The sequence below is a fragment of the uncultured Duncaniella sp. genome (genome assembly GCF_910578445.1).
In the GTDB taxonomy this organism is placed as follows: Bacteria; Bacteroidota; Bacteroidia; order Bacteroidales; family Muribaculaceae; genus Duncaniella.
Map to the genome: position 1 here is coordinate 273 of NZ_CAJTQC010000006.1, position 57,671 is coordinate 57,943.

Genomic DNA, 57,671 nt, shown 5'->3' on the forward strand with positions numbered 1-57,671 from the left:
TGTGAAAAAGCGGCTAAACTTTTCCTTTAAATTACTAATTTTCAGGGACTTTTGCAAATATAATCACCTAAAATTTAACTGTTTAACAGCATGATTTCAATTTTTGTCATGTACTAAACCCGAAGTGTCATATTTGGGAGTATGGATTCGACGATATGAGACAAGATTCCTGAATGAGAATTTATCATTTCTGTTCCACGACGCCCTGAAAGCGGAATAAAAACCTCGCTGACGGTATCGGGCCGATTCAGTAGCGCTCTCACGTCGGATTGTCTGCGACTCCAACCTGTATGTTTCATCCGCAACTGAGCCTATATGGGAATTATAGTCATAATCGCCAGATACCATAAGGTCATACTCCATCTTTCGGCAAGCGAACTTTGAGTACAATGAAGCCTCGCCACTGCATACCATAAATCGCTCTTTACCATTTAATTTCGTGTAGCCTCCGTAGGTATATGATTGTGTGATGAAATTTACAACATGCTGTGAACGCTGAAATCTCGGATCGACAGGGAAATCAAGGTATTCAACCCGCTTTACATCACCCGGATTCAGTCCGCTAATATCCTCATCGGTTGCAGGATGATAATTGATATACAGACTTACGCCTTGATTGTCAACGGTCTTTACCGTTTCTGCAATCGGATTCACACTCAATTGCGGAATATTCATCCGCGAAAGCAACGAAATGCCGCCGGATGCTGTCGACTTCTGGTTTGCAGACGGGATATAGACTGTTTTGGTCGCGCTTGTGCGCTGTGCGTCGGCAACAATGGTCACCTCACCAAGTTCTTTTACAGCCACAGAGTCGGACACGGAGGTCTGTCCATGCGCAACAAGTGGGAGCACTATCAATGGAAATATATAATGTTTCATGCTGCGAAATTACCCTGTTATGTCTTAATCAATCCTTATGCTCCCTTATTTAGTCTTAATCTTTCGGCAAGGGCTAATCAGGATTGGCCGATTTTTAATAAATTTGCACTGAGATGAAACACTTTAAGCTAATACTGACATCAATCCGTATTCTTGTTTCGCTGCTATTCGCGGCCAACGTGATTTTCATGGTGCAGTTATATGATTCAATAAAAGAACGATATATAAATGATGTGGAGCAGTGCCTCAGCAGGGCAGACCAGATAGAAATGGTCGACCGCATAATTGAAGCCGGGCTTGGAGAGGATAATGATGTAGTATGGATTAAAATCGGTTTGCAGAAATCGGATGTAGGCACAACAATGAGTGCTGAAAAATTACGTGAAATGGGTTACTCTCAGGGCTTCCGCCGTGTTGACAAGCAAATCTTGTCGATAATTGCACAGCATCTTCATGACAATTATTCCGACAGAATTGGAAAAACCGATATATCCAAAATCGAAGAAGCTTTTCGCCGCGACCTGAATTTCTCGGGATACTATCCGGAATACATCCATGTCACATGTCCGGGCGACACATTCGAATATCCTTCCGGCTTATGGGAAATAGAATACAGAGTTAATGGAAAATTGACATATTATGCCTACATAACTCCGTTGACTGAAAACATATTAAGCGAAATGATAGGAGCCATAGTTACCTCCGCCCTGATTGCTCTTGTCCTGACATTCGGATTCTGGTATCTTCTTCATGTCATAAAACGGCTTCGTACCATAGAGGAAATGAAAGATGACTTCACCAACAATATGACGCATGAACTAAAGACACCGATCGCAATAGCCTATGCGGCAAATGATTCGTTGCTGCAATTCCCTGACCCTCATGATGAGGAACGGACAAAAAAATATCTTTCGGCATCTCTTGAACAGCTGTCAAAACTTGCAGGATTGGTTGAAAGCATACTTGCCATGAGCATGGAGCGGAGAAAGCATCTTGCCATGTCAAAGGAAATGATTGACCTGAGGACTTTTCTCAGCTCCATAATCGAGCAACAGAAGCTAAGAGCCGAAAAGAATTGTGAAATAACTTTGATTTGTCATAAAGATGCCTATGTCGAAGCCGATCCGACTCATTTCTCGAATGTCATCAGCAATCTGATTGACAATAGCATAAAATACTCAGGTGAAAATGTGGAAATAAAAATAACTGCCGATTCAACCGGGGTGTCAGTCTCCGACAACGGCATCGGCATTCCTGAAAAATCGTTGCCTGACATATTCAACAAATTTTATCGTGTACCTCATGGCAACACGACAGAAGTCCGTGGATATGGCATCGGCCTGTTCTATGTCAAATCAATTGTTGAGAAACATGGATGGTTGATAGGCGTTGAAAGCAGAATGGGAAAAGGAAGCAGATTTACTATAAAATTCAGAAAACAATGAGCAATATTAATCATAAAACCGTTTGCGCAGCAAGGATTTTATTAGTGGAGGATGACTCAACACTCTCAATGATAATCTCGGAGACATTGCAACGCGATGGCTTTGAGGTCTTGACAGCATGCAATGGCGAAGATGGTCTGCAAAAATTCACAAAGCACGGGGCTGACCTTATAGTAGCCGATGTCATGATGCCACGCATGGACGGATTTGAAATGGGACGGAAAATCCGACAGATAAACCGGAGTGTACCGCTGTTATTTCTCACAGCTAAATCCGGCATAGACGACATTGTTGAGGGATTCGAACTGGGCGGTAACGACTATCTCAAGAAACCGTTCAAAATGCTGGAGCTGATAGTACGAATCAAGGCACTGTTGCGCAGAAACATCCGGGAAGAAGACCATAAATTTGAAATCGGCAAATACGTTCTGGATTTATCAACACAGACACTGTCATTTCTTGACAAAGACAGTGTCGAACTTTCATTGATCGAAGCAAAACTGTTAAAGGAACTCGCTGTAAATATCGGCCAGACAGTCGAAGCCTCAACAATGATGCAACTTATATGGCAGCGTGACGACCCTTACAGCCGAAACTCTCTTCACGGATTCATCCACAAACTCCGCTTCTATCTTCGCCATGACACTTCCATATCACTGTTGAATCAGAGTGGTATCGGGTATATGCTCACGAAGAAATCATAGAGTTCCCGTCCATCCGTGCTGTCAACGCTACTCAAAAGATGCTTGATTTCATAAAAACATATATGTGTGCAGCCGTTGTCCTTTAATTCTCTATTTCTCACCGACTTTGCAATATAGCGCGCCATTCTCTAAACGACCGAGCCATAAGCCCTATCTGATTTCGACAGTCTTTATATCCGGATGTTTTTTCAAGCAAAAAAAAGCCTTGTAAACTCTTTGTTTACAAGGCTTCTACTTCTCAGCGGAGAGAACGAGATTCGAACTCGTGGTAGGATTGCTCCTACGTCAGTTTAGCAAACTGGTGGTTTCAGCCACTCACCCATCTCTCCAATATTTTCGAATTTTAACTATTTAAAATTCTGTGCTTTCAAATTTTCCTCATTCACCATAAGGCGTTTCTCTCAAAAGCACTGCAAAGTTAGTGCTTTAATTGGAATCTTCCAAATGTTTTTGCGATTTTTTATCGCAAAAAAATATCATTCCACCAGCAACACAAGTCAAACCCACTGAATACCAAACGAATCGCCACCTTTATTTTTTTTACGATATATATCGACTATTACATGACCTTCAATAGACGATTAAAATTTAGTGAGTCAATTTTCTGATGCAAAAACATCTGCTCTTGAGACATCCCGACATATCATTACAGCTACGCAAGAAGTTAGATACACTAAAAAAGTACAGGACAGACAATATCCTATGACAATCATACAAATAAAATCATCTTTTTTGCTCTTATTTCAGCTGAAAAGTGCGATTCTTAAAGCTACCATACATCGAAAAAGCGCTTTTTTTCGTAATTTTGCATCACTTATTTCTAAATGAAAACTTATGAATTTAAAAACGAAGGCTATCGCCCTTACATTATTCTCACTTTTTGCTGTTAACTCACGTGCTGAATTCAAAACATTTCCTGACGGAAGCGCCGTCCCCGCATGGTTCAACAATACGGCAACCCCGAAGGTCGACAAATTGGGCAAAAAATATGTGATAACCGACTATGGTGTGGTAAACGACAGCACCATCATCCAGACCCCGGCTTTACAGGCTGTCATCGACAAGGCAGCAGGTGAAGGAGGCGGAGTAATCATCATTCCTGAAGGAACATTCCTGAGCGGTTCTCTTTTCTTCAAACCCGGAACTCATCTTCACATCCAAAAAGGTGGCAAGCTGAAAGGAAGCGACGCTATCACAAACTATGAGATTGTAAAAACCCGTCTCGAAGGCCAGACCATCGACTATTTCGCCGCACTTGTCAATGCCGACAGATGTGACGGCTTCACCATTTCAGGCGAAGGCACAATCGACGGAAACGGCCACCGCTTCTATGACGAATTCTGGCTTCGCCGCAAAGTCAACCGCAAATGCACCAACCTTGAAGCCCTGCGTCCGCGAATGGCATATATCTCAAACTCAAAAGATGTCACTGTCAGCGGAATCCGCATGGTCAACTCCGGTTTCTGGACAAACCACCTTTATAATTGCGAGCGCATCAAGTATATCGGTGTGACAATCCTTGCCCCCACCGACGGCTATCCCAAAGGCCCGAGCACCGATGCTATCGACCTTGACGTGTGCAACGATGTGCTTGTCAGCAATTGCTATATGAACGTCAACGACGACGGTGTCTGCCTGAAAGGCGGTAAAGGCACATATGTCGACACAATTGCCGGAAACGGTCCTGTCGGTCGTGTAATCATTAACCGCTGCACCTTTGGAAAAACCAATGCAGGAGTGACTTTCGGCAGCGAGGCTTGGGACTGCTCAAATGTCATAATGAAAGACTGCAAGTTTGAAGACACTTACCACGTATTGCTCTTCAAAATGCGCCCTGATACCCCTCAGCAATACCGCAACGTGCTGATTGACGGAGCTACCGGACGCGTGCGCAATGCAGTCGAAGTCCAGACTTGGAAACAATTCTTCAATAAAGTCGACCGCGATCCGATGCCGGCATCAGGCGTCGACAACGTCACTTTCAAAAACGGCAAGCTCGAATGTACACGCGACTTCTATAAGGATAAGAAAATTGACGAATACACGCTTACAAATTTCACATTCAAAGACATCTGGGCTATAGACCCCTCGAAGTCGTTCGACACCAAGAACATCGAAAACTGTGTGATTGAAAACGTGGTTCTCAAGTAGTCCACCCTACATCCCACCTGAAAAATCAAATCTCAATCACAACCGCTAATGCTCAGGATTCAGGAATCTGCTGACAGATACCGAATCCTGAGCTTTTTGTTAATTATAAACCATACTGAAAAGTAATCCTTACAAATTATCGGTGAAATTTTTATAATATTTCACCATCGGCATTAAAAAAGAATCCTTATATTTGCGCTATTGTAAAAATTGAATCATAGCGTGTAGTCACGCCAAGGATTCAACCACCCTAAAATGTCTAACTTGCAAAGTTTGAAACATGACTGAAAAACGCGCACAGTTTGCGACCCGTCTGGGAGTCATAGCGACCACAGTCGGGTCGGCCGTAGGACTCGGCAACATATGGCGATTCCCTTTCGAGGCAGGAGTCCACGGCGGAGGAGCATTCCTGCTCATTGACCTCTTTTTCATATTTATAATAGGTGTGCCGGTTGTATGCGCCGAATTCATTATCGGCCGTCACACAGGGCTCAATATCCGCGGAGCATTCCATAAACTCGCTCCCGGAAAACCGTGGGGAATCGTAGGCTATCTCGGACTGCTGGCCTCAATCCTGATTCTCAGTTTCTACTCAGTTGTGGCAGGATGGACGCTTGAATATATCTTCCAGTCGATATCCGGCTTCGGAGGAGTCAATTCGGTAGCCGGGCTGCACGGCCAGTTCGATTCATTCGCCACTTCCGACCTCCGACCCGCCATATGGACACTCGCCTTTCTTGCCATAAACTATTTCATCCTTGCGAGAGGAGTACAGAAAGGGATCGAAAAGATGTCAAACATCATGATGCCACTGCTTTTTGTCATCCTCATTGTGTTCTGCATCAACTCTCTCCGCATGGATGCAGCAGCTGAGGGTCTGAGTTTCCTTTTCAAGCCGGATTTCTCACAAGTCACACCGTCAGTCATGCTTGGAGCAATGGGGCAAGCTTTCTTCTCGCTAAGTCTCGGACTCGGATGTCTCATCACATATTCGAGCTACTTCAAAAAGGAAACCCCGTTGATGCGCACAGCCGGAATAATGGCTTCGCTTGACACACTCGTAGCAATCCTCGCAGGAATAATCATTTTTCCGGCTGTATTTTCATTCGGCTTAGAGCCTGCTGCCGGACCAAAACTTGTGTTCGAGATACTCCCTTCCATATTCATGCAGATGCCCTGGTCAATGCTGTGGTCCACACTCTTTTTCATACTTCTCTTTCTCGCATCGCTGTCATCGACAATATCTATGAGTGAAATCACCATCGCCTATATGACCGACGAGTTCGGTTTCTCACGTCGGAAAGCCACGGCAATCAACATTGCCATCGCAATGCTCTTTGGGACACTGTGTGCCCTCTCATTCGGCTCGCTCTCCGGATGGACCATATGCGGGATGACGATATTTAACCTGTTTGACTATGTTTCATCCAACATTCTCCTGCCGGTCGGAGGCATGATCATCTCAATTTTTGTCGGATGGGTGCTCGACCGCAGTGTGATACGCGATGAACTCATCACCCCACGCAGCGGTGTCAGACCGTGGATGGTCACAGCCGTCATCATATGCCTGCGTTATATAGCTCCACTCTGCATAGGCCTCGTGTTCATCTACGGCCTATTCTGAGATTTCCATCGGCCTATCGGAAATAAAATTCGACGATTATAGCTGACTATTCGAAAATTATTGTTAAGTTTGTAGAAACAAACCAAGCAACTTGCAGGTTTTATTAAATCGGTAAAGCATATTCAATCCCGACATGCCGTAACCTTACCTGATGGAAGCATGCAGGAACAATCTCTATTTTTCTCCCCATGAAAAAAAAGACTCTCAACATCATTAAAAACGATCCGTGGCTTGAGCCGTATACCGACGTAATCGTCGGACGCCACAATGAAGCACTCAACAAAGAAGCCGAGCTATGCGGACCGAACGGTACTCTTGAAGACTTTGCGAACGCACACAATTTCTTCGGTCTCCACCACACTCCCGACGGAGGCTGGGTGTTCCGCGAATGGGCGCCCAACGCAACAGCAATCACACTCATAGGCGACTTCTCCAAATGGAAGACCATGAAGAAATATGCCCTCAAGCCAAAGAAAAATGGTGTCTGGGAAATCAAGCTTAAGCCAAACGACATCCACCATGGCGACCTCTACAAGATGATGGTCAGCTGGGACGGAGGACAAGGCGAACGAATCCCGGCCTATGCGACGCGCGTGGTGCAGGACGAACAGACCAAGGTCTTCTCGGCTCAGGTATGGTCGCCAGAACCTTATAAATGGAAAGTGCGCCGCTTCCGCCCCGATACGCGCCCGCTTATAATCTACGAATGCCACATCGGCATGGCACAGGAAAAAGAAGGTGTGGGAACATACACCGAATTCCGCGACCTCGTGCTGCCACGCATTGCAGCCGACGGCTACAATGCAATCCAGATAATGGCCATTCAGGAACACCCCTACTACGGTTCGTTCGGATATCACGTGTCGAGCTTCTTTGCTCCGTCAAGCCGTTTCGGAACAGCCGAGGAACTGAAAAGCCTCATTGACCGCGCCCATGAACTCGGCATCGCCGTCATCATGGACATCGTACACTCTCATGCGGTGAAAAACGAAGTCGAAGGTCTTGGCCGGCTCGACGGCAGCTATAATCAGTATTTCTACGGCGACTCGCGTCGCGAACACCCGGCATGGGATTCGCTATGCTTCGACTATGGGAAAAACGACGTAATCAACTTCCTCCTCTCAAACTGCAAATACTGGCTTCAGGAATTCCGCTTTGACGGTTTCCGCTTTGACGGAGTGACCTCAATGCTCTACTACAGCCACGGGCTCGGACAAGCATTCAGCGGATATGACGACTACTACAACGGCGGACAGGACACAAACGCAATCACCTATCTCACGCTCGCCAACAAACTCATCCACAAAATCAATCCCAACGCAATCACGATTGCCGAGGAAATGAGCGGTATGCCCGGTCTTGCAGTCCCCATAAAGGATGGCGGAATCGGATTTGACTACCGCATGGCAATGGGCATACCTGATTACTGGATCAAGATACTCAAGGAGAAAAAAGACGAGGACTGGCATCCGACCTCGATTTTCTGGGAACTGACCAACCGTCGCGCCGACGAAAAGACCATCTCGTATGTCGAAAGCCACGATCAGGCTCTCGTAGGCGACAAAACAGTCATCTTCCGCCTCATCGACAAAGAAATGTACTGGCACATGATGCGCGACGACGACAACATGGTCGTTGCCCGTGGCATGGCTCTCCACAAGATGATACGTCTCGTCACCGCCTCGACTATCAACGGTGGCTACCTCAACTTCATGGGTAATGAATTCGGCCATCCCGAATGGATTGACTTCCCGCGCGAAGGCAATGGCTGGAGCTACAAATATGCGCGCCGTCAATGGGATCTTGTTGACAGGAAAGAGCTGAAATACATCCTGCTCAATGCCTTTGACAATGCTATGGTCCACCTCATTTCGAGCGTCTATAACTTCCAGTCGCTCCCGGTGGTTAAATTGTGGGAGAAAGACGACGACCAAGTGCTCGCCTACATGCGCGGAGACCTCGCATTTGTGTTCAACTTCAACCCGTCCAAGGCCTTTACAGGCTACGGCATCCTCGCTCCCGCAGGCGAATATGACGTCGTCCTTTCAACCGACAATCCTGAATTCGGAGGTTATGGCAACATTGACGAAACCGTCAGCCATCTGACTCAGAACGACCCGCTTTTCGCTCCTTCAGGCAAAGAATGGCTGCGACTCTATCTGCCTCCGCGTTCTGCTCAGGTGTTGCGCCTGCGTCGTGCGACACCGCCAAAATCACGAAAAAAACAGTCTAAAGCATAAGACAGGACATACACTCAACAATGACCCGGAGAGATTCCGACTCTGAATTTGTCGGAATCTCCCCGGGTTCATACTTCCGGTTCTCAACAGCCTGAAGCATGAATGACACTTCTGAAATGCAATTTGCTTTATTCGTGGCATTTCACTAATTTTGCAATCAGTTGCAGCTACCATGCAACATTGTTTCAACTCCATAAATCATCAACAACCATGTCAACAGAAAAAGTTATGACCCCGGAAGAGGCCCGCGAGTGGATGGAAACACGCGAATGGGCAAACGGATGGAACGTCAATCCCGACGAAACCATCGACGCAGTTGAATTCGCAAACCAGTATCACCGTAATAAACCGCTATGGGACAAGCTCTTCAAATTCCTTGCCGAGCACGACCCTATGACCCTTGAACCCGGAAAGATTGAACTTGAAAAAGGCCGTGTATGGATCAATGTACCAGAGGAATACACCCCGAAGTCAATCGAGGAGACACGCACCGAGAACCACCGCAAGTATATCGACCTCCAGTACACTTTCGTAGGCGATGAGCTCTACGGCCTCGCTGACCCCGACAAGGTTACCCCGACTATGGAATATGACCCGGTGAAAGACCGTACTTTCTATACTCTCGACGCCCCCGCTTCATACGTTCCCGCCGGAGCTGACCGCTTCTTCCTCTATTTCCCGAAAGACCTTCACCAGCCCTCAGTCAAGGCATCGGAAAATCCCGGCATCTCACGCAAGCTCGTAGGCAAAATCGAATACGCGGAATAATCCGTCTGAAAATCATAATAAAAATACAGGATGACACAGAAATCAGAAACATCTGTGTCATCCTGTATTTTTTTAACAACAATATGTTTTTTCGCAAACCTACTTCTTTACATAACGGATTGCGTTGGCAGGCATGTTTTCACCTTCATGACCGAAGCTCTTCATCGCATCGTGCGGTTCTATGGTCACCTTCGATTCGTCGAGTTTCGAACGGTCAAGGCCGAAGACATCAATGAAAAAGTCATAGACTGCATTGCGTTTGTTCGGGCCGAAGTCATGACCTTCGGTCGGGAGATGGACGTTTGAAACCTTATCCTTTGCTCCATAAAATCCATAGACACGCTGGAGATAGGGATATTCATTTTCAGGGACAATATTGGTCCAGTCCTTACCATCGGAAACAATGCGCATCGGTCGTGGAGCGAAGGCGGCTGCAAGTTCGGCATTGGTCGTACCGCCTCCGGCACGCATTATCGGCATACCGCTTTCACAGGGACAGCCGCCGTCGAAGTATGACGAAAGGCTGACCACAGGACACGAAGCTGTGTAGCGTGGATCAAGCACAGACAGAAGCACCGACTGCGAGCCGCCGCCTGAACCGCCGTTGACACCCACCCGGGTAGAATCAACATCCTTGCGAGCAATCATGAAATCGAGTATCGAGATTCCGTTGAGAGCCTGTATGACATGAGCCTCAGGTTTGTGATGGCCTTCGCTGCCGACCTGCAGAGCGGATTCGCCCCACCCGTAAAGGTCATAGTCGACACAGATAGCACCCATGCGTGCAAGCGTAGCGAGACGCTGCTGTTGTGCGTCATTGTAACGTCCGTTACCAAAATGCCCGTTCGGACAGATTATCAGCGGATGCTTGCCTTTTGAAGCAGGTGCATAAATCGAACCGCAGACATAGAGTCCGGGCAGAGTTTCGAGATAGAAATTCTGGACGGTGTATCCGTCAAACTTACGCACTTTCGAAAAAACAGGCTTTGCATCAACCCGACGTGCGAGCGCATCGTCAATCGTCAGAAGTTCGCGGACTTCCTGACGGATGGAGTCACGTCGCGCTTCCCAAGAGCCCTTGTCGGAATAGAGCGAGGTCAGCCATGCGACCATCTTACGACCGTCGGCCTCTGTCCGGCGCGGATACTCGTAACGTTTCAGTTTATAGGTCGTATCATTCTGCTTAACGAACTTAAAGTCAAATGGCATGAGGACATTCGTCAGAGACTCCTCGACCGAATAGGGACGGATACGCGAATCTGCATACGGAAGCACAAGTCCGGTAGTATCAATGTCATATTTCAATCTGACATGAAAACGTTCGCTAATCTCAGTCAGCACTTCTCCCAACGGACGTCTGAACTGGTTCTCATAATTATTCTGAGCCATTGCCGGCATGGCTGCAAGAGCCATGCCGATAATGATAGTTGCTGATTTCATCTGTTACTTTATTTTTGAAGAAAACGTATGTTTGCCTGATTTAACAACCTTGGGCTGCGCATCACCGGGAAGAATGACATCAGCCGAGACATTGGCCGGTAGCAAAAGCTCAAGAGTGAAATCATCACCCGTGCGTCGCCATTGAACCTCGACATCGCCATAGAGAGTAGCGGTGCGGCCGCTGACACTTGTCAGGTCACCTACCACCGATGGCTCGATGATGAGATGCTGCATTCCCGGACGAGCCTCGTCAATCCTGATGCCGGCAAGCGAACGGAAAAGCCATTCGTCAATCTGTCCCATCATGAAGTGATTCCACGATGAACCCTGACGCGGATCCCACTGCTCGGTGAGTGTAGTAGCTCCGAACTGGAGCTGGAAACCGTAGCCGGGAGCATCGTAATGATTGTGCATGCGATACATTATCGAGTCAAGACCGTTGTCGGCAAGCGCACGGAATAGATAACGGTTGCCGACATCGCCGGTGGTCAGGCGCACTCCGTGTTCTCGGATGTCGCCGACGAGGTTATCAAGCACAGCCTGCTTCCTGCCTTCCGGGATCATATCGAGGAAAAGCGGGAGGGCGTTTGAGGTCTGGCTGCCAGTACCGTAGTCAGAAGTAGCCGGGTCAAAATACTTCTTATTGAACGCATCGCGCACTTTGTCGGCCACAGCCTGATAGCGCGCCGCATCATCCTTCTTGCCGAGCAGTTCGGCAGCCTTGATGACGTGAAGAAGGTCCATATAGTAATGAGCCGACGCAACAAGACCTATGGGCGTGTTACGCGAGAATCCCGCACGGAAATCTCCGTAGTCATACCAGTCGCCGAGACCGAAGTCAATCAGATTACCGTCAGCACGAGTACCGAGATAGTCGACATAGGCAAGCATGTTGGGATAATACTTACGGATAAGGCTGTCATCGCCATAGGCTTCATAATACATCCACGGCGCAATGACCAGTGTCGCACCCCATTCGGGCGACTCGGCGAAATCATCCATGCCGGGACCTTCAAACACAACATATTGCGGAGCGACAGTGGGGACCATGCCGTCGGCCCTCTGGCTGTCTGCTATATCGCGGAGCACTTTTGGATAATACGACGTAAGGTCATAGTTATACAAAAGACCCGGGCCGTTGAGATGAACCTGTTCAAGCCATCCGAGTTTCTCGCGGTGCGGACAGTCAGTGAACACCGACTGCATATTGCTTCTGACCGCATTGCGGATCAGACGGTGTGCGGCTGTCAGAACTTCGCTCGAACATTCAAACTCTCCGCCTTCAGCAGCCGAGTTGTAGATGAAACATGATTTGATGTCCTCAATTTCAGGCAAGCCCTCAGGATTCGGTTCTCCGGCAAAGACCGCACCCTCAACCTGTATGTAGCGGAAACCGTAGTATGAGAAACGCGGATGCCACGTTTCCGGCTTGTCGCTGCGAAGTATATAGGTGTAGTAATGCTGACGTCCCGTCTGTCGCTGATTGGCGGCATTGTCGTCAGTGATACTTTCACTGACAATCATTGTAACCTTCTGACCCGGCTTGCCCTTAAGCGTGATTTCAGGGAATCCGGCAAGATTCTGCCCCATATCGAGAAGGATAGCAGAGGAATCGATGGTGCGCTTTGTGGCCTTCGTTCCCTTCTCTATCTCCTCAGCAGTCAGTTTATGACGGCTTTTCACGGCAAAACGCTCCATAATCTTCACCGGAGGGGCGAGTTGCGGTGTGAGACGGCCTTTAGGGGCACGCTGCATCACTACGGGCTGCCACTTGCTGTCGTCAAACCCGGCCTTATCCCATCCAGGCTGTTCGAGACGGGCGTCATAGTCCTCTCCGCCATACATCGAATGGAACGTAATGGGACTGAGGTCATATTTCCAATCATCGCCTGTCTCTATGACTTCTGACGAACCGTCGGTGTAGCGCACAAGCATTTTTACCCACAGCGTCTCAGGTCCGAAACCGATCTGAAGTTTGCTGTAGCGGTTACCGCGCACGACATTGAAGAAACCATTGCCAAGCAACACACCCATTGCATTCTCTCCGGAATGGAGCATGTCGGTGACATCATAGGTGTTATAGTAGACAGTCTTGTCATAGTCACTCCAGAGCGGTGTGAATTCACCGTCGCCGACCTTCTCGCCGTTGAGCGACAGTTCGTAGTGGCCGAGACCGCAGACATAGACGGTAGCATCGGCAATCTTTTTCGGCAAATCGAACTCTGTGCGGAGAACAATGCTGCGCGATGCCATCGAGTCGACACGCTCCCAAGCTTCTTTTATTTCAGGCTTCTTCCATTTGTCGTAAGTGTAGTTACGTCCCTCGGGCAGATTGGCCTGCTCATAGCTGACAGCACCAATCCACTTACCGTCGAGAAATTTGGCATCCGGGGCTATCCGGAACTCAGCCGGAGCGCTCCATGCAGAAGCCTTACCCTTTTCATCCCAGACCTTCACGCGCCAATAGTAGCGAGTCATCGGTTCGAGCTTCGGGCCGGCATAAGCGATTAGCTGGCTCTGCCCTGATTTGACTTTGCCCGAATTCCAGACCTTAGCTGTTTTCTTGCCGTTGAGGGTGAAGATTTCCAACTGATAGGCCGACTGCATCGTGCCGTTATCGCCTTTGAGCTGCCAGCCGAAACGCGGAGTGTCGGTGTCGACAGCAAGCGGTCTGTCAGTCATCTCGCATGTCATCCTGCCTACCTCTATAGCCCTTATCGGGAGCGAGGCAAGCAGAAGGATTGCTATATAAAGTATTCGCTTCATATAATTCCGAATTAATGATTATTAGAGCACATCCTTGCAGACGAGACGTTCGAGCTTGGATGTGTGGCCAACCTCCTTACCGTCGACATAGACACGCAGACCGCTGCCCTTGTGGTAGCGCTGTCCGTCCTTATCCCAAAGAATGGTCACATTGCGGCCATGATATGGAACATTGTCGAGGCAGAACCAGTCCCATTCTCCATCGGGCACAAGAGGATTCACCTCAATGGTGTTGTCATTGCGGGGACGAAGACCTACGAGACCTGTGATTACAAGGTCGTTGAATGTCGAATGATTATAGTAACGGCTACGTTCCTGATCACCCTTCAGCCAATAACCTGTCACCTCATCGAGATACTCACCGATATAAGGACGGCCACGATGATGCTGCGACTCAACATAGCGCTTCATCTGTACGAAATAAGTGCTGTCGGTCACGGCAGGATTCTCCTCGGTATTAAGATAGTTGGCGAGCGCGGTCAGAGTCTGGGCAGAAGCAAACGGCCAGATTGCACCGTCCCACTCACATTTGCCCACACCGCGTGTGCGGAATTCAGGGTGACGGCGCTCGGCTGTCGTAAGACCGTAAGGAGCTGAGAAACCGCCCTCATCATTGAGCTGAAGCCAAGCTTCGTCATATTTACCCTTGTCGGGGAGATTGAAATACCAAGGAATATAGCCGATGGCCTCACGTGCCTGCGCACAGGTGTCGCCTCTGACTGTCTCAAAGAAGGCATGGTCCTTGTTCCACAGACGTGACTGCACGAGATTTTTAATTTCCTCGGCTTTCTTTTCGTAAAGTTCCTGTTCATCCTTCTTGCCAAGCTTTCCGGCGATGGCGGCGAGAGCCTTGGCGTTGCCATACATATAGGAGTTGATGGTCGGACGGGCATATTTCTTCTTGCGGCCGCCGCTGATGCTCTCCTCCATGCCGTCCTGCACATCGCCCTGCCAGTAAAGTCCGTTGGGCAGACGGTGCTGTTCCTCCCAGCGGGCATATTCAGCCTTCAGGTCGGGATACATCTTCGCAAGTGCTTCGAAATCACCGTTGACAAGATAGCGGTTATAGATAGCATCGGGATTCCACGAGCTGAACTTCATCATCTTGGCCATAGGCTGACCGTCGTTGCCGTGATACCATGTATTGATGATTCCGTCGAGATATTTCCGGTCGCGCAACCAGCGGCTTTCATAGATATGATGGCCGATGGCACATGCAATCAGGTTATATTTGTCGGCATAGCTACGGTCAACAAGGAATTCCGTCATTCCATAGCCAACAGGGGTATCCTTGATGTGCTTGCGCAGAGTCCACCAGCGATAGTAGTACATCTCCTCCATATCCTCGTCGGGGCACTCAAACAAAGGAATGTTTTCCTTCATCCACTCCGATGATTCCGAATTGGGGATTGCCTGAGCGATATTCTCGTCCTCCATGCCGTTGAAATAGTCGGCATGATGAGAGAAGTCATTATATTTAAGCACTGAAGCAGTCCCGTCGATGTCGCGCGACGAGCTCTTGAAGTTGGCGATACGATAGACAGCCTCCTTGTCCACATCGTTGGCGCGTGGCATATCATTGTGCTGGTCGGCCTCGGTGTCGACGTTGGGGAAGTTCGAGTGAACGCCTGTACGGAAGACCACACGCTCAACCTCCTTGACAGGAGCGAAAAGCATTCGTGTAGCCTTCTTCTCACCGTTGACATAGACTGTCGAATTGCGGTTGTTGAGCGACAGGTCAACCTTCACATGATAGGGCTTTCCGGGTTCGTAGTTAAGAATTTTACCATAGCGAGCGCCACCCTTCGAACGGAATTCGCCTTCCGGAGTAAGGTCGAGACGCGCACAGGCCGTACCCTCGTCGTCAACAAACTCAATGAGCAGATTACCGTGGTCATTCTGATCGGCCATAAGGTCGAATTCGACTGTAAGCTCACGTGTCGGCGGAATTTTGCGTTCCACTTTCGAAATGTCAAACGGGTCTTTGTCCGCAAGAGTCAGCCACGTTTTGCCTTCTTTCTCCTGAAGCGAGACAGGGGCCCATACAGGTGAATAGATATTCCACATCGTGAGATCAGAGAGCGATTTGAAATCTCCGAAATTCTCATCGGCATGTCCGGTTGCCACAATCTCGACAGGAACTGGGACGCGAGCCACCCACATGTCTTCTTTACCGACACTGTAGGTCACCCAAAGGTCTCCGTCGGGAGGAGTGCCGTTGCCTTCCTGAATACCTCGCACATATTGCGGGCCGAACGATTTGTATTGTCCGGCATAGCGCATGGGAGGCACTTCACCATGAACGAGATTCAGGGTTGTGTAGTCAAGGCCGTCGGAACTGAGAGAAATGGCGAGCGGCCAACGGAATTCCGAAGGATTGTAGACGGTGGCATATGTGCCGTCGCTAAGCTTCTGACCCCAGATTTTTGCATTGCTGTTGACAAATCCCTTCGCACGCTCCACCGGCTCGGCCCACGTGTTGCCGCCATCCTTGCTTATTGAGGTAAGGGCGTGTTTCCAAAGCGACGCGATGTCGCCGTTGGGAAGAGTGTACCAGCAGAACGCCTTGTAGGGCTTTGCAAGAGGAATCAGCGGGTCATTGCGGTCGGCCTCCTCAACCCACTGCATACGATAGAGCGGGTTAGCGATGATTTCCTCGCATGCCTCACGAAAACCCTTGTCCTTGCTCTTCTTATAGTTGGGATAATTTGTGTTGTTCTCGTTGAAGTCGTGATTGTAGTAGATAAAATAAATCGGGCCGAACGAACCGTCCTTATAAATCTCGCGGACCACACGTCCGATTCCGTTGCCGTCGTTGGGGTCATCCTTGTGATGAAGGGCGATGCCGTAGTTGCCGATTGCAAGCAGACGGCCGGATTTCGATACATAAAATCCGACACGCTGGTGCATGACTGCATCCTGACCAGAAGCCACATTCTCAATTCCCTCCTTCTTAAAACCGTCGGGGACGGGATAGACAGGGAAAAGAATCTTGGGTGCGCTCCAGTTGTAACCATCCTCGGATGTCTGGAGCAGAGTACGCCCTCCACCGACATGCTCGTCGACCGGATTGGAAAGATAGTGCATGTAGAACTTACCGTTCCAATAGGCCATCATCGGCTGATGATTGTAGGTCCAGCCGTTATCGTTTGGCGAATAGAGGTCATAGCGACGGTTGGCACGCATTGTCTGAATATTATGCACACCTACTGCCGGCGAAAGAGCTCCGTCGTGGCGGTTGGGATTCGAAAGCTTTGTGCCTGTATAATGTATGCGTTCCTCAGCTGTGAGTCCGAAGGCTGTCAGACAGGCGGCTGATACGAGTACTAATTTTGTCAGCTTCATTTTTTATTGCTTGCTTCAATAAGGTTTTTGACTACTGAACGCGGAGCGCGGAATATAGTGCCGTGCTTGTGGTCCTTGGGAACGCTCACACTGTCAGTGACATCGGTAAAGGTCACAAAGTCCTTTGTCTTGTGGGCGCTGTAGATGAATTTTCTGTAAGTATCGTAATAGATATAGTAGTCATCTCCGACTTTTGCAACCGATGGTCCTTCGGTGAATGACTCGGTGAAAGGTTCTGAGGCCGGAGAATAAGGTCCTTCAGCCGACTTGGCAAAAGCCACCTTGATGTTGCGGTTTGGACGGGTGTTATCCTTGACCACCATTACGTAGTCATCATCACCACGTTTCACGAGTGTGGCATCGATGCAGCTGAATCCCGGGTCATAGAAAAGTTTAGGCTCGGAGAATGTGTTGAAATCTTTTGTGGTGACGTAATAGAGACGATGGTTGTTCTTCTCGTCCTCGATTCCGACATCAAATCCTGCATCGACAACACATGAAGCATATATGATCATGAACTGATCCTTGACATCGTCATAGAAAAGTTCAGGCGCCCACAGATTCTGGGTTGACGCAATCGAATCCATCGCGGGAATGCGGCGCTGCTCACTCCAGTTGACGAGGTCTTTCGAACTTGCGTAACCGAATCCGGTATCACCCTTCCACGCGATTGTCCACACAAGATGATAGGTGCTGTCAGGACCTACGACAATCGAGGGGTCGCGCATGATGTTCATGCCGATTTCAGGTTTGAGCCATGTGCCCGCGATGCTGTCCCAGTGTATGCCGTCCTCGCTGTAAAGGAAGCGAAGACCTTCGTCGGCGGGTTCATGGAAGGATGTAAACATATATAGTTGGTCTTCGGGCTGAGTTTCAGTCTTGTTTGCACCCGAATTGCATGAATAGAGGCCGAGTCCAATCCCGACGGTCGCTATAGCTGCTGCAAATATTTTCATGATGGTTAAATTCTGTAGGGACGCGGTGTCACCGCGTCCCTACGAGTGATTATTGTAGTTTTTTGTAATGTTTTTATAACTCAAGCCGTGCGTATTTCACGCGCTGACGACGCCATGTATAGATTGCATGAAGCTTGCCGTCCTTACCCTGTATGATGCTCGGATAGGAATACTGGCTGACAGGGCTGTCTTCAAGCGTCATGACATTTTCCCAATGGATTCCATCGTCTGAGACGGCTACGCAAAGAGGATTGCGGACACCCTTCGGCGTTCCCTTAAGAGTTGCGAAATCGTTGTAGATAAGCACATGGCGTCCATCCTTAAGCGTCACAGCATCAGTGCCTGAATTATTGTTAGGCATGTCGATGAGTGTGACCGGAGTCCAAGTGTCGCCGTTGTCGCTGCTCCAGCTTGTCGCAATCTTTGAGTTGCGTGTGCGGCAAAGAATCTGCAATCGTCCGTCGGAATGACGCAGGATGCTCGGCTGAATGGCATAGATGGGTTCGGGTTCAGTGCGGTCTGTGCGTATCGCCGAATCCGAGGGAAGTGCCCCGGCCGTATGCCATGTCTTGCCTTTGTCATCGCTGATTTCAATCCATGCACGCCAGCCCTTGCCTTCGCGGCTGCTTGGCGAGATGATACGGCCATTGATATATTCAGGCTTATTCTTGATCGGACCGAGGATGCCTTCGGGAAGCGGCTCGCGGTCGCTCCATGTCTTTCCTCCGTCGGTCGAACGGACCACCCATCCTGTCCAGTCACCAACGCTCGAACCAATCTTGTAGAACAACATCAGCTCTTTCTCACCGGGAATCTGGAAAAGCACCGGATTCCAGCATGCCTTACGGCGGGCATTGGCAATGTCGCCCTTGAAATGCGGGCCGACAGGACCTGCGGTGGCAGGAGTTGTCTCGGCGTTGATGCCTGAGAGACCTGCAAGCTTGATATTCGGGTCATTGAGGTCGAAAACGCCATCGGCGGCAATCATCGGTTCGCTCCATTCGGTAGCCCCCTTAGGTTTACGACACACCCAGATGACGCAATCGGGATTGCGCTCCTTAGTTCCGCCAAAGAACGAAGCCACGAGATCGCCGTTGTCAAGCTCGACGATAGTAGCGCCGTGACATTCAGGGAATGAGGTTGTTTCGTAAAGGAACTCATCGTTGAGAATCCCTTTGCGCTTGTCGCCGATTGAAGGATCGACCTTTATATCAAGATTATACACGCCCGAGCCCACGCTCCAGTATGAATTACGGCCTTCGGAACGCATATACTTCGCACCCGGAGCTTTGACGGCTTTCTTGTCGGGAGTGGGGACGCAGAGGACAGCCGTGGTGTTGCACGGAATCTCGACACGCCACTCGATGTGCATCGGGGTCTTGACCCAGCGGCTCGCAAGCAGACCGTAAGGTGTGCGGTATGACGCGTTCACACTGTCGAGCTGCTGAATCGAGAAGTCGGGTTTGAGAAGAATCTCCTTATAGCCAGGTTTGGCAGGATTGAAACCGGCAAGATCCTGATAATACCAGTTCAGATGGTCGCCGAGCATCATGACATGGTTATTACTGTTCATGCGACGGCTTGCGGTGTCGCCGTTCCAAAGCTCCCAGATAGTGGTTGCTCCTTTCGAAATCTCATAGCCGTAGCTCGGATAGGAAGTGTTGGATGCGAGCATCGCTGCGACATCGCCGCGCCCTATTCGTGAAAGCTCGCGCATGAGCCAGTTGACACCGATGACACCGGTCGAGATATGTCCCTTGTTGGTCTCGATGATTGTCTTAATAAGATTATCGGCCACAGGCTGACGATATTCTGCGGGGACCATGTCAAATGCGAGCGGAAGCACATTGGCTGTCGCTGTATTGTTACCGTAGAAAATGCTGTCCGGATAGAGGATGTGAGGGGTCTTTACTGGCGATGTGCCTTTCTTGACAGTCAGGAACTGCTTGTTGAAAGCCTCCTTTACTTTATCGGCATCGCTCTCCCACGCGGCAGCCTCGGAATCGAGGCCCTGCATGCGGGCAAACTTAGCCATCAGCTGACACATCTTATAATAATAAGCGGAAGCAATCAGAGTCCCGTCCGTCTTGCGGGCCGGATCCTGACTATGGATCATGTCGAGTTTTTCAGGCGGAACACACCAGTCGCCATACTTATCGGCTGTGATAAGACCATCCTTATTTGTAAAATCGGTCCTGATATGGTTCATCCACTTCTTCATCGCAGCATAATTGCGGATGATAGGCTGAGGATTACCGGTCTGTTCATAAATCATGTCTGACACGACGGGCAGCGTGGACGACCATGTCATGTCGGAAGTGTAGTAGTTGTAGAATGCCGGAGCAATGTCAGGCAGACATCCGTCCTCTCTCTGAGATTCGCGCATGTCATCCATCCACTTGGCATACATGGTGGCGTTGTCGAAAAGGAAATTTTCGCCCCATGTCCCCATGTTGTGGTCGCCTGTCCACGGCTGGCGCTCGTCGCGCTGCGGACAGTCAACCGGCACACCCTTGTAGTTGCTGGCTATACCCCACCAAGCATTACGGTGGATGGCATTCATTGTCTTGTTCGAGCTGGCAAAAGAGCCGTTGTCGGGAAGAGCGTCGTAAACGAACTCTGCCACGATATCTTCGGGCTTGAGATTTTTGACACCTGTAACCTCAACGAACTGGAAACCGTGGTAAGAGAATTTCGGACTCCATTTCACGCCATTTTCAGAGCCATTGGCAATATAGCGGTCAGTGCTCTGCGCATGGCGGAGATTTTCGACATCAAGCTGTGTGCTGTCAGGCGAGATGCGTTCGGAATAGCGGATAACTACGGTGTCGCCCTTAGCCACGCCTGCCAAGGCGATCTTGACCCATCCGGCCATATTCTGACCGAAGTCCACCATGTAGCGGTCACCGAGTTTGCGAACGCTCTTCGGTTGGAGCGTCTTCATGACCTTCATGTTGGGGGCAGTGTTGCCACGGAGCGTTCCGAAAGGAAGCTCCGCACGCTGAGCCTTCAACCATTTCGAATCGTCATAGCCGGGTTTGGTCCAGTCGCCGAGTTCAAGACGGGCATCGTAGACTTCTCCGTCATATTCATTGTTGCTCCTGATAGGACCTTCGGCGGTCAGACTCCACTTCTCATCGCTGTTGACACGCTGCTTCGTTCCGTCGGCATACTCGATGACCATGTTCATGCGCATCTTCGGATAGCCGAACGTAGGAATCTTGTAGGGCTTATAGTTCTGACGCATGGTGTAGAAACGTCCGTTGCCGAGAGTCACGCCGACGGCGTTTGCCTCACCGTTGCCTTTGAGAAGGTCAGTGACATCGTAGGAATTATAGAGAGTTGTCCGGCGATAGTCAGTCGGGGCAGGAGCAAGCACGTCGTCGCCAACTTTCTGACCGTTGATATAGAGTTCATAGAGACCGAGACCGGAGATGTGGACTGTGGCACGCTTGATTTCCTTCTTCTCGCTGTTGAACTCCTTGCGGAGATAGCGGGAACTCATGCGGCTGTGGGAATCTTCGATGTCCCACTCGAACGGGCCTTCCCATCCGATCCAGCGTCCGCCCCAGTGACCTTCGCCGACAATACCCATCCCCCACTCTGCCTGAGGACTCCATGGAGATTCGCCACGAGTGGTCGATACTTTGACCTTCCAGTAACAGCGGGTATTGTCAGCAAGTTTCGGGCCGTTATATTCGACCCACACCGAACGGTCGGAAGAAACTTTGCCTGAATCCCAGATGTCTCCCTGCCCGGCTGCAAGTTTTTCGGGAGAAGAGGCTACGAGGATATGATAGGCAGTCTGCATCACATCACGGTCAGACGATGTGATTATCCAGCTCAGACGCGGATTGGGCGTCTCGACATTGAGCGGGCCGACAAGCCCCTCTGTTGTCAGCGAACCGACATTCACACCTGCGCTGACTCCTGTGACGATTAGTAGTGCAAGAAGCAGGGTTGAAATCCGATGCATCATAATGAAAACGTATTGTTGATAACGTGAATATGCAGTGGATTAATACTTGGTGGGAAGTTTTTTCCAATCCTTGCCGATATAGTTCTTGTCGGCATCCACTGCGATAAGCACACGGTCATTGCCTGCGCCGTGACCACCGTCATACTGGAAAGGTATGACCTTGCTGTCAAACTCGCCGATATATTCAAGTGCGCCGTCTTTCGGATCATACCACCATGCGTTTTTCTTCTTTCCTGAAATCTTGGTGAAATCGATTTCCATCGGGCGGTTGGTGTAGTTGTAGACAAGGAGATAGTCATTGCCCCGGGTGGCTATGAGACGGTCGTAGCGAGTTCCGTTCTCACCGGCGATAATGCTCTGGTCGGGGACACGTTCGAAGAACGGGAAGGCAAGAATAAGATTCTTGAGATGCTTCATCTGATTGAAACCGGGGTCTTTCATTCCTTCATACCAAGTCTTGGTAGCACCATAGCCACCGACATTGGCAGGCTTGAGCATCTGCATGATAGAGTTGTGGCCGTATGTATGGCCGAAAGCACCTGCGAAAACAGCCCAGTAGGCATAACGACGTACATCGGGGGCTTTCCACCAAGGCTGTGAGGGATCATGGAGACCATGGGGAATCTCTTCATAGGACGGCTCGGCATCAAAGATAGGTTTGCGGGGCTTCATGGCAAGACCTGCTTCGACATAACGCCAGTTGTCCTCGGCCTGTGCTGCCTGTGCGGTGTCGTCGCCGTCACCACGCACTTGGTCATAACGGCGGTGACCGCTCTGGAACATGTTGAAATCAAGCCATTCGGCATTATGAAACCAGTTGATTGACGATGTACGACCGAAAGGATGATAGCTCATGAGATGGTTCTTGTCAATCGACTTGATTGTACGGGCCATTGCATTCCACTGGTCAGGATTGATGTCGCCCTTGACATCGCCACCCATCACCCAGATGATGTTAGGAGAATCCTTGTAGCGCTCGGCGAGGAACTTTCCGTATGCCTTGGCATCGTCAACGCTCATGAGTCCGGCTTTCACGAGACCGCCCCAGATGGGAACCATCGCGATATAGATACCCTGATTTTCGGCCTGCTTGATTATATAGTCCATGTGATCCCAGTAGCCGTAGACACCCTTCTTGTTGATTTCAGAGAAGTCCCAGCCGTCAGGATTCGAAAGTTGTCCGTAGAAATTGATTGCAGGCACACCGTTGATGGTCTGCACCTGCACCACATTGTAGCCTGCTTCACGGCAACCGTTCAGATAGTAGGAAGCTTCGGAGCGGTCAAGACGTTCGGGCAGAAGCCAACCGGTCTCTCCCATCCAAAAGAAAGGAGTGCCGTTTTCATGCTGAAGATAAGTACCGTTGTCGGAGACACGTAATTTTCCATTGTCCCAAGGCTTATAGACTTTCTTCACGGGGTCCTGTGCATAAACGCTTGACATTGCCGCAATGAAGAGACAGATGAATAAGCTTAATTTTTTCATGATTCGCTGGTTTATTATTCGTTATTTTAGATTATTCAATTGATGATTGAGGCCGGAGCGAAAATATTGCCGACGAAATTGCAGGGACGGTCTTTAAAACGCCTCCATCCACAAGGCCGTAGCCTCATGGACGGAATTAACGTTGATTTTGATTGATGCAACTGATTGACGCTGACGATGTTTTTTAAAGCGTCCCTGCAAAGACGTCACATAGTTCAATTATCACTTTCCGAACAGAGTGTAGGTCTCGCCTGCTTTTGTCGGAAGATCGTAAAGATAGGTTTTCTTCAGCTCAACAGGATTAAGCTTCGCATCAGGACTGATAATCGGTGCGAGACCGTCGTTGACAGCAAACAGCGCATTGCCATTCTCGCCTTTGGCCGATTTGAGCCCCTTGCCCTTGATTGGAGTCAGTGTGCGCAGACGGCAATTTCCTCCGATGGTCGATTTGATGGTCACTTTTTCAATGCGTCCGTTTTTCCATGACATGTCTATCACAAAACCTCCACGTGACACGAGACCGGTGACTTCACCGTCGGGCCATACCGATGGAAGTGCCGGAAGAAGATAGATAAATCCATCGTGGCTTTGCATGAGCATTTCGGCTATACCGGCTACACATCCGAAATTACCGTCGATCTGGAACGGCGGGTGAGCATCGAAGAAGTTGGGATATGTTCCGCCTTTCTTCTTTTCGTTGCGCACGAGTGTCAGCTGGTCGGTTATCAGTTTATAGGCATGGTCGCCGTCGAGCATTCGCGCCCACAGACACACCTTCCATCCCATGCTCCATCCGGTTGAAGGGTCTCCGCGGTGGATGAGCGATGTGCGCGCCGCATCGAAGAGCTCGGGAGTGCGGAAGGGAGAAATCTGGTTGGCAGGATACATGCCATAGAGATGCGAGACATGACGGTGGTTGTCTTGGGGATTATCCCAGTCGCCCATCCATTCCTGAAGCTGTCCCCACTTGCCGATGCGCATCGGTGAGATTTCATTCACACGGATTTTAAGACGGTCGGCAAACTCCTTGTCGGTATCGAGGATGGTAGCAGCTGTGATGATATTGTTCCAAAGTTCGGTGACGAGCTGATTGTCCATCGTAGTTCCGGCTGTTGTGGTCGCGTTGTGGCCTTTGGGGGCATTTTCAGGAGAGTTGCTCGGAGCGACCACGAGCATGCCGCTCTGAGGTTCATAGACCATTGTGGCATCAAAGAACTCTCCCGCACCCTTCATGATGGGATATGCCTCACGGAGAAATTCGATGTCGCCTGTGTGGAGATAGTGTTCCCACAGATGACGGCAGAGCCATGCGCCGCCACTCATCCACATGCCAGAGGGAGCATTGTCGATAGAACCTGTCACACGCCAGATGTCGGTGTTGTGGTGAAGCACCCAGCCCGGAGCGCCATACATGATTTTGGCAGTCTCTGCTCCAGTCTTGCTCACTTCCTTGATGAGACGGAACAGCGGTTCGTTAAGTTCCGTGAGATTGGTGACCTCTGCAGGCCAGTAGTTCATTTCAAGGTTGATGTTGCAGGTGTATTTGCTATCCCACGACGGGAACATCTTATCGTTCCAGATACCCTGAAGGTTCGCAGCCTGACCGCCGGGCTGGGAACTGCTGACGAGCAGGTAGCGGCCAAACTTGTAGTAGTTGGCCACAAGCTGATTGTCGTGAGTGTCCTTGAAGCGCTCGATGCGAATGTCGGTTGGAACGTCGGCATATTTGTCATCGCCGAGGTCGAGGGTCGAAGTCCCAATCTGCTTCTGATAGAAATCAACATGCTCTTTTTTGGCCTTGTCGTAAGGCTTGGTGAGCGCATTGGCAAGATATTCCTTGCTGCGGGCTTCCTCATCGCCTGAAATATCTGTATAATCGTTGAAGTTTGTGGCGATGGACGTATAGATGACCGCCTCATCGGCATTCTCTACTGAAATCACACCGTCGCGTGACGACATGCGTCCGCCTTTATTGACAGCGGTCGCCCTGCCCTGAAACTCTACTTTGCCTTTGAGCCCCTCGTGATTCGAGCCGACTCCGCTAAGAGTGATGTCGTTGCCCTCGGAGGTAATCATCACATCGGGGTGTGGCGAAGTGAGCGACGCGTTGAATGTCACACTTCCGGGCTTGTCGGCTGTAATTCGGGTGATAACCACCTGATCCGGGAAAGAAGTGAATGTCTCACGTGTGAAATTCACACCGTCGACTTTATATTTAACAACCGTGCGAGCCGAATCGAGGCTCAGCTCGCGGTAGTAGTTCTCATAACGTGTATGGCCGGGAAAAGTGATGCGGAGATCGCCGAAAGGCTGATAAGGCATGCCTTGGTTGGTCTTTGACTTGACATGAGCCGTAGCCATGTCCTGAGCCTCGCGATATTTGCCTTCAAACACAAGCTGGCGGATTTTCGGAATCCACTCCAATGCTTCCGGATTGGCATTGTTGTTCGGCTGTCCGGCCCAGATAGTCTCCTCGTTGAGCTGAATCTGCTCAGCTCCGGGATTGCCATAGACCATAGCTCCGAGACGGCCGTTGCCGAGAGGCAACGCCTCAGTCCAGACCTGAGCCGGCTTGTCGTACCATAACTTGTGTTCTTGCGATGCTGAAGCATCAAGCGCCATCATTGCGATTGCGGTAATGATTAGTTGTTTCGAAAGTACTTTCATGGAAGATAATTTTGGGTAAACAAAGATAGTGCTTTTCCTTCATTCCTACAAATCTTATTGTAAAATCATTTTACTGTAATCTACAAGATTATGAGGCAGAAGCAAATTTCAATAGGGTAGCAAGACGACCTTTCGTGACAGGTCTCGGAGCTAAAAGCATTGATTTTAAGTGTATATTTTACACTTTTTGTATTTCAGACCATTCCGTCTCCCCTTCCACATCAATGATTCCCCCCTCTGTAAGTCGTCTTTTACTCTTGCCGCATCCATAATTTTTTAAACTTTTTTCACAACCGGATTGTTTTTATAGCATAGACTTTTACACATTAGACAAGAATCCAGATGTCAGTCACTATCCCGATAAAACCCACCTCAGCATAACCCCCTACGAAAAATGAAAAAATCGAGAATCCGACTTTAAATCAGCTGTGCTTGCTATTGATACCCGTATTTATCGCCTATGCTGTGATGATAATCCAAAAATCTTATCTGACATGGGCTATTGTAATGGCCATTGCATCTGTGGCAGTCTTTGTCATAGCTTCAGTCTATTTTTGCATCCGTCAGAAATGTTACCAACAACTGACCATAATATTATTCGTACTTCTAATATGGGGATTGGTATTCCTGTCAAACCATGCAATATCCTCCATTTGACAGGAAGAAGAGACATCATATAAAAAAATACTCCGCCATAATAGAATCTATTACGACGGAGTATTTTTCATTATAATTCCTATGACTTATTTAGCAAGCTCATTGGCATATACCTCAATCCATGTGTAGCCGTTGCCCGAATCCTTTGCTGAGTCGGTCGGGTCGTTGGGATTGAGACCATGTTTCTTCTCCCATGCGTCGGGCAGACCGTCGTTGTCGCTGTCAACGCGGGGTTTACCCTTGTATTCGGGAAGTCCGCCAACCTGACGCGGGTCGGTGATAATACCGTTTTTATAAGAGTCGGAAGGCAGACGGCGCTTCACGTAGGGAGTGGAGCAGGTGTACTTGTCGGCATCCTTCTCATAAATAGCCTTGCCGGTCTTCACGGTCTTGATGACACGCGCGTCGACGGCATCACGCTTGGGCTTGGTAGCACCGGCATTCTTAAGCACATATTCATAGGCGGGAGCGGTCTCCATAATGGTCACATCGGCCATAGGGAAAGGAGCGTCGGCCTTAAGCTCTGCAATGCGCTCAGAAGGCACAGGACCATTGTAGATCTGCACACCTCCGGCCCAGTTGTCGGCAGTCACCTTGTCGTTGCCCCACACCTTGTTGCCGCTGACATAGGCCTTGCCAAACTTGTCTTTGAAAGCCTTGTCGCGTCCGGCTTCCATCTTGACAATGCGGTAGCGGATGGGAGCGTCAGCCGAATTGGTTTCGGTGATAGGTCCGGGCTTGAAGTTGTTGTTGATGATGTTGAGACGGCTTGTGTGGTCACCGCCATCGACCGAACGATTCCACCAGTTGTAGGTTACGTTGTTGATGAAGTTGAAATCTTCATCCATGCCGATTGAGCAGTTACGCGAGATGTTTGATGCGAAAAGGTTGCGTGCAAAGGTGCTGTTGTGGCCACCGATAGTCGCACCGAAGGCATGGTTATAGAGGTCAAGCGCCTCGGAGAAAATCGAGTTCTGGATTGTGATATTGACAGTCGGGAGCTTCTCGCCTTTGCCTGTCTCCGGATTGCGGTTGTAGACGTGACGGTAGATCGACATGTTTTCGTCAAGACCCCATGAACCCGACACATGATCGAGGATTATGTTGCCCACGGCATTGCCACCGAGAGCGTCGTCACGGAAAGCGACATCCTGAGCACCACGGCGGAAGCGCATGTGGCGGATAATCACGTCGTGAGTGTCAATGAGGAATGATGCACCGGTCACGCAGACACCGTCGCCGGGAGCTGTCTGACCGAGTATGGTGATGTAGGGCGCGCGGACAGTGATGGGAGAGTTCAGTTTGATGACACCTGCGACATTAAACACGATTGTGCGCGCTCCACCCTTCTCACAGGCCTCACGAAGAGTGCCGGGGCCACTGTCGGCAAGCGATGTCACGACATACACCTTGCCGCCGCGTCCGCCGGGAGTATAAGCACCGCCACCTTCAGCACCGGGAAAGGCCACGATGTCGGCTTTTATAAGGTCCTCAGGCTTCGATGCCCACGGACGGTATGGACGGCCGTTCTCGGCCTCCTCTTTCATCACTATCGGATAGGCCTCAGCCCAAGCCTTGTCGGAATGGGCATCCCATTCTGCCTCCTGACGGGCTGCACGGGCCTTGATTGAATCAGGAATTGTAGGATACTGGGCAGCTATGTCCATCGTTGCCATAGCCGCAAGTACTATCACTGCTGTTTTCTTCATATCTTTATACATGTTTCTATAAGATTCTTATTTCTGAATGCCGAATTCTTGCTGCTGCAGGTCGACTTCCTCAAGGATTTTACGCTTCTCTTCTTCTGACAGTGAGGGAGCATTCACATCGGTATTCTGACGCTTAATCGACGCACCGGCCTTGCGCTGGTCGCTATAGAGAGCGGGGATAGCCGCCGGAACACTCTCTATCTCGAGTTCAGCAGGTGTCGGAGCATGAGTTCCGGGAGCTTCTACGCGGGCCTTTATCTTGATTTTGCCCGGAGTGCGGGTCGAACGGATGAGCACGGGAGCTGAGCCCCACTCCACCGGACGCGGATTGGCATGGATGGAGGCATCCCCGATAATCTCGCCTTCGCCCTCAACCTCAAACACGATGTTTTCCTTGGCCAGACGACGCACATTGCCATTGTCGTCTGTAACCTCGGCAACCACGACTATAAAATCAGAACCGTCGGCCACAAGGGGTTTGCCTTCCCAGTCGGCATAGAGACGGAGTTTGGTCGAACGTCGCGAAGGCATCTTCCTCTCGGTCGCAACGACCTTGCCGTCGACTATACCCTCGGCCACCATATTGACAGCCTGCCAGTTCTTATTTGTATAGCTATAGTTACGTGCTTCCCAGAAGTCCCATACATTTTCGAAGACCACAGGAGCTGACGGCATTCCGCCTTCACGGTGAATCACCGGGAGAGTCCAAGACTTCGCTCCGTCGTAGATTGAGAGACGCACAGAGTCACAGTTGCTGAACACGACAACGTCGGGGTCTGAGAACTGTGTCATTTCGTGCATAATATAGACCATCGGACCTGACTCGGCTGTCGGGTGCTTGAGGTCGTGGGATGTCTGACTGCGGAACATGTGGTAGGCATACTTTGGCTGACGGAACGCGTCGTAGATGCCTCCCCAGTATGGATCGGGGTGATAGCCACGCTGATGGTCAAACGGATGCCACTGAGCGCCACCGATAAATTTGCCAGTAGTGCGATAGAGACCGTCGTAGGTCTTGGCAAGTGAAAGCGCCTGCACCTTCATCGGGCGCTCGCCCCAGCTGCGCGATGCACGGTTGTCGTTGTTGTGGGCATACCAGTCATCGACATTCTCGCCAAATTCACGGGTGAAGATGTTCTGACGCGGAGCATCGGCCTTTTCATCGTCGCCGGGCCAGCCATAGACGAGATCATAGTTTTCCTTTACGCCCGCAGAGTGCATGTCGGCAGCGGCAATCGGGCGTCCCGGATAGGGATATTCATCCTTGGTGATCTGAAGCGCTTCGAGCGAGAAGTTTTCGGGATAGCGTGTCTCGTTGAGAATTGGTTCCCACATCAGCACCGAGGGATGGTTGCGGTCGCGACGGATGATTTCGCGGGTATTCTGATGGACTTTCTCGGCAAATTTTGGGTCTTTGTTCCAGAACTGCCATCCGGGTGTAGCCACGATGACAAACATTCCGAGTTCGTCGCAGGCATCCATAAACGAGGGGTCTTGCGGATAGTGAGCCACACGGATAATACGGCAGCCTGCGTCACGCAGGCGTTTTGCGTCGCGCCATTGCTGCGAATTAGGGACAGCGTTGCCCACATAGGCAAAATCCTGATGACGGTTTGCTCCGACAAGCTGACCGAAAGGCTTGCCATTGAGGATGAAGCCTTTGTCGCCGTCAAACTCGAAATAGCGTATGCCGACACGTGTCGCGCCTCCGTCAACAGTTTCTTTACCATCCTTGACACGCGACTCTATGCGATAGAGCGTGGGGCTGTCGGGACTCCACAGCTGCGGATTCCTGACATGGAATGTCTGTGCGACAGTCTTGGTCTGACCGGGCTTTAGCGTAATGGCAGAGTTGCTGATTTTCTGGATAAGCTTGCCTTCGGGGTCTATCAGCGAGGTCTCGACATAGACCTTACGCGACTTATCGCCACTGTTGGCTACGTCGGTATTGACAATCACATCGGCGCTCTTGTCGGAAACCTTGTCGAAATGCACAAAGACTCCACCGCCAGCCACTCGGTTGGCCTCGACGGCATCGGTTATGGCAACCGGCGATTTGGCTATCATCCACACGTCGCGATAGATGCCGCCATGATAGGCAAAGTCGAGCGAGTGCTGCGGTTTTCCGGGAGGGAAACTCTTGTCGTCGCTATTGTCGGCCATCACGGCAACCACACAGCTGTCGCCGGGCTGCACACCGGCCTCGGTGAGCGAGATTGTGACCGGAAGATAACCTCCGAAATTAGCCTTGACCTCCTTGCCGTTGACAAAGAATTTCTGTTTGCCCATGACGGCCTCGAAGTGAAGCGCCACATCCTTTCCTTTGGTATCAGCAGGCATCACGAAATGTTTGCGATACCACGCCACACCCTGATAGTTGCGACATCCGCTCCCTTCGGCCGGAAGCAGCTCTACGGTGTGGGGAGTCGACACGACTTCCCATTTGGAATCGTCAAGCCCGACGGCCTGTCCGTCGGCCACGTCGCCAAGATGGTAGCGCCAGCCGTTATTGAAGTCATAGACCTGTCGGCCGGAATCCTCTATCGGAAAAAATCCGGCAACAGAAATCTCCTGCGGTGTCACCTTGTCCGAGGCGACAGCCACGGACGGAAGGAGCAGGAATGATAGGATAGTTGCAAGTATTTTCATGTTACAAGTCATTTTTTATTTCAGTTCTGTTGGCAAAACTATGTCGGCGGCACGTTCGGCCGGAGTCACGACAAGTTTCGTTAGTTTCCCGCCTTTCAACTCAGCTTCGACAGTAGTGTTTGCCGGAGCATGAAGCTTGAAACTGATGTCGCGGCTTAACGGCCACGCCGGGAAGAGATGGATTTCATCACCGTTGGTCTGCATGAGCATTTCCTGTAGCCCGATCATGGCACTTCCACCCCAGTTGTGGTCAGGAGTCCAGTCGTATCCCGGCCCGAAGAAAGCAGGGAAACGATGAGAACCATTGGCCCACTTCTGCGAGTTGAGTTCAAAAGCCTCGTCGGTAAGCCCCAGACATGCAGCCCAGATGTTGTCCTGCTTCCAGCCCGTGGTCGAGCGGAAACGCAATGCATCGGGGTCATAGAGATAGGTGTTGCGGGCAATATCTAGATGCGAGCTGTCACTGACGGTCGCTCCATAGAAGCGCCACGGCCAGACGGGATAGAGCTGAGGAGTCTCCACGTTGTTTATTCGCTCCCATGTCTTGGCCGGAGAAATCATAATATGTCCGTCAAGATAGCGGTGAGGAATCTCAGGAATACTCCCGAGGAGTGTATTCCACTTTGCGACAGCAGTATCGCCCTGCGATTTGAGATAACCGATATAGTCGCCTGTCACTCTCCGCAGGGCAGCGACAGTCGATGAGGCATTGTTGGTCATCTTGTAGGTTTCGCAACCCGAACCGGGGAAAAGTATGAGTTTCCCATCGCCGTCAAGGCTCTTGCTTCCACGACGCGAGGCGAGATAGCGGTAATGCTCGTCGAAAAAAGTCAGCGAACTTTCAATCAGCGGACGGTAGGCCGAAATGTCAGTCCCGGCATAGCGCGCGCTTTCAAGCATCATCTGGCAGAATTCGAGCACAGTGTCCCACTCATATTCGAGCCATGCGTTGTATTCGACACCGGGGTCGGCGTATGCCGGACGTTTAGTGCCATACTCCATCATGTTTGGCAGACCGAACAATTCAATCTGCTCGGCGAAGCATGCCCCGTCGTGATTCCAATAGACACGCGACCTCAGTTCTGCATTCGAGAGCATGCGGTTATAAAAATCAAACTGAGGCTTCATCATGTCAAAATCACCGCTTTTGAGCATCGGCCAATAGACCAGACGCTGATTTTGCGCTGTCATCGTGCCACCACCCCAATTACGATAGTCGGGCGTGAATGTCTCGGTTGCCTTGACATGATGCGGGTCAAACGTGAAAAGTCCGCCATTGAACTTTGTCGGTTCTGCACCGTAGGCGTTACATCCGAGCATATAGCGGAAGAGCGTATAGTTCTGAGCCATACGGCCGACAACAGAGTCGGCATCCGTCGGCGAGGCTATGTAGCTGCGCTTCCAGTAGTCGCGCCACCATCCGCGCGATTTGGTTCGGTCGTCGCGGAGTCTGACAGAGCGCTCAAGGCTTTCAAGCGCATCCTGCCACTCGTCAACAGAGGTCTGAGCGTTGTGGAGGCTGATGGTGAAATCAAACTTCTTCGCAGGCTTGGCGGCGGTGAAATTCCATGAGCGGAAATCAGTGCCGTCATATACGCCATCGCTGACACCGGTAAACCGCAGGTTGTCGCCTTTCAGACGACCACCTGAAATCAGTCCGGCAAGCGGATTCCACAGCTGTGACTTGACTGAATCGAGACCTTCGCGGGTCACCGTAACGTCAAACACCGTAGTCTCAGGATTGCGGTGGAAGAAGGTGACTTCGCGCTCACCAGCCTTGATTGAATCGCGGGTCGTGACGAGATTTTTTGGCGACGACCATTTCCACGAGTTCTGCCGTCCCTCCCCTTTCTTGAAAGGACGGTCGGCATAGCGCCAGCTTTCATAACTCAACTCAGGCGAGACAGCCTTTGGGCTCTCCACCTCAACGTGAATCACCGGGCGGAACACATCGGCCCACACTGTGACCTTCGAGCCGTTGACCATGAGTTCGCAATAGCCTTCCTCAAGTTTCAGGCGCTGGGAGAACGGAGCTGTCCCGTCGCCGGGTATATGCAAGCGCACACGCCCCTGTTTCAGAAGGGTATTGTTTTCGTCGTATGCACCGCTGCGACTTATGTAAAAAAGCACATCACCGTCCTCGGCCCACAGATTCATCCCGATGTCACCGCCACCCACCGGCATTGAAGCCGATGAGTCGTGGCTCATGCTGTCCCACACATAATCGGCAGGAACATTGGCAGTCATCGTGATGGCTGAGGCCAAAAGGACAGGCAGTAGCACTCGTCTTTTCATAATACAATTATTTTATAGGCTGTTTAAGGCTGATAACCAACCGAATTATTCTTTAATCGGTCTATCGTCAGGCCAGTCATCCGAACGGAACGATGAAACGGGGAGGCCGTCGGTGCTGAACAAATCTCCTTCCGAAGCATTCTCAAACGCATAGCGAACAGCCACAGGATGAGGAACTTTATCGCTCTTCACCATAACTTTACTACGCGATATCCAAGCTTTGGCCGGATGGAACACACGGTCCTCACCGGCAAGCTTAAACTGCTTCGACTCGAAGCTCTGCTTTCCGGCAATCCATTCGGGAGCACGGTCAAAGCTAACAATAACAGTGTCGCCCTTCACCTCCATCGATTTATAGACGGGGCTTTCAGCACCTATGCCCTTGATACCATAAGTCTTGTTGAGAGCAAGAAGCGCAAGACGCTCGCCGGGAATCTGCTTTTTCGGAGGATGGATTCCCTCTGACCAACCGGCGTCCATCAGCACTGCCATGCCTGTATTTGGGACAATATGCTCGACACGTGCCTGAGCCTCGCGAAGATAAGCCGAATTGATAATTTCCTTACCCGGTTCGGTTATAATCGCATAATCATAAGGCGCGATCTGGCAATAATAGAACGGAAACTCACCCTGTCCCCAGAGATTGCGCCACCCCTTTATCATGGTCGAGAACATGTCGGTGTAGGTATGCGCGCGATTCCAGTTGTCCTCGCCCTGATACCAGATGACACCACGCATGGCCATACCGATAAGCGGATTAAGCATGCCTTTGAAAAGCACACTCGGAGTGCGGTTTTTTGAAGGAATCTTGCCATCAACGGCAGGGATTTTAGCTGCTGCTTCCGGAAAGGCCTGAAGCATATCGTCGTTCATCCACGCTTCGCAAGCCGAACCGCCCCATGCCACGACAACAAGACCGACAGGAACATCGAGCATATCCTCTATCTGACGTCCGAAGAAATAGGCCGTGGCACTGAAATTTCTTACACTTTCAGGCGAAGCCTCAGCCCATGAGCCGGTCACATCGTCGACAGGAACGGTTGATGAATTGCGCTTGACGGTAAAAAGACGGATATTAGGGTTACGGCTTTTCAGTGTGGCCATATTCGCACCCTCTACCGGCTGATTCTTAAATCCTTTCATCGGCATCTCCATGTTGCTCTGTCCTGAACAAAGCCACACTTCACCAAGCATCACATTGTTGAGCGTCATGGGGCTACCGTCGCTGACAGTGACGGTATAAGGCCCTCCGGCTGAAGGAGTGGGAATTGTAATTTTCCATTTACCATCTTTCCCGGCTTTTGTTTTGTAGACTTCCGAAGTCCATCCGGGTGTGACAGTAACGGTTGACGATGCCTTGGCTGTGCCCCACATTTTTGCATCGGCATTCTGCTGCATCACCATGTTGTCGCCAAAAAACGCAGGCATCTTGACCTCAGCCTCTGCCATAAGGCCGAGCGTAAGGAAAGCAGCGAGACTTAATCCTTTATACAAGGAACTATTATTGTTTTTCATCTGTGAAATATCTATGTTTTATTTTTCTGAAATCACACTTACCGAGACCGGACCTGTCAGTCCCGCAGGTATCAATGCCGCCTCAGGACGACGATATTTACCGTTTGTCCATATTCCATCGAAAGGAGCTTTGCCGTTATCCGCACCAAGAAGAGCGTTGGCCCATGTGTTGGTGACATCAATCGTAAGATTGTTGCGTCCCTTCTTGACCGCATCGGTAATGTCGACGGTGTAAGGTGCAGTCCAGACTATGCCGCATTCCTTACCGTTGACCTTGACGGTAGCCACATCATACAGACCTTCAAGATTAAGCACCACACGGTCGTCCTTGGAAAATTTCGGAGCTTTGAATGTAGTTGAGTAGACAGCTGTTCCCGAATAATAGCGGATATCATCATCCGACGCGGAAGTCCAGTCAAAGAGTTCCGGACTCTCAACCTTACGACCTGTTGTCTTAAATTCGACTGCCCACTTTGAAGGCTTCAGCACAGTTTTAGTTTCCTTTGTAACAGAAGCCGTCCCTGAAGTCGCATTGGTCGGCTCGCGGAACACGATAAAGCCTGATTCAGCACCGTCAAGATTCATTTTCACATCAGTGCGGCCATTTGCGCTTGTCCAGTCAAGATTCCGGTCAATAGTTCCTGTCATCGGATTCCATAGCTCGGGCACACGGCCTGACACACGGAATGAGGCGGTAAATTCTCTCGGCTGCTCCTCCTGATTCGATATGAAATAGAGGTCAACATTGTCACCGTCATGACGGCGGTGAGTCCACGCCACATTTTCCGGCACGACTACATCGCGTTCGAGACCATAAGCCGAGAAATCATCATTCACATAAGGCAGCTGCGGAACGACTACACCGGCTTTGACCAACTCGGCGACCTTTGCCCTCACCTCAGGGCTGAGTGTCGTGTCGGGCATTAGCGGATGTGCCATCGGGAGCACCAGCACACGGTAAGAAGCACCACCCGGAAGAGTCAGGCGACCGTTTTCAGCCTTTGCCAGACGCAGGAGCGCATCCTTGTTCATTGAATCATAGTTGTAGCCACGCATCGGGTTGACCCATTTTTCAGGGTCGGCCATATTGGCTGAGTGAGAAACACCTACAGGCTTGGTGCGCAGCGGTTGTCCCACGTTGGCCAGACGCACACGCTCGGATTCGACACGTTCAGCACCGAAAATTCCGGGAAGCGATGGCACAAGACGGTCGGGCAACACGGCACGTCGAGGAATCTCCTCGCCGGTAAACACGGCAATGTCAGTCATAGGAGTTCCATATTGCAAAAGAGCCTGCGCACGGCGCATATAGTCGGTAAGACCCTTTCCACCGTCGGCAAACCAAGTGTTGTCGCGTTGGAAAAAGAGACCGATTCCATCGAGAGTCATGCCCGGCTTTTTATCCAGATAAGGATTGTGAGTATTGACGTGATAGAAAATCCTATTGATTCCGAGCGCATAGTTACGGTCAAGGAGTGTCTTGAGCGTGGCAGGTGTCTCGTCCCATGTTCCGCGCAACTCGGTGAATCCCTCTGCCTGAATGATATTCTTGCCATAGACATGACCACCGTGGATAGCGTCGATCATATCGTTGGGCTTGTCATGCGTAGGGCTGTTGAGCCAGAACTCACCCATCGGGAAGTCCACGGCCTGATAGTGCATCATGCCGTCGCTGACCATAGTCGGCGAAACACATTCGGCAGAGAAAAGGCAGTCATATTCTTTTGCCTTCTCGGCAAGGACATCATAGAACACATCGACCACAAGTTCGGCAATAGTAGTGCGGACATCGCGGAGCACCTTCTCAGAAGTAACCACATCGTCGACAGGCACACCGGCAAACAATGGAAGATAAGGCATGATGTCGTAGCCACGGCGACGCTTGAACTCAGCTGCGAAGTTGTCGCTCCAGTTTTGGCTACCGCATTCCCAGCTGTCGACGTGCATATATTTGAGCACTTTTTTGGCAATCTCCGGGTTCGTCTTCACGAATGCCTGGCCAAACCAGTTGTCAAACTGCTTTGCCACTCCTTCCCGGCTGAACTTGTCGACTTCGAGACCCTGACCTGCACCGCCGGTTGCATTAGTGTGGCCGGTCGAGGTATGCCCTATACGCATGATGCGCCACTCACCTTCAGGCAGTGAGGCCGAGAGCGCACCGTTGCGCAACTGAGATGTAAGGTCGATAATCTCCTCTTTTTTCACACACAGTTCAGCCGGAATCTCCGTCGCTGTGGTCTCGGGGGCTACACGCCACACAAGACCGGCCTTGCCTTCCCACTGGTTGAGTTTAGGCTCACCGCTGAGCACAATCTCCTTTATCTTGAGATTGGGTTTCCATTTTGCAGCATCCATATCCTCGTTTCCGGGCTCACTTCCTGCCGGAGTCCAGTCAAAGCGGAAATACTTTGCTTTTGTCGGAGGAATCGCATGCGTGCTCTGGGCATCCGTATTCTGCCAGCCCTGACGCGCAGGCTGCAATTGCTTCACTTCCTGAAAATATTTTCCGTCGTTGCTCGCATAAATTTTCAGACGATGAGCCTGATAATTGTTGCCGGAAAGGATTATCTCGACATTGTCGACATCAACCGGCTCTGAATACTCATACTGTATCCAGCACGGAACAGACGACCGTATCACACCCTTTTCATCAATGTTGACTCCCTTCCCTTGCGGGACTACGGCATCGACATTTCCGACTGTAATTTTAGGTCGTTCCGCAATCTTACGGCCTTTGACCGGCATCGCGAGAATCGCTATATCCTCATAATATCCTTTATAATTTTCAGGTATGGGCAGAATGAGATTCTCGACAGTGCCACCTTTAATAATAGTGTCGGCGGTGACAACTTTCTGCATCGACTCGGCAGGACTTATCCAAGGACCTCCGGCAAGAGCAAAACCGTCGCATATATGCATGCCGAGTTTCAGACCGAGACTGTCGGCAATCTCCATACTGCGGCCGACAAGACGCCACCATTCCGGAGAGAGCTGAGGTGCTTTTCCCTCATACTGCGCTCCGGCCTCGACCGATTTGATCGGCATGAGATACGTTCCGCCCAATCCGACCTGTTTCATGGCTTCAAGATCGGCCTTGATGCCTTCCTCTGTCACCGCGCCATACATCCAATACCAGAAACACCATGGATTGGCCTCGAAAGGTGGATTGGCAAAAGCCCGCTCAAGTGTCGGACCGGCCGACACGTTGAGAGCGAGCATTGCGGTTGCAGATAATAATATGCTGCGTAATTTCATCTATTTATTTTTTAGCTGCGACTATTCGAAATTAAGAAGGATGCGTCCGGTGCGCTGACCTGCGACCCATTTAGGCTGTGACGACGGACCGATAAGGTCGGTTGTGTTGACCTTGTTGCGGACGGGTGGAATCACTTCCATGATTGCAATACCTGTCTTGGGAAGATTGTAGAGGATGTGGTCGCGTCCGTCACGAGGCTCATACACACCGACATAGCTGTCGGGAGTTTCATTGACGATGGTGATAGTTCCGTCCTGAGTCTTGATGTCCATCCAGTCGACATTGGCAAAATAGCCCTTGAATTCGGGATAAGTGAAGCTTTCAGCAGGAATGGGGTCGTTGTAGTCGTTTTCCCACACACCATACTGCGGACCGTGGAGACGGTTTTGCCATACACGGTAAGGACCGTCGCCGACCCAACGCTTGCTGATGACTTTGTTTTCAGGGAAGTCAAACTTCACACCCATGAGGTCGATGACTCCATTGAAATTATAAGCGAAGTCAAGAGCGGCGCTACCGTCGGGGGCGATTGTCCACTTGGCATTGTCGAAGTTTCCAAGCTTATAGTCAGCGGTGACAACAACATCATTGCCTACCTTCTCGGCCTTGATACCGGTGAACTGACCGGCATCATCGAATTCAGTGTATTGGGTTTTCTTCTTCTCGGCTTCCTTATCGTCATGATTATAGAAACCGTCCATCGAACGGTCAGAACGTTTGGCGACTATCACACGCGGGCCATCGGTCAGTTCGATACGACGTCCGTTGACATCGACACCAATGAGACGACCGTTCTTCTTGCTGAAATGATAGGTGCGGTTGTTGGCGCTGACAGTGAGCTCATCGCTTGTCTCGTTCCACGAAGGAGCGACACCCGATTTCGCAGTCTGAGCGGCCTTTGACTTACCCTCAATCTGATGAGACCATGTAAAGAGGTCATCGCCGTAGTTGTCAGTTACGGTAAGTTCGATTGCATCCGCCTCCGGTTTAAGAGTCGGGATGGTTACCGAACCGTTGCTGCGGGCAGGAATATCAGGGAAATTCACCTTGCCTTCGGCAACCACGCGGGCATCGCCCTTTGTTCCGGGAGCAGGCATGGCAAGCTGTCGCCATGTGAGTGAGCAATCCTTGAGATTTGTGAAGTCATAACGGTTTTCGACAGAGAGAGCTCCATCAAAATCAGGAGTGAATTTATCGTTCATTATCTGTATCGGATTCCAGACTTCCTTGACAGTCCAGTAGCTGCCTTCCTTCTCATGGTGAGGGCCGACGATGCCGTCAGCTCCATAGTTGCCGCAGTTGTCGATAAATCCGTCCATATCCACACGCTTGACACCCTCGTCGGCAAGCACCCAGAGGAAGCCACCGGCACAACGGGGATGATTGCGCATCATTTCCCAGTAGTCATAGAGGCCTGCGCCGTGACCTCCGTCATAAAGACCGTGGAGGAATTCGGTAGGCATGAAGATTTCGGGAAGGCGCATGTAGTTCTGGCTTTCGCCATAGGAACGGTAGTGCATTGTCTCGAATCCTCCGAAATTACCCTGCGGATGAAGCACCGGGCGCTTCTGCGGATCATATTTGTGGAATTCGCCGTTGAGTTCGTCGTTCCAGCCCTTTTCATTACCGTTGCTCCACCAGATGATTGAAGGATGGTTGACATCGCGCTCCACCATTTCCTTGACAAGCTTCTGGCCGGTGATGGTTTCGTGCTTGCCGTGCCATCCCGTAAGCTCGTCCATTACATAAAGGCCGAGGGAGTCACAGATTTCATAGAATTCAGGATCGGCAGGATAGTGCGACAGACGCACGGCGTTCATGTTCATCGACTTGATGAGCTTCACGTCTTCAAGATTCATCTGTCGGCTGAGAGTGCGACCGCTTTCAGGGCGGAAGCTGTGACGATTGACACCGCGGATGTTGATTTTCTTGCCATTGATATAAAGGCCATCGCTTTCACGTACTTCGATTGTACGGAAACCGAATTTCTTGTTTTCCTTGTGCAACACTTTGCCTGAAGCGTCGGCAAGAGTGAATTCAGCCTTGTAAAGTTCGGGGGTCTCAGCGCTCCAAGTTTTGGGGGCATCGACTTTTACCTCGACCTGAGTGTCGCCCGCACCGGGACGCAGCGCTGTCACCGACTCACCGACCTTCTTACCATTGCGGTCTGTGATGACAGTAGTGATTTTTCCACCCTCGACAGGCATGCTCAGCGTGCAGTCTGCCGTAAACTTGCCATCGGCCTTCGCATCAATGGCTATATGCTTGAGGTTGAGAGCCGGGCGAGCCTGCATGAAAACAGGACGCCAGATTCCGCCGAAATTCCAGTAGTCGGCACGACGTTCTGAAAGATTGACTCCTGCATTCTCGCTCTCTTTTTCAACCGTCACCTCGATGCGGTTTTTCTTCTTCGGGCCGAAGAACACACGGTCACTCACGTCATAGATGAAACGATAGAAACCGCCCTGATGCTTCGAGCCGGCCTTGCGGCCATTGATGAGCACATATGTGTCGGTCATCGCGGCTTCAAACACAAGCTCGATCTGCTTTCCGCGCCACGACTCCGGGAGTTCGAATTCATATTTATAGATACCTTTTTCATCGGCAACTCCTTCAGGAAAGGCTTTGCCATAAAATTTCATACCATACTGATATGTGCCGAATCCCTGCAATTCCCAGCATGAAGGTACTCCGATTTTCGACCATTTGCCTGAATTATTACCGTCGGTACACATGAAGTCCCATTCGACCATATCGTCTGCACCTGTTCCTGAGAGGTACTGACGCTCGGTGTTCACTGATTGTCCCATCAGCGTCATACCTGCCAGCAATGAGCAGATAGTTACTACAGATTTTTTCATTGTATCGTTAGATTTATTTTTTATTTTCATTAGACTGTGTTTCGGATTGTATATTGTGTCATTTCAACGGAGTAAAACGCACTTTCAGCGTATGTGCTCCATGAGGAATGGCATATTTCTTCAATACACCCGGACCGCAACTGCTGTTTCCAAGCCCAATCACGGCTGCATCAAGATTCAGATAAGTCCGACCGCTGCCTGTCAAATCGCAATCGTGGGAAACCGCATAGATGTCATTGACAGAGTAAGGAAGTGCAGATGCTGAGATGGTCGAACCGATGGAATTGACCTTCAGACCTCGTCCGGCCTTGTCGCTTATCGAAATTTCAGCGACCGACTCAAGATTGCCTGAATCCTGCGGACGCGGATAGTGGACATATTGGTCGCCGACCTTAGCCTTCCATCGGCCTATCGAGGATGCCTCAAGGCGGTCGGGATAATTTTCGGTCGGTCCATAGCCATACCATTCGACATTGTCAAACGCTTTGTCTGCCACAAACACACTTCCAAGACGTGGAAGTTCCGGGAGATTTCCTTCCGGTGTGTATGTCTGGGCGAGATCTACTGTCCCGTCAGGATAAACGGTGTAGTCGCTTTTGACCTCTATCGAACCTTCAGCGTAGGAATATTTCTGGGTTGAAGTCACGATTACTGTTCCATCAGCCTCGCGGGTGTCAAACGACACGCATTTCACACTCGGCGAATCAATCTTGTTCTTGCTCCAATCCTTGGCCAGCCAGTTTCCGAAACTCTTGTCATTGTCGGTCGGAGCACGGAAGGCTTGGAAATAAGAATCTTCAATGATTTTCTTACCATTATATATAAGAGCGACGAGATTGCCTGATTTACTGTCCCATTCGGCCGTAAATTTCGGGCCGGAAACCTCGAGCGTTCCTGCTGACTCGGTAACCTTAAGTCCCTTACCGGATTTCGGCTGACGGTTGGCGCTTCCAAGGAGATTTTCACGAAGCGCAAGCTGACGGCTGACGATTTCATGACCTGCCGACGCCCAGTCCGTGTCATTCCGTAGCGTGACTGCTACATTGAGACGCAGATCGGAATTTGAAGCAACTTTCAGTTTTTTGAGATTGACAGTGACATCACCGCTCTTGCCCGGCGCGAGCGAGGGAAGAGTGAGAGCCACCGGTTTACCGGCCACACCGTCGACAACAGGTGTCCACGTGCATTCATAGCCCGACATGTCGACATGGTGGTTGCGGTTGATGAATTCAATGACGGCGTCGCCTGTAGCGGCGTCATATGATTTGAGACTGACAGCCACGGGACTGTAGACTGTCTTGACCTCATAATATTTCGGATTGAGCGAACGATCGGCAAACACCACTCCGTTCATGCAGAAAGCTTTCAGATTGGGTTTGTCGCCGAAGTCTCCGCCATAGGCCATCTCGACCTTTCCGTCAGGACGGACACGGCTGATGCCTTGGTCAACCCAATCCCAGATGAAGCCACCGGCCATACGCGGATTACTGTAGATTTCATCCCAATATTCTCCGAAATTACCCATCGCATTACCCATCGCATGAGCATATTCGCTCGTAAGTACAGGACGGTTGTCGTTGGTGCGCTGCGCGATTGACAGCAGGCGCTCCCAGCGGGCGTTTTCGGCACGCTCCTTATCTTCGCCCTCTTTTATGCCGGGGTTAAGATACTCATCCATCACGCGCGGATAGAAGCGGCTGATAATATCGACTGTGGCCGGGTCAGGCTCTCCGTCGACACCCTGAGCACCCTCATAGTGAACAGGACGTGTGGGGTCAAAATCATGAAGCCACGCCGAGATAGCAGCGAAATTAGGCCCGTAACCGCTTTCGTTGCCCATGCTCCAGAACACAACCGACGGATGATTCTTGTCGCGCTCGGCCATGCGCACGGCTCTGTCGAGGAAAGCCGCATGCCAGTCGGGAGTGCTCGCGAGAGTTCCACGAAGACCATGTTCTTCAATGTCGGCCTCATCCATGACGTAGAGTCCGAGCGAGTCGCAAAGTTCATACCATCGTGGAGCATTCGGATAGTGGCTCGTGCGCACGGCATTCACATTGGCCTGCTTCATAAGCTTGATATCCTTTATCATAAGTTCGTCGGTCATGACGCGGGCGGTCTTCGAATCGTGCTCGTGGCGGTTCACGCCACGGAAACGGATAGGACGACCGTTGACCAGCACTTGCCCGTCCTTGACCTCAACGCTCCGGAAGCCGACCTTGCTGTCAGCGCGTTCGATGACCTTTCCGTCAGCGTCGCATAATTCGAGTTCGAGATCATAAAGCACCGGGGTCTCGGCTGTCCAGAGATTCGGAAGACGGACAAGACTTGAGATTCGTCCCATCTTGCGCGGGCCGCGTTGCGGATACCATTCGTTCATCACCGAAGCTTTATGGTCGAGGTCAAGAATTTCATTGATGACCACGGTAGTGTCTACCACAGCGGCAAGATTCTTTTGACCGAGCTTCACATGAAGCTTATAGTCAGTCCCGCGCTCACCGTCGTAGACCGAAAACTGCGGGTCGAGCTGAAAGACGAAGTCACGGTAATTCCCGTCGGGAAGTGTACGCACTGCAAAATCACGCAGTCTTACATCCGGCGTGTGGAAAAGCGTCACGTCACGATGTATGCCGGCAAAACGCCAGAAGTCCTGATCTTCGAGATATGAGCCGTCGCTATATTTATAGACCTCGACAGCAATTTCATTTTTCCCTTCATGAAGATAAGTAGTCACATTGAACTCAGACGGTTCCATGCTTCCCTGCGAATAACCGACGCGCTTGCCGTTGATCCAGACATAGAAGGCGCTCATCGCACCGTCGAAGCGCAGGAACGTCTGTCCGTCCTTCAGCCATGAGGCAGGGACTTCAAACGACCGGCGGTACTGGCCTGTCGGATTGCGCTCTACATATGCCGTATAGTTCTCCTTCGGCGTATCAGTCACGAAGGGTGGATTGATTTTGAATGTATAGCCTGCGGAGGCATAGATAGGAGTGCCGTAACCGTTGACCTCCCACACTGCCGGGACAGCGAGCTTCTGCCACGACGAATCGTCGAAGCCTGCCTTTTCAAAATTCTCTATGCGGCCTTCAGGTGTAGGCGACCAGTGGAAACGCCAGTCTCCGTTGAGTGTCATCGCCCTGTCCCCCTTGGTATCGCCATAAGGGATGAAGGCCGCGCGGGCCGGCTCGCGGTTTATCTGCAATATGTGGTGGTTCTCCCAGTCATGAGCCGGACGGCTATCGGCCATTGCTGTGGACGATGCCATCAGCAGGAGAGCTCCTGTCAGTTTTATCTGCATGTCATTCTTGTCTTACTGTATTTCCAATGAGTCAAAAGCCACACCGCTCAGATCTGTGGCAGAGACTATCACTTTATATGTTCCGGCGTTGATATATCCGCCGGTGGTGGTGCTGAGCATACGCCATTTCTCAGGTGTGTCGGGGAGATTGATGGTGTCATCCTTGAGCACAGCTCCGTTGGGAGCGATGAGCTTGAGATTTACAGCCACGGCCTGCTTGTTGGTGTTCATAAACTTGAAACGGAGGGCATAGACCTGTGCGAGACCTGTCGAAATTGTCCATTCGATGCTTCCTTTGCCAGAGAAGAACACACCGTTCTGTTTCTTGAACTCCTTGACCTGATACTTGCCTTCACACTTTGCGTCCTCAGCTTCATAAGTGACCGCAGCACGTGCATTTTCGTCTTTTGGAAGCATTTCGGCAGGCATTTTCTCGATGACATCCCGGTCTGCTGCCTTCCAGCTCCAGTGTGAAGCCTGAAGAGTGACAGGGATGTTTACTGTCCGGTCAAGTGTCGCAACAGCGATAGCCGAAAGCACCGCCTGACCGGCCTTGACTTCAGGGAAATCAATGGTGAGCATGCCGTTGGTGACATTGCAGTCGACCACCTTTTTCAGCAGCTTGTCGTGACCGGCCTCAGCCCATATGTCGAGGTCATCAATGACTGTTGAATCATTGATTGCAACATCAAAGATGCGCAGTCCTTCGCAGTCAGCGCCTTCTCCCCCACCGGTTCCGTGCCAAGGCTCGATGAAATAGAGTTCGACCCTGTAACGTCCGTCAGGAAGAGGCAGGTTATACGACAGTTTGTGACGGCCGAAACGGAAACTCTGCAAAAGTGCCCAGTCATTTGTCCCGGCAATAGGATCATAGGTGACACGCTGGCTCGCGAGATATGGAGACAGACCTTTGAAATCCTGTGCCCACGAGCGTGAGCAGGTAGTGTCGTCGGCAATCCAGTTCTGACCGAATTCATCGGTATAGCCGTCACCGCCACAGTTGATGCGATATACGTAGTTATATCCCTCAGCACCTTTCAAAGCGGTTGACCCCGGCGAGCGGAGAGCCTCAAAGTTGGGGGCGGCCTCAAGATTATCGAGCACGATTAAGTCTTCTGCAACTTTTTCTCCCTTATGATAAGCGACAGCACGGAGCACATTGCAACGCACATCGACATCCTTCCATGTCATGTGAGTACCGATTCCTCCCTTCGCGCACGCACCGAGATAGTTGGCATCGAGAGCGTCGTTGAAGAGCTGAACCGAGTCACAGTTGCTGTAGACCTCGATGGTCGCCTTGCGTGGCGATTTGAAACGGTCGGGCCAAGTGTGTGACGCTATGTAGACAAACGGATCTGTCGCCGCATCCACATAGTTTGCCTTATACATATAATATACATCGGCCGGTTCTTCCCACGGGCTGACAATGCCCTTGTAGTTAAACGGACCAACCTTGTCAATCTTACGGTAGGCCTCGTCCGGCTGACGGCGGCCGGGATTGTCATGGCTGCTGAAAATCCACTGATAGTGGCCACACACACTGTCGCGAGCCTGCTCGGCCAGTCGGATTTTAGTTTCCATGAGCTGAGTCATGCGTTCCTCGCTCCACGGGCCGTTGGGCTGGAATTCACCGGGTTCAGTATGGAAGCCGAGCGTGCGCCAAGCGCCGTATTCTCCGTTAAGGAGCTGGTTCTGACGCGCGAGTTCCTCGTTGTATTTAAATACATCGCCACCATAAGTGCCACTCCAGTTCTGAATAACGTTCCAATCCGTACCCTCACCGCCGTTGCAGGTGGTAATCACACGCATGTCGCGAGCCATTGGGTCCATTTCACGGATGATGTCGGCACACTCCTGTGCGAAATCACGCGGTAGAGTGCTTTCGTTCTGCAATCCCCACATCACCACTGAGGGCGAATTTCTGCGCTCCTTCACCCACTGGCGCAGCAGTGTCTTGAAGTTTTCGCGGAATTCGGGGGTGTCATACCATATATGAGCCGAGAACTGAGGCCAGAAGAGTATGCCTTCCTTGTCCCAGTACTCCTGATAACGGAGATTGTGGGGCTGGTGGGCATCGCGCACAGAGTTGAAACCGGCATTCTTAATCTGCTTGACACGGGCCTCAATCTGCTCGTCGCTGAAGGCATGTGAAGCACCGAACTGATGCTCGTATTCACACACACCGTTGATAAACACGGGCTTACCATTGATGAAGAAGCGACCGTCGCCGTCGTTGCGCTTGACCGGCCACGAGAAATTGCGGATACCATAGGGTGTGGTCACTTCCTCGGTGGTCTTACCGTTGCGCTTGACCATTGTTGCCAATTTATAGAGATAGGGGCTGTCGGGGCTCCACAGGCTCGCGCTCTCAATCGGAGAAGCCTGCTTCACAACCTTGCTTTCACCCGGTGCAAGTGTCATTTTGTCGGTAAGACGGAATATCTGACGGCCATCCGCATTGCTGAATTTGCTTATGAAATCAAATTCGGCCGGCTTTGAGCTATAGTTTTTCAATTCGGTCTCGATAAACACCGAGTCACACGCTGCATTGTTCCATACGTGTACGCCGAAAGGTTCGACACGCACTTCGTCGGTGATTTCAATCTCCACCGGACGGAAAATGCCTAAGGGCTGCGATCCCTCGCTGAATCCCCATTCCGACGAACATCCGCCACACACCCAAGGCATGTCGGCAATCATCTCAGGATGCTCCGCGATGATTTCAAGAGTGTTTTTACCTCCGAAATTAATGTAGTCGGTCACATCAAAAGTCAGTGATGTACGTCCCGAGGGATGACGACCGAGGTCATGACCGTTGATTTTGACGTTGGCATACGAGCCGACACCTTCAAGGTTTATGAAATAACGTTTTCCGGCCACACGTTCTGCCATGTCGAACTCCTTGACATATCCTGCATTGCCGTGCAGATTGCCGTGGGTCAGCTGGCGGTAGCCATAATAATCATCCCAGTTGTGAGGAATATCGACAGTCTTTGCCGAAGCCTTGTCGTCGTTAAGCCATGTCGACCAACCCTTGTTGAGACTCACATGACCGCGACGGCCTGTGGCGGGACGTTCAGGAAAACGCACGGCCGAGCGTCCCATTGGCTTGCTCGTGGCAACCGCGATACCACGCTGATCGGCATTGTTGACAGCACAGTAGAAATGATACACCACTCCGTCATGCTTCACAAGATAGCTCTTATGAGCAAACAGTTCGTCAAACTGCTTTGTAGGGTAAATCAGGTCGTCTCCTTCCCAGTCATCCCATGTGACAAGGTCATAGCTGCATGCGAATGTATTGAACGCCTTATACGGGCGCGACGGATTAAAGGCCGAGAAATAGAACATCACATACACATCGCCCATCCTGACAATCTGTGCATCGCCTGTGATAGTGCCCTGAGCCTCGTGTGTAAACACCGGATTTCCGGCATAGCGACGCCATTTTGTCATGTTGTCAGACAAAGCTATGCCGATGCGCTCACCCTTCATTTTGGTTTCTGGATTGACTCCTCCGGCGTTGTAATACATGATGAAACGCGAACCGAGTGTCTTGTCCGGATCTTCATATATGGTGCTCTTATATTCCGTCAGGGCTTCCCACCACTGCACGTCTTTGTCGTTTATCGAGATAATCGGCTTGTCAAACGTGTTCCATTCATGAGCCGTTGCCGGGCTACCCTTTGTCCATGCCAGACCTACGGCGAGCGGAGCATTGACAGCTTCATAGCCTGTCCCCTCGCCTCCGATGTAGGTCATCCAGCATTTTCCTTTATAACGATTGATATTGTAGCTGCCACCCCATTTCATGTCTATGAGACCGGGAAAACCGCCGCGCTGATTGCGGTCCCAGCCGGTATCGGAATAGGCAAGAATCCGTCCGAGGGTCTTCCATTCGAGCAGATTGTCGCTCTCGGCAATCCATGTCTCATATCCGCGACCGTCCTGACCGCTGCGTCCGTTGTAGACGACATAGGTCATGTACCACTTATCTCCTTCGCGGAACACTGTCGGGCAGTCGATTTTATGGTTATTGTCGGTCGGAGCTACCACAAGCCCGTATTTATACGGAGTACGCGCCTCGCGATACACGTCGGCCATGCGGTCCTGACTCACATGGCGCTGAGCGCTTATAACCGACCAACAAGCAATGGCAGCGGTGATTATTAAAAACAGTCGTTTCATGTAGGGGGATTGAGTTTCAAATATCCAAATTTAGTATTTTTAATAGAACAGCCAGTCCATAGCCTCGTCAGCACCTGCGAGCGCGACATTTCTCGGGCTGATTTTATCTGAAGTCATACCGAGCACAAGCGCATAGCCTTTCGGAAGATTGAGCGAATGGCTGCCTGCTTCGAAATTATAGGCATGAACATTGGCCAGAGGCATCTTGTCAAGATGGATGGCATTGGTGAGCACCGGTTCTGCCTGACCATATTCGTTTGCTGTGGCATCGGTTTCAAGTTTCGGAGCTTTGGCATACTTTTTCTGGTCATCCTTGAAGTAGGCAACAAGAAGCTTAACCGGCTCAGAGCATTCAAAATCAATCGTAGTTCCGTCCTTGCGCTGCACGTCGCCATTGACTGTGAAGGCTGTCAGACCCTTGAGCTCGGGAGCAAGCCCGACAATCTTAGCTTCAGGCATATTTGCGAGCAACACAGCTCCTTCGTCGAGGCGTGTGCGATTCCACTGTCCGTTGAATTTGACAGCTGCATTGTTCAGTGACTTTATGGCTACATCTTCGGTAGATATCTTACCGGCGGCCTTGTCTTTGAGCATAGCTATGTTATTCTTGAAATTTTCAAGCTCAGCCTGATAGTGGACAAGCAGCTCGCCCCATGTCTTGTTCTTACCGTCGTCTCCGGCGATGGGGATACGGCGCATGGTGGTCTGCATACTGTTGGCATACAGATAAGTACCTTCTGTCAGACCGACAAGTTTTTTGTAGTGTTCAAGACTTTCCTCGAGCAGAGGCACAGCCGCGTCAAGATATTTCAAATCCTTTGTCCACTGATAGTTAAGCACCTGCTGGGCAGCTTTTACCTTACGGTCAAAGAAGTAGGCGAATGTGCGGTAGCAGTTCATATCGTTGACAAGACGCTCGAATTCAGCGCCGTTTGATTTTACCTTACCTACGGTCTCAATCGCAGCCACAGCCTTGTCACCGTGTTCGACACACTGGGCGGTGATATCAAGAGGCAGTTCGCCGACATGCGACTCACCCTTGTGCTCACGCTCCACAAATTCAATAAGTTTCTCGCCTTCAGGGCCACAGCTCTCGTAGAAACCGGGATAGATGGTGTATTTGTAGGGATTGACAAGCTGGCTCATGAACATACCGAGCAGGAGTGTCTGGCGGTTGCCCTCTGTGATGCCGAAACGGCGCAGGAGTTTGGGTGCGATTTCACCCGACTCCTCGAATGCGGTGCGGATTGCCCCACCCTTGTCGTCGCTCAGACCATAGGTGCGTGCAAAACGGTGATTCCAGTATTTGATTTCATCCTCACGGTCGCGACGGCAGTTCCAAGCGTAGCGTCCCCAGCCTTCATACCAAGTACTGTCGCGGACAAGCTGAAGCTTTCGCTCGCCTCCGGCTATGCTGTCTGCCGAATAAGGCCAATCCCAATAAGATGCCTGAGGATAGAGATGGAGAGCATTCGCACCATGCACATCGTGCATGGCTGTCACAGCCTTCTGAGTGAAATCGGGTGAACTCCAGCGCCACGGTTCGAGATTGGCGAGAATATGTACGTTGCTGATATGCACACTGCCGAGCGAGCTCAGACCGCGATGGATTTCTGTCCACGGACCGCGGGGTTCATAAGTGGTAAGCGATTCACCATTATACTTGTGCATGGTGTAGAGATTCTTGTAGAGCGGAAGAGCCGCATCCATAACGGCCTTGCAGTCAGTATCATGTGCGCGAAGGAGCACAGGGGGTTCATCCTCACGTCCGAGTTTGGCAAGACCGTCCTTGACACCGGGGATGATTGTCTTCGTAAACCATTCAACGTCATCATCATACGTATCCATAGCCTCGCCCAGACAGACGAGCAGACCGACATTGGGATATTTTTCGATAAACGCGGCCACGCTCTTGCGTGTATAGTCACTCACAAGCGGTGTGATGGGGCGGTTGCGGTCCTGAGTCTTAAGGCCGTAGTGCTCGGCGAAAGGCTTCGAGAGCAGAATGTTGTAGAACATCTGAATCACGAATATACCACGCTTGTCGGCCTCGGTGGTGAGGAACGAGAACATCTCTTCGTTCTTTTTGAAAGTCTCGTCGTCGACCTCGACTGCAAATGGATAGTCCTCAAGCTTTACAAGCGATGCAAAAGGATGTCCGTTCCAGAGATAGAGCGAGTTCATGCGGTTGGCCACCAGCATATCGAGATACTTGATCCACAGCTCCTTGTCATAGAACCACGGGAAATTCTCGGGGGTATAGGGATATTCGTAGACACTGCGGCCGGGGAGCAGATAAGGTTTCTGCACACCGACACAAGCACCGCGAAGCACCATCTCGGGTGCATCCGTGAATTCAGCAGGCAGATTGTCAAATGAGCCGTCCATCTCCAGACGGTCGGCAAGCTCACGGCAGCCGTAGATCACACCTGAACCGTCATTACCCTTGACCTCGATTATATTGTCTGCCGAGCTGATTGTGAAACCTTCCTTCGGTCCTACACTGTCGGTGGCTTCCGAAAGACGGATTATTTTCTCGCCTTCAGCGGCCTCATCGACTCCAATGACACGATAGCCCTTGCTTTCAAGCACTCCGGTGAGGTGTTCAGCAGCAAATTTCACACGGTTTGACGCATCTTCGGGATATTGAAGCGCGATGTTCTTACGGCTTTCACAACTCCACAATATGGCAGCTGCCACAGCCACCAGCATATATTTCAAAAATCTGTTCATCCTAATTCCTTATATTTGATTGTTATTTCTTTATCTGTATCTATATATAGGCGATAGCTCTTGTCGCCTGTCTTTTCAATCGTTCCATAGTCCGACTTGGGCTGCGACTTCGACCTGAAGTTGATATAGCCCTTACCTTCGGTGGCTTTGACCTTGATTTCCTTGTCGTTTACATAAAGCGTGATTTCACCGTTGGGCGTGGGGACAGTACCCTCCATCCATTTCAGGCCACCGAGCTCCGGTGTGATTGAAAATTCCTTGTAGCCCGGCTCTAAAGGCTTGACACCAAGATAATATTTTCCGATCAGATAAATCGGGCTCGCACCCCATGCGTGACAAAGACTCTTGCCAAATGGACGACCATACATGGCAAGATGCTGCGTTCCTGAATCCGACGGATTATATTTTTCCCAGAAAGAAGTAGCACCCTCGCGGAGCATTCCACCCCAATAGTCCTTCATCTCTTTGAGCACCTGTTTCTGAAGCCCCTGATCACAGAGTGATTCCAGTTCATAGAAACGCATATAGGGGGTGGTGATTGCCGGTACTTCGGGATTGAGCATCACGTTTTCCATCACCGACTTGGTCGTTGGCTCATCGAAGTAGCCATAGTTGATGGCAAACATGTTGGCAAATTTATTGACCTGTTCGCTCTTCTTACCGTTCTCGACATTATGGACAAGCGCCTGACGCTTCTCATCCCAGAAAGTCGGGATGAGCTTGTCGCGAAGCTCCTTGGCCAGACGACCATACTTGGCGGCATCAGCCTTATCACCTACAATGTCGGCACACATCTTCATGGTTTCAAGGCTCTTGCAGAACAACACCTGCTCAAACGACAGTGCGCCCTGCTTGCTCATGGGAAAGTCGGCCCAGTCGACAAACACCCAGTCGCCTGTCATGCCTTCAAGCATACCGTCCTTGTTGGTACGGCCAAGCACATAATCCATCAGGCTCTGCATCTTGGGATAGATTTCCTTGACAAAAGCCTCGTCGCCGGTGTAGAGATAGTAGTCATAGATGCCGTTGAACCAATAGAGCGTATAGTCCATGATGGTGTTGATATGTGCGGTGACCGGATCTTTACCACGGAGCAGACGTGTGGTGCGCTTCACGGTCGGGCTGTCAAAGAACAGATAGTAGTTCATCAGATAGCTCTGCACAGCGTCGCCGCTCCACACCCAACGGTCACGCTTGATGCCGTCGATAAAGAATTCGCGTGTCGTGAGGTGCATCGTATATGCGCCGACGTCCCATATCTTGTTAAGCTCCGGATCGCTGCACTTGAATTTGCCGCGATATTCCACAGGCGCATACTCATAGAGCATGGCTACATCGCCGACATTGACCCCGGCCTCAGGCGCAACGTAGACATAGCGGAACGCCTTGGTGTTGTCAAGCGTATAGTCGCCTGCATTTTTACGGCCGACATTGGTGGCAAGGTCAACAGCCTCCCCATTGGCAAACATAATTTTATCAAGCGTCTCGCAATGTTCGAGGTCAAGAGCCTCTTCGGGGCTTTCACCATAATATATGTTCACGACACCGTTGCCGACAGGCTGCTTAAGCACTATGCGTCCGAATGTTTCCTTTCCGAAATCATAGAGCTTTCCGCCGTCGGCAGTCTTCTGCTCGACTGCAACATAGTCCATCGGTGTGAGACTCAGGCTATAGGCCGACGGAGGATTGTCCACATCGTCGAAGTCCCAGTAGCCGGCCAGAGCATAGACCGTCGCGGATGTGTCGCTGGCCTTACCGCTCTCGTCAATCCACTCTTTGTCCTCGTTTGTGACCTTCCATGTAGGATCGGAGTTGACAGTCTTGCCTTTGACATAGATTGCAGGTGGGGTCGACTGATTCCACACCTTTATATTAAGCTTGTGCTTTCCGGCCGGAATAAGAAATGTCGATGGCTGTCCGAACTGGAGCTTACCGTCGAGCTTCACGTTATATTTACCCTCGGCCTTGATTGTTATTTCCTCGGCTTCGGGCAAATCAAGGTCCTTGCTGAACTCGACAGTGACAAAATGGCTGTCTGTCTTCCAGAACGGAGGGAAAAATGCCCCGCGTTCGGTTCGGTTGTTGTTCATACGGTTTCCGAGCCATATCTCGTAATCGCCGGGATACCATATCCATGTCTGAGCCGAAGCTGCAAGGCCAAAAGCCGCTGCGGCAAGGAGGGTCGACACTTTCTTTTTCATGTATGCTTAATGTGATTTAAGGTGCTATGAATCATAGCAGCCTATGTGATGATGGATTTATGTTTAAGAGTTAAAACGTTGTGGTGGTGTGATGAGATTTCGCATCAAAGCGATTTCAGGTACTGGAAATCTTTCGTAAGTCCTGCATTCTGACGGATTGACTCGTCCACGGCAGGTCCGTTATTTTCCCACACGTTACCCGGGCCGTTGGCATTCTGTAAATACTTCTCGCCCTCAGTCCAGTTGTCCTTCACATTGATGAACGACGAGCCTTCGTCCGTGTAGAGATAAAACCAGTGGTGAGGGTCATGAGCATAGCCGGGGACATAGATGTCACGCACGCAGTTTTCAGTCACCCAGCTGTGAGGCTGCGAACCGAGGGTATAGACTCCGGCCACGTCATACATATGCTTGGCATAGTGGTGGATGAGATTGGCGTGCACACGGTTGTTGCGCATGCAGTTGACAGTGCGTGTCCATCCCCATCCGAGATTGATGCCGCTATACGACACATCGTTGATTTCGTTGTGTTCGATATTGATTCCCTTGACATATCCTGCACAGATGCCGAGAGTGCCCCAGTCCTCATTGGTGACATCGGTAATAAGGTTGTTGGCGATTGTAAGGTCGGCACAGACCTCACGGCCGTCAGCCGGATCATAAGGCAGGTGGGTTTCGTGGGATGCCGGACTGAAGCTGCCGACAACGATTCCGTTTCCTGCAATGTCGCGGAACAGACATCCTTCAATGAGTCCGCCTTCTGTCCCCCACTCATAGTCAAGGCCGGAAGACCCGAGATGCTCGAAACGGCATTTGAGGAAATCGACATCATTAGCGCCCTTGACCACGACGGCTGCATCAGGACGGCCAAGCCAGCCCTGATTGTCAAGCTTGTGGTTTTGCGGACGCTCCATTTTAGGTTTAATCTTGTAGCCGTCTGTCATATACATGCCGGCCTGCAGGGGGACATGTCCTTTCAATGACGGACGCATCCATGTGGTGTATTCAAAACCGATATTTTCAATCCTGACATTCTCCACCCTGCGGTCAAGAGTGCCTTCGATATTCATGAGTGTCTCCACAGCAGGGACAACGGCTTCGGCCACAGTCTCGCCGGGGAGAGGATAGTAATAAAGTTTGCGTGTATCAATGTCATGATACCACTCGCCGGGCACATCAAGCAGCTCCTTGGCATTGGTCAGGTAGAAGGCCGAATTATGGCCGTCGGTAGTCACCATCGGGCGTGGCCACGGATGTTCGAACTGAATACGGCTTTCGGGATTATGGAATCTCACGGCAGCGCTGTCGCCTTGAATGTCGATTGACTTGATGCGCAGGTTGGCTACACACCACATTTCGTGAAGAACCATTTCGGCATAGGGCGACTTGACAATTTTCTTCACCGCCTCAGCCGGAACCCAGAGCACCTCGTTGGCAGGATCGTTGTTAAGGATACGATACATTTTCTCGAAATCCTCGACATCGCGGGCACGCACAGCCTTCTTTCCATTTACATAAAGCTGACGGAAATCCAGAGGACGGCCGTTGAACTGGGGGACATCGGCAACAAGCAGTTTGCCCTGACGCTTCCAGCCGTCAATTCTGACTCCTCCGCTGAGCCATGCGCCTCCGTCGGAAGTGATGACTGTCGGCGACGAAGGAGTGCCACTGTCTTCAGGACGGATGAACACCGGCTCATATACGTCATATACACCGGAAGCCATATGGATAGTGATTCCTGATTCAACCCCCTCGACGGCCTGACGTCGCATTTCGCGGGCCTGACGCAGCGCAGAAGTCAGAGTTGCCTTCGGTGAGTTTTTGCTTCCGTCGTTGGCATCGTTACCGTTAGGCGACACATAGACATCGGCAGCTGAAAGTGAGAATGCAGTGAGGACAAGCCCCACTGCCATTATTGTTTTTCTCATGTTGTTGGTTCGAAATGTGAAAAATGGAAAAGTCAAAACGGCTTCATTAGCGTGCGAGCGGAAGCCATACACTCATTTCAGACTTGTCGCGGTTGCCCCATGCAAAATAAGGGATGAGCGTCACTTTGACCTTCTTGTCCGCGCTTCCGACCTCACGATAGAGCTTGCCGGTCCAGTCACCGCCGTCGACGAGACGTGCTTCGGTCTCAAGGGCGGTCATGCGGCTTCCGTCGATAGTGATGTCCTTGGTTGTAAACTTGGCATCGGCCGGAATGAGTATATCGTCAAGAGCCTTGCCGCCTTCAATGTCGATTCCTTCAAGGCAATACACGAGCGGACCGCGCTTGACAGCGGTATGGTTGCGTGTTTCCTCGACGAGCGGATTCGATTCAAGAAGCTTTGTCTTCATTTCCATATCGAAAGTCACCTCATCGCCGGGCTTCCATGTACGGTCAAGAGTGATATAGCTGTCGGGGGTGACTTTGACATCTTCCTTGACACCATTTACAGCCACGGTCGCATTGTCACACCACGACGGGACGCGGAGTTTGAGTGCGAGTTTCTGCTTCTTGGGCACTTCAACGAGATTTATGACCACTTTTCCGTCATAGGGATAGCCTGTGTGCTGGGTCACGACAAGAGGACGTTTCTTGCCGAGAGATGTGCGGAGCTCGCTGTCACCGTAGAGATTGAACCAAAGTGTGCTGTCGTTTACAGTATAGGCATAATTCTGAGCCTCGCAGATTGTGCGGAGCGTGTTGGGCGGACAGCAGAAACAGCTGATGTATTCCTCGCGTGTCTTCGGCCAACGGAGTGTGTAAGGCAGATCATCGCTCATGCGGAGCGGATTTGTATAGAAGTAGCGCTTTCCGTCAAGGCTGACACCGCTGAGCACACTGTTGTAGAGAGCGGTCTCCACAATGTCGGCATACTTGGCATCGCCTGTAGCCTCGAGCATTCGCCAGTTGAAAAGCATATTGCCGATATTCGCACAGGTCTCGTTGTGGGCGGTGCTGTTGGGGAGCTGATAGGGACGGCCGTAGCTCTGGTGTACCTTCTGTATGCTGTCAGGCTCATAGCATGTTCCGTCGGGCGAAGTTCCGTCGTAGAGAGCGCCACATGCACCGGTGACATACATCTTGCGGTTCACAATGTCGTTCCAGATGCTTGTGAGATTCTTCATAAGCTGCTCCTCGCCGGTCTCGGCATAGAGATCGGCCACACCGGCATAGAGATAGTTGGCGCGGACAGCATGACCCATCGCGTTATATTGGTCGCGGAAAGGTATGCGGTCCTGATTGTCGTCAGTTCCGTTCTCCACGAGCCCACGGATGTTGATGAGATTGTTTGCAAGGTCGAGATAACGCGGATTGCCTGTCTCGCGATACATTTCCACCACACCCATGTAGTGTGACGGACAGATTGCATTGCGTGCAAGTTCGGCAGAAGCTGTTTCATAGAAATTACACAGAAAATCCGTGGCCTTTACCGCCGCATCAAACAGAGTGGTCTTTCCGGTAGCTCTCTTATGGATGATACCGGCCATCATGAGGTGACCGAGGTTATAGGTTTCGAAATTCAGACGGTTTGCAAACGCACCCTTCTCGTCCTCGCTTCCGACCTTAGTGCCGATGACGGTCTGCTCCTTGTGATGGGCATGCGTATCCACCCCACGGTTGCGCTCGTCGATGATGACAGGAGTGTGGATATATCCGTCGGCACGCTGCGCCTTGACAACCTGCTCGATGAACTTATCCATCAAGGCATCGAGCTTGGGGTCTTTGTTGACCGCATAAACAGCAGCCACAGCCTCAAGCCATTTATACATATCGCCGTCATGGAAAGGAGGGCCCCAGTGCTCGCCTTCACATGTGCCGGCTGCTATTTCGAAATTACGGAAACCGTGTGAAACATCAGGATTGGCCCATG

Annotated in this window: 25 protein-coding genes, 1 tRNA gene and 1 pseudogene (1 of these 27 only partly in view); 6 read left to right on the forward strand and 21 right to left on the reverse strand. The window is 50.9% G+C overall.

Annotated features, from left to right (window positions below; genetic code table 11):
* Positions 1-96: 96 nt before the first annotated feature.
* Entirely contained in the window at positions 97-879 is a 783-nt protein-coding gene (locus tag QZ311_RS04275) for a hypothetical protein (protein WP_297064427.1), read from the reverse strand.
* Between the two features lie 113 nt (positions 880-992).
* Here QZ311_RS04275 and QZ311_RS04280 point away from each other — a divergent pair, with 113 nt between their 5' ends.
* Together QZ311_RS04280 and QZ311_RS04285 are read left to right on the forward strand one after the other, a co-directional pair.
* A complete protein-coding gene (locus QZ311_RS04280) occupies positions 993-2,324 on the forward strand; it encodes a HAMP domain-containing sensor histidine kinase (RefSeq protein WP_297064430.1) in 1,332 nt (443 codons plus the stop codon).
* Positions 2,321-3,028: a response regulator transcription factor gene (locus QZ311_RS04285; RefSeq protein ID WP_297064432.1), complete on the forward strand. Its 708-nt coding sequence runs from the start codon at positions 2,321-2,323 to the stop codon at positions 3,026-3,028. Before QZ311_RS04280 ends, QZ311_RS04285 begins: the two co-directional genes overlap by 4 nt.
* 242 nt (positions 3,029-3,270) lie before the next feature.
* Here QZ311_RS04285 and QZ311_RS04290 read toward each other — a convergent pair.
* Positions 3,271-3,357: transfer RNA gene (locus QZ311_RS04290), tRNA-Ser, on the reverse strand.
* 505 nt (positions 3,358-3,862) lie between these two features.
* On the opposite strand from QZ311_RS04290, the gene QZ311_RS04295 reads away from it, so the two are divergent.
* The 4 genes from QZ311_RS04295 (at position 3,863) to QZ311_RS04310 (ending at position 9,811) form a co-directional block, all read left to right on the forward strand.
* Positions 3,863-5,179 (forward strand): glycosyl hydrolase family 28 protein, encoded by a 1,317-nt coding sequence (locus QZ311_RS04295; protein WP_297064435.1) that lies wholly within the window; start codon positions 3,863-3,865, stop codon positions 5,177-5,179.
* Between the two features lie 280 nt (positions 5,180-5,459).
* Complete coding sequence (locus QZ311_RS04300) at positions 5,460-6,803, forward strand: sodium-dependent transporter (protein WP_297064438.1); 1,344 nt, start codon at positions 5,460-5,462, stop codon at positions 6,801-6,803.
* A 188-nt stretch (positions 6,804-6,991) separates the two neighbouring features.
* Positions 6,992-9,043 (forward strand): alpha amylase C-terminal domain-containing protein, encoded by a 2,052-nt coding sequence (locus tag QZ311_RS04305; protein WP_297064441.1) that lies wholly within the window; start codon positions 6,992-6,994, stop codon positions 9,041-9,043.
* Between the two features lie 210 nt (positions 9,044-9,253).
* Positions 9,254-9,811 carry a YhcH/YjgK/YiaL family protein gene (locus tag QZ311_RS04310; protein ID WP_297064444.1) on the forward strand — a complete coding sequence of 186 codons (558 nt, stop codon included), beginning with the start codon at positions 9,254-9,256 and terminating at the stop codon, positions 9,809-9,811.
* Between the two features lie 99 nt (positions 9,812-9,910).
* Here QZ311_RS04310 and QZ311_RS04315 read toward each other — a convergent pair whose 3' ends face one another.
* From QZ311_RS04315 to QZ311_RS04405, 19 genes and pseudogenes are all read right to left on the reverse strand, one after another.
* Positions 9,911-11,251 carry a hypothetical protein gene (locus QZ311_RS04315; protein WP_297064447.1) on the reverse strand — a complete coding sequence of 447 codons (1,341 nt, stop codon included), beginning with the start codon at positions 11,249-11,251 and terminating at the stop codon, positions 9,911-9,913.
* A gap of 3 nt (positions 11,252-11,254) precedes the next feature.
* A complete protein-coding gene (locus tag QZ311_RS04320) occupies positions 11,255-14,017 on the reverse strand; it encodes an alpha-L-rhamnosidase (protein WP_297064450.1) in 2,763 nt (920 codons plus the stop codon).
* 21 nt (positions 14,018-14,038) lie between these two features.
* Positions 14,039-17,362 (reverse strand): glycosyl hydrolase family 65 protein, encoded by a 3,324-nt coding sequence (locus tag QZ311_RS04325; protein WP_297064453.1) that lies wholly within the window; start codon positions 17,360-17,362, stop codon positions 14,039-14,041.
* A complete protein-coding gene (locus QZ311_RS04330; RefSeq protein ID WP_297064456.1) occupies positions 17,359-18,318 on the reverse strand; it encodes a glycoside hydrolase family 43 protein in 960 nt (319 codons plus the stop codon). The genes QZ311_RS04325 and QZ311_RS04330 overlap by 4 nt, the downstream gene beginning before the upstream one ends.
* A 73-nt stretch (positions 18,319-18,391) precedes the next feature.
* On the reverse strand, positions 18,392-22,297 hold the full coding sequence (locus QZ311_RS04335; RefSeq protein WP_297064460.1) for a family 78 glycoside hydrolase catalytic domain: 3,906 nt from the start codon (positions 22,295-22,297) through the stop codon (positions 18,392-18,394).
* A 39-nt stretch (positions 22,298-22,336) separates the two neighbouring features.
* Complete coding sequence (locus QZ311_RS04340; protein ID WP_297064672.1) at positions 22,337-23,740, reverse strand: glycoside hydrolase family 140 protein; 1,404 nt, start codon at positions 23,738-23,740, stop codon at positions 22,337-22,339.
* 264 nt (positions 23,741-24,004) lie between these two features.
* Positions 24,005-26,407: a glycoside hydrolase family 95 protein gene (locus QZ311_RS04345; RefSeq protein ID WP_297064675.1), complete on the reverse strand. Its 2,403-nt coding sequence runs from the start codon at positions 26,405-26,407 to the stop codon at positions 24,005-24,007.
* An 800-nt stretch (positions 26,408-27,207) separates the two neighbouring features.
* A pseudogene (locus QZ311_RS04350) lies at positions 27,208-28,815 on the reverse strand (polysaccharide lyase); the annotation flags it as partial.
* A gap of 27 nt (positions 28,816-28,842) precedes the next feature.
* Entirely contained in the window at positions 28,843-31,464 is a 2,622-nt protein-coding gene (locus QZ311_RS04355) for a glycoside hydrolase family 2 TIM barrel-domain containing protein (protein ID WP_297064463.1), read from the reverse strand.
* Positions 31,465-31,479: 15 nt separating this feature from the next.
* Positions 31,480-33,759, reverse strand: a complete 2,280-nt coding sequence (locus QZ311_RS04360) for a DUF5703 domain-containing protein (RefSeq protein ID WP_297064466.1) — start codon at positions 33,757-33,759, stop codon at positions 31,480-31,482.
* Between the two features lie 45 nt (positions 33,760-33,804).
* Positions 33,805-35,274, reverse strand: coding sequence for a sialate O-acetylesterase (locus QZ311_RS04365; protein WP_297064470.1), 1,470 nt, complete (start codon positions 35,272-35,274; stop codon positions 33,805-33,807).
* A gap of 18 nt (positions 35,275-35,292) precedes the next feature.
* Complete coding sequence (locus QZ311_RS04370) at positions 35,293-38,493, reverse strand: glycosyl hydrolase (RefSeq protein WP_297064679.1); 3,201 nt, start codon at positions 38,491-38,493, stop codon at positions 35,293-35,295.
* A gap of 57 nt (positions 38,494-38,550) precedes the next feature.
* Positions 38,551-41,391 (reverse strand): glycoside hydrolase family 2 TIM barrel-domain containing protein, encoded by a 2,841-nt coding sequence (locus QZ311_RS04375; protein WP_297064473.1) that lies wholly within the window; start codon positions 41,389-41,391, stop codon positions 38,551-38,553.
* 58 nt (positions 41,392-41,449) lie between these two features.
* Entirely contained in the window at positions 41,450-44,692 is a 3,243-nt protein-coding gene (locus tag QZ311_RS04380) for a glycoside hydrolase family 2 TIM barrel-domain containing protein (RefSeq protein ID WP_297064475.1), read from the reverse strand.
* A 12-nt stretch (positions 44,693-44,704) separates the two neighbouring features.
* Positions 44,705-48,880 carry a malectin domain-containing carbohydrate-binding protein gene (locus QZ311_RS04385; protein WP_297064477.1) on the reverse strand — a complete coding sequence of 1,392 codons (4,176 nt, stop codon included), beginning with the start codon at positions 48,878-48,880 and terminating at the stop codon, positions 44,705-44,707.
* A 39-nt stretch (positions 48,881-48,919) separates the two neighbouring features.
* On the reverse strand, positions 48,920-51,613 hold the full coding sequence (locus QZ311_RS04390) for a glycoside hydrolase family 20 zincin-like fold domain-containing protein (RefSeq protein WP_297064480.1): 2,694 nt from the start codon (positions 51,611-51,613) through the stop codon (positions 48,920-48,922).
* Complete coding sequence (locus QZ311_RS04395) at positions 51,610-53,814, reverse strand: amylo-alpha-1,6-glucosidase (protein WP_297064484.1); 2,205 nt, start codon at positions 53,812-53,814, stop codon at positions 51,610-51,612. Before QZ311_RS04395 ends, QZ311_RS04390 begins: the two co-directional genes overlap by 4 nt.
* Positions 53,815-53,918: 104 nt before the next feature.
* Complete coding sequence (locus QZ311_RS04400; RefSeq protein WP_297064487.1) at positions 53,919-55,742, reverse strand: right-handed parallel beta-helix repeat-containing protein; 1,824 nt, start codon at positions 55,740-55,742, stop codon at positions 53,919-53,921.
* Between the two features lie 46 nt (positions 55,743-55,788).
* Positions 55,789-57,671 carry the 3' portion of a glycoside hydrolase family 127 protein gene (locus QZ311_RS04405; RefSeq protein ID WP_297064490.1) on the reverse strand. 205 nt of this gene lie beyond the right edge of the window, so the window shows 1,883 of its 2,088 coding nt (coding positions 206-2,088); its start codon lies off the right edge, out of view; its stop codon occupies positions 55,789-55,791.

Bases quoted from the DNA above. Each gene is read 5' to 3' on its own strand.
- QZ311_RS04275 (WP_297064427.1), bottom strand. From the start codon at position 879: ATGAAACATTATATATTTCCATTGATAGTGCTCCCACTTGTTGCGCAT.
- QZ311_RS04280 (WP_297064430.1), top strand. From the start codon at position 993: ATGAAACACTTTAAGCTAATACTGACATCAATCCGTATTCTTGTTTCG.
- QZ311_RS04285 (WP_297064432.1), top strand. From the start codon at position 2,321: ATGAGCAATATTAATCATAAAACCGTTTGCGCAGCAAGGATTTTATTA.
- QZ311_RS04295 (WP_297064435.1), top strand. From the start codon at position 3,863: ATGAATTTAAAAACGAAGGCTATCGCCCTTACATTATTCTCACTTTTT.
- QZ311_RS04300 (WP_297064438.1), top strand. From the start codon at position 5,460: ATGACTGAAAAACGCGCACAGTTTGCGACCCGTCTGGGAGTCATAGCG.
- QZ311_RS04305 (WP_297064441.1), top strand. From the start codon at position 6,992: ATGAAAAAAAAGACTCTCAACATCATTAAAAACGATCCGTGGCTTGAG.
- QZ311_RS04310 (WP_297064444.1), top strand. From the start codon at position 9,254: ATGTCAACAGAAAAAGTTATGACCCCGGAAGAGGCCCGCGAGTGGATG.
- QZ311_RS04315 (WP_297064447.1), bottom strand. From the start codon at position 11,251: ATGAAATCAGCAACTATCATTATCGGCATGGCTCTTGCAGCCATGCCG.
- QZ311_RS04320 (WP_297064450.1), bottom strand. From the start codon at position 14,017: ATGAAGCGAATACTTTATATAGCAATCCTTCTGCTTGCCTCGCTCCCG.
- QZ311_RS04325 (WP_297064453.1), bottom strand. From the start codon at position 17,362: ATGAAGCTGACAAAATTAGTACTCGTATCAGCCGCCTGTCTGACAGCC.
- QZ311_RS04330 (WP_297064456.1), bottom strand. From the start codon at position 18,318: ATGAAAATATTTGCAGCAGCTATAGCGACCGTCGGGATTGGACTCGGC.
- QZ311_RS04335 (WP_297064460.1), bottom strand. From the start codon at position 22,297: ATGATGCATCGGATTTCAACCCTGCTTCTTGCACTACTAATCGTCACA.
- QZ311_RS04340 (WP_297064672.1), bottom strand. From the start codon at position 23,740: ATGTCAAGCGTTTATGCACAGGACCCCGTGAAGAAAGTCTATAAGCCT.
- QZ311_RS04345 (WP_297064675.1), bottom strand. From the start codon at position 26,407: ATGATGGCGCTTGATGCTTCAGCATCGCAAGAACACAAGTTATGGTAC.
- QZ311_RS04355 (WP_297064463.1), bottom strand. From the start codon at position 31,464: ATGAAAATACTTGCAACTATCCTATCATTCCTGCTCCTTCCGTCCGTG.
- QZ311_RS04360 (WP_297064466.1), bottom strand. From the start codon at position 33,759: ATGAAAAGACGAGTGCTACTGCCTGTCCTTTTGGCCTCAGCCATCACG.
- QZ311_RS04365 (WP_297064470.1), bottom strand. From the start codon at position 35,274: ATGAAAAACAATAATAGTTCCTTGTATAAAGGATTAAGTCTCGCTGCT.
- QZ311_RS04370 (WP_297064679.1), bottom strand. From the start codon at position 38,493: ATGCTCGCTCTCAACGTGTCGGCCGGTCCGACACTTGAGCGGGCTTTT.
- QZ311_RS04375 (WP_297064473.1), bottom strand. From the start codon at position 41,391: ATGAAAAAATCTGTAGTAACTATCTGCTCATTGCTGGCAGGTATGACG.
- QZ311_RS04380 (WP_297064475.1), bottom strand. From the start codon at position 44,692: ATGCAGATAAAACTGACAGGAGCTCTCCTGCTGATGGCATCGTCCACA.
- QZ311_RS04385 (WP_297064477.1), bottom strand. From the start codon at position 48,880: ATGAAACGACTGTTTTTAATAATCACCGCTGCCATTGCTTGTTGGTCG.
- QZ311_RS04390 (WP_297064480.1), bottom strand. From the start codon at position 51,613: ATGAACAGATTTTTGAAATATATGCTGGTGGCTGTGGCAGCTGCCATA.
- QZ311_RS04395 (WP_297064484.1), bottom strand. From the start codon at position 53,814: ATGAAAAAGAAAGTGTCGACCCTCCTTGCCGCAGCGGCTTTTGGCCTT.
- QZ311_RS04400 (WP_297064487.1), bottom strand. From the start codon at position 55,742: ATGAGAAAAACAATAATGGCAGTGGGGCTTGTCCTCACTGCATTCTCA.